General features: G+C 50.6%; 31 protein-coding genes and 1 riboswitch. Of the genes, 10 read left to right on the top strand and 21 right to left on the bottom strand.

The window, feature by feature from the left end; genetic code table 11:
* Positions 1-210: 210 nt before the first annotated feature.
* Positions 211-660, bottom strand: a complete 450-nt coding sequence (locus EII41_RS07080; protein ID WP_124751756.1) for a YhcH/YjgK/YiaL family protein — start codon at positions 658-660, stop codon at positions 211-213.
* Positions 661-1,031: 371 nt separating this feature from the next.
* Between EII41_RS07080 and zwf the strand changes: the two genes are divergently transcribed.
* Positions 1,032-2,567: a glucose-6-phosphate dehydrogenase gene (gene zwf, locus EII41_RS07085; RefSeq protein ID WP_124790020.1), complete on the top strand. Its 1,536-nt coding sequence runs from the start codon at positions 1,032-1,034 to the stop codon at positions 2,565-2,567.
* On the top strand, positions 2,567-3,259 hold the full coding sequence (gene pgl, locus EII41_RS07090; protein WP_124790021.1) for a 6-phosphogluconolactonase: 693 nt from the start codon (positions 2,567-2,569) through the stop codon (positions 3,257-3,259). The genes zwf and pgl overlap by 1 nt, the downstream gene beginning before the upstream one ends.
* A 24-nt stretch (positions 3,260-3,283) precedes the next feature.
* Here pgl and EII41_RS07095 read toward each other — a convergent pair whose 3' ends face one another.
* Positions 3,284-3,466, bottom strand: coding sequence for a hypothetical protein (locus EII41_RS07095; protein ID WP_124790022.1), 183 nt, complete (start codon positions 3,464-3,466; stop codon positions 3,284-3,286).
* Positions 3,467-3,930: 464 nt separating this feature from the next.
* Here EII41_RS07095 and EII41_RS07100 point away from each other — a divergent pair, with 464 nt between their 5' ends.
* From EII41_RS07100 to miaB, 4 genes are all read left to right on the top strand, one after another.
* Positions 3,931-4,683 (top strand): acyl-[acyl-carrier-protein] thioesterase, encoded by a 753-nt coding sequence (locus EII41_RS07100; protein WP_124790023.1) that lies wholly within the window; start codon positions 3,931-3,933, stop codon positions 4,681-4,683.
* Positions 4,684-4,713: 30 nt separating this feature from the next.
* Positions 4,714-5,550, top strand: coding sequence for an endonuclease/exonuclease/phosphatase family protein (locus EII41_RS07105; RefSeq protein ID WP_124790024.1), 837 nt, complete (start codon positions 4,714-4,716; stop codon positions 5,548-5,550).
* Between the two features lie 12 nt (positions 5,551-5,562).
* Positions 5,563-7,017, top strand: a complete 1,455-nt coding sequence (locus tag EII41_RS07110; protein ID WP_124790025.1) for a metallophosphoesterase — start codon at positions 5,563-5,565, stop codon at positions 7,015-7,017.
* A gap of 100 nt (positions 7,018-7,117) precedes the next feature.
* Positions 7,118-8,473 carry a tRNA (N6-isopentenyl adenosine(37)-C2)-methylthiotransferase MiaB gene (gene miaB, locus EII41_RS07115; protein WP_124790026.1) on the top strand — a complete coding sequence of 452 codons (1,356 nt, stop codon included), beginning with the start codon at positions 7,118-7,120 and terminating at the stop codon, positions 8,471-8,473.
* 124 nt (positions 8,474-8,597) lie between these two features.
* Here the strand turns inward: miaB and EII41_RS07120 are convergent, their stop codons facing one another.
* Both EII41_RS07120 and EII41_RS07125 read right to left on the bottom strand, forming a co-directional pair.
* On the bottom strand, positions 8,598-10,358 hold the full coding sequence (locus EII41_RS07120; RefSeq protein ID WP_124790027.1) for a RagB/SusD family nutrient uptake outer membrane protein: 1,761 nt from the start codon (positions 10,356-10,358) through the stop codon (positions 8,598-8,600).
* A 30-nt stretch (positions 10,359-10,388) separates the two neighbouring features.
* Positions 10,389-13,664: a SusC/RagA family TonB-linked outer membrane protein gene (locus tag EII41_RS07125; protein ID WP_124790028.1), complete on the bottom strand. Its 3,276-nt coding sequence runs from the start codon at positions 13,662-13,664 to the stop codon at positions 10,389-10,391.
* A 285-nt stretch (positions 13,665-13,949) separates the two neighbouring features.
* Here EII41_RS07125 and EII41_RS07130 point away from each other — a divergent pair, with 285 nt between their 5' ends.
* The 3 genes from EII41_RS07130 to EII41_RS14140 all read left to right on the top strand — a co-directional run bounded on the left by EII41_RS07130 (position 13,950) and on the right by EII41_RS14140 (position 15,658).
* Positions 13,950-14,582 carry a trimeric intracellular cation channel family protein gene (locus EII41_RS07130; protein WP_124751742.1) on the top strand — a complete coding sequence of 211 codons (633 nt, stop codon included), beginning with the start codon at positions 13,950-13,952 and terminating at the stop codon, positions 14,580-14,582.
* 300 nt (positions 14,583-14,882) lie between these two features.
* Positions 14,883-15,038: a hypothetical protein gene (locus EII41_RS14135; protein ID WP_185711859.1), complete on the top strand. Its 156-nt coding sequence runs from the start codon at positions 14,883-14,885 to the stop codon at positions 15,036-15,038.
* 368 nt (positions 15,039-15,406) lie between these two features.
* Positions 15,407-15,658 (top strand): DUF4469 domain-containing protein, encoded by a 252-nt coding sequence (locus EII41_RS14140; RefSeq protein WP_185711860.1) that lies wholly within the window; start codon positions 15,407-15,409, stop codon positions 15,656-15,658.
* Between the two features lie 104 nt (positions 15,659-15,762).
* Here the strand turns inward: EII41_RS14140 and EII41_RS07140 are convergent, their stop codons facing one another.
* The 14 genes from EII41_RS07140 to rpmH form a co-directional block, all read right to left on the bottom strand.
* Complete coding sequence (locus EII41_RS07140; RefSeq protein ID WP_185711861.1) at positions 15,763-17,139, bottom strand: SusF/SusE family outer membrane protein; 1,377 nt, start codon at positions 17,137-17,139, stop codon at positions 15,763-15,765.
* Between the two features lie 30 nt (positions 17,140-17,169).
* Positions 17,170-18,306 carry a SusF/SusE family outer membrane protein gene (locus tag EII41_RS07145; RefSeq protein ID WP_260425515.1) on the bottom strand — a complete coding sequence of 379 codons (1,137 nt, stop codon included), beginning with the start codon at positions 18,304-18,306 and terminating at the stop codon, positions 17,170-17,172.
* A gap of 48 nt (positions 18,307-18,354) precedes the next feature.
* Complete coding sequence (locus tag EII41_RS07150) at positions 18,355-19,932, bottom strand: RagB/SusD family nutrient uptake outer membrane protein (RefSeq protein WP_124790030.1); 1,578 nt, start codon at positions 19,930-19,932, stop codon at positions 18,355-18,357.
* 24 nt (positions 19,933-19,956) lie between these two features.
* A complete protein-coding gene (locus tag EII41_RS07155) occupies positions 19,957-23,001 on the bottom strand; it encodes a SusC/RagA family TonB-linked outer membrane protein (RefSeq protein ID WP_124790031.1) in 3,045 nt (1,014 codons plus the stop codon).
* Between the two features lie 19 nt (positions 23,002-23,020).
* The gene (locus EII41_RS07160; RefSeq protein WP_124790043.1) at positions 23,021-25,138 is read right to left on the bottom strand and encodes a glycoside hydrolase family 97 protein; all 2,118 of its coding nucleotides are present in this window, start codon (positions 25,136-25,138) and stop codon (positions 23,021-23,023) included.
* Between the two features lie 211 nt (positions 25,139-25,349).
* Positions 25,350-26,189: a class I SAM-dependent methyltransferase gene (locus tag EII41_RS07165; RefSeq protein WP_124790032.1), complete on the bottom strand. Its 840-nt coding sequence runs from the start codon at positions 26,187-26,189 to the stop codon at positions 25,350-25,352.
* A gap of 1,476 nt (positions 26,190-27,665) precedes the next feature.
* A complete protein-coding gene (gene porU / locus EII41_RS07170) occupies positions 27,666-31,091 on the bottom strand; it encodes a type IX secretion system sortase PorU (protein ID WP_124790033.1) in 3,426 nt (1,141 codons plus the stop codon).
* A 22-nt stretch (positions 31,092-31,113) separates the two neighbouring features.
* Positions 31,114-31,725 (bottom strand): fumarylacetoacetate hydrolase family protein, encoded by a 612-nt coding sequence (locus EII41_RS07175; RefSeq protein ID WP_124751734.1) that lies wholly within the window; start codon positions 31,723-31,725, stop codon positions 31,114-31,116.
* 4 nt (positions 31,726-31,729) lie between these two features.
* Positions 31,730-32,380 (bottom strand): redox-sensing transcriptional repressor Rex, encoded by a 651-nt coding sequence (locus tag EII41_RS07180; RefSeq protein ID WP_124790044.1) that lies wholly within the window; start codon positions 32,378-32,380, stop codon positions 31,730-31,732.
* Positions 32,377-33,543, bottom strand: coding sequence for a 1-acyl-sn-glycerol-3-phosphate acyltransferase (locus tag EII41_RS07185; protein WP_124790034.1), 1,167 nt, complete (start codon positions 33,541-33,543; stop codon positions 32,377-32,379). Before EII41_RS07185 ends, EII41_RS07180 begins: the two co-directional genes overlap by 4 nt.
* Positions 33,544-33,603: 60 nt before the next feature.
* On the bottom strand, positions 33,604-34,596 hold the full coding sequence (locus EII41_RS07190; protein WP_124790035.1) for a D-alanine--D-alanine ligase: 993 nt from the start codon (positions 34,594-34,596) through the stop codon (positions 33,604-33,606).
* Positions 34,597-34,613: 17 nt separating this feature from the next.
* A complete protein-coding gene (locus EII41_RS07195) occupies positions 34,614-35,684 on the bottom strand; it encodes an RluA family pseudouridine synthase (protein WP_124790036.1) in 1,071 nt (356 codons plus the stop codon).
* 1 nt (position 35,685) lies between these two features.
* On the bottom strand, positions 35,686-36,312 hold the full coding sequence (locus tag EII41_RS07200; protein WP_260425516.1) for a PASTA domain-containing protein: 627 nt from the start codon (positions 36,310-36,312) through the stop codon (positions 35,686-35,688).
* A 153-nt stretch (positions 36,313-36,465) separates the two neighbouring features.
* Positions 36,466-36,621: a 50S ribosomal protein L34 gene (rpmH, locus tag EII41_RS07205; protein WP_014226357.1), complete on the bottom strand. Its 156-nt coding sequence runs from the start codon at positions 36,619-36,621 to the stop codon at positions 36,466-36,468.
* 297 nt (positions 36,622-36,918) lie between these two features.
* Between rpmH and EII41_RS07210 the strand changes: the two genes are divergently transcribed.
* The gene (locus EII41_RS07210; protein ID WP_124790038.1) at positions 36,919-39,771 is read left to right on the top strand and encodes a trypsin-like serine protease; all 2,853 of its coding nucleotides are present in this window, start codon (positions 36,919-36,921) and stop codon (positions 39,769-39,771) included.
* Between the two features lie 2 nt (positions 39,772-39,773).
* On the opposite strand, the gene EII41_RS07215 is transcribed toward EII41_RS07210, so the two are convergent.
* Genes EII41_RS07215 through EII41_RS07225 form a run of 3 tightly spaced genes read right to left on the bottom strand, consistent with a single transcriptional unit; the run spans position 39,774 to position 44,086 of the window.
* Complete coding sequence (locus EII41_RS07215) at positions 39,774-40,913, bottom strand: ABC transporter substrate-binding protein (protein ID WP_124790039.1); 1,140 nt, start codon at positions 40,911-40,913, stop codon at positions 39,774-39,776.
* Positions 40,914-40,936: 23 nt separating this feature from the next.
* Positions 40,937-42,037, bottom strand: coding sequence for a YncE family protein (locus EII41_RS07220; RefSeq protein WP_124790040.1), 1,101 nt, complete (start codon positions 42,035-42,037; stop codon positions 40,937-40,939).
* Positions 42,038-42,073: 36 nt separating this feature from the next.
* Entirely contained in the window at positions 42,074-44,086 is a 2,013-nt protein-coding gene (locus tag EII41_RS07225) for a TonB-dependent receptor plug domain-containing protein (protein WP_124790041.1), read from the bottom strand.
* Positions 44,087-44,124: 38 nt separating this feature from the next.
* A riboswitch (cobalamin riboswitch) is annotated at positions 44,125-44,331 on the bottom strand.
* Between the last annotated feature and the right edge of the window lie 286 nt (positions 44,332-44,617).

Below are 44,617 nucleotides of genomic sequence, written 5' to 3' on the forward strand. Positions count from 1 at the left end.
GCTTGCGGGGCTGCTGCAAGCATCATGCGAAACTGTATGACGCTTGCGGGGCTGCTGCAAGCATCATGCGAAACTGTATGACGCTTGCGGGGCTGCTGCAAGCATCATGCAAAACTGTATGATGCCTTTGTGGGCTGCTGCAAGCATCATACAAAACTGCATAAATGTATCTTGTCGAGGGAGATGAGTGGCGACGGACGAATGGCTCGTTTATTCGACCGCCACTTTGGCCACGACTTTGCGGATGTTCCCTTGTCCGATGCCCGGCGCGTGTCCGTCTTCGGGAAAATAGACGGCGAACTGTCCGGGATACAGTTTCGTGTACGTTGTCGGGAAATCGTAATAGAGTGTGCGGTCTTTTTCGGCGTCGTAGGGTTGGGAGATGATCATCAGCTCGTCGCCGGCTTTCCATCCGATGCTTTCCACGCCGACGATGGGAGTCAGGATGTCGATGTATTTCTCGTGCGTTTCCATTACGGCATCTTGCGGGTCTTTTCCGCGAAGCGTGGAGACGGAGAAGAACAGGCGGGGATCGTCGGTTTCGATTTTCCCGTCTTCTATGTGTGAGAAGTCTGTCTCTTTAAGATAATCGAAGGCCTTTTTGAACAAAGGATGCAACGACTCGACATGTTTCGAGTTCCGTAAAGAATCTACTATCATCATATATCTGTTTTTAGATGGCCGGACAAGCGCAGGCAGCCGCATTCGTCCGGCATTGTTTTCCGCTATTAATAACTGCCGGATGGTCTTTTTTGTTATACGAAGAAATGCAAAATACCCACAAATGATTTTAAAACGGCTCTCGAGGCTTGTTTTCTCTTCCGATTCGGCAGCCTTTTCTTGCCTCTTCACACGGTTTTGGAACGTCGGTGAAAAGGATTACGGCGTTTTTCAGATGATGCCGAATAAATGGAGCCCTGAAAATCGACGGATTACGTTAGGAGAAAAAATTATTTGGGATAATATCGGGTTCATGGATAAAAATCTCGGCTTTTTTATCTATGTTTGTGAAAAAGTAATGAAACAGCAATATGGAAATAAAAGAACAGAAAAACTTTATATTAGTCATCTTCGGAGCATCGGGTGACTTGACATGGCGCAAGCTGATCCCCGCGCTCTACGACATGTATTATCAGAAACTGATGCCCGAGCAATTCGGCATACTCGGTGTGGGACGCGCATCGCTGACCGACGGCGAATTTCGTGACAAAATGGCCGGCGGAGTGAAACAGTTCGCTCCGGCTTCGTTCGTCAACGACGAATCGGTGGAACGTTTCGCCGCGAATTTGCACTATCATACGATGGATACGAACAATCCGACCGACTACGAGGGACTGAAAACACGCCTCGAATCGCTCTCGCAAACGGTCGCGTGCCACGCGAACTACCTTTATTACTTTGCCATACCGCCGTTTATGTATGCCTCGGTGGCGGAATCGTTGCATCACGCGGGGCTGGCCTGTCAGACGGGAGGATGGAAACGACTGATTATCGAAAAACCTTTCGGACACGATTACGCGAGCGCGGTGCAGCTGAATCGCGAATTGCTTCGTTATTTCGACGAAGAACAAATCTACCGTATCGATCATTATCTGGGTAAGGAGACGGTTCAAAACATGCTGGTAACACGTTTCTCGAACAGCATCTTCGAGCCGCTGTGGAACCGGAACTACATCGAATACGTCGAAATTACCTCGTCCGAGGCGTTGGGGGTCGGATCGCGTGCGGGGTATTACGAAACCGCCGGAGCTCTGCGCGATATGCTTCAGAATCACTTGCTCCAGTTGCTGGCCATCGCCGCGATGGAGCCGCCTGTTTCGTCCGACGCCAATGCCATCCGTAACGAGATGCTGAAAGTCTTTCTCTCCCTGCGTCGGATGACCACGGAGCAGGTTCCCGAATACGTGGTGCGCGGCCAGTACACCTCGTCGACGATTCGGGGCGTGGCACAGAAGGCTTACCGCGATGAGAAAGGGGTCGACCCTGCCTCGAAGACGGAAACGTTCGTGGCGATGAAGTGTTTCATCGACAACTGGCGATGGAGCGGAGTACCGTTCTACATCCGTACCGGCAAATGTCTGCCTACGCGCGTCACGGAAGTTGTCGTGCATTTCCGCCCCAATCCGCACCGGATCTTCGCCCGTAAGAACGGCATCGAGAACATCGGGAATCAGCTCGTGATACGCATCCAGCCCGACGAAGGCATTCTGCTCAAGTTCGGGATGAAAGTGCCCGGAGCCGGTTTCCACGTCGATCAGGTCGGTATGGATTTCCGTTACTCGTCGCTCGACGAACGGCATATCCCCGACGCTTACGAACGGCTGTTGTCCGACTGCATGACGGGCGATGCTACCCTCTATCAGCGTGGTGACGCGGTAGAAGCTACGTGGCAGTTTGTGCAGCCCATCCTCGATGCCTGGCACGAAAATCCGGCCATCCCCGTGTATGGTTATCCGGCCGGCTCGTGGGGACCCGAACAAGCCGATGCGTTGCTCGCTGCCGACGGCTACGAGTGGCGCTACCCCTGCAAAAATCTGACATCCGATAACTCTTATTGCGAACTCTGATGACACTGAACAGATATCGTACGGCAGAAGAAACGTGTCTGCATCTGGCCGAATTACTGTCACGCATGGCCGAAAAAGGAGCAACCGTCGCGTTGTCCGGAGGCTCTACCCCGAAACTTCTTTTTCGTACCATCGCAGAAAAATACACGCAAACCGACTGGTCGAAGATACGTTTCTTTTGGGTCGACGAGCGGATGGTGCCGCCAACCGACGACGAGAGTAACTTCGGCGTCTTCCATCGTATCCTGATCGCTTCGGGCATCGTGCCCGAAACATCGGCTTTCCCCGTCCGGTACGACCCCGACGAGCGCCGCTCCCTGTCCATGTACGAGCGGAGCATCCGCGAACAGGTGCCCTTTGCCGACGGTTTCCCGCAGTTCGACTTGATCATCCTCGGCATCGGCGAAGACGGTCATACGGCCTCTATTTTCCCCGATAACTTGTCGCTTTTCGATACGGAGGATGTCGTGGCTTTGGCTACTCATCCGCAGAGCGGACAGCGGCGCGTTACCCTTACCGGTGGCGTGATTAATCGCGCCAAAGAGGTGGTTTTCCTCTGCACCGGAGCGGGTAAGCAGGAGATTCTCGATGAGGTAGTACGCAAAAAGAACCTTACGTTGCCGGCTACGCGCGTCGCGCCGGACGGAAACCTCGTTTACTATCTCGACGAAGCCGCAGCCGGAAAGCTGTAACCCATACGACGGTAAACCGATCATCTATGCACGGGCTGTCCGTGCATAGGTGTACGCATAGTCCGTGCGAGGATGCACGCATGGTTCGTGCGAGGGTGCATGCATACTCCATGCGAGGGTGCACGCATGGTCTAAACCGTTATTCCATCGTCCCCGGATATTCGAACGTTTCGTAAGAGTTTTTTTCTCTTTTTGTAAGTTTTTCATCGCTGATGGGGTATAACCCCGGATTCCGCAATAGAACAAATCATAATGAATTTCATTCAGGCCTTCAGCCCTCCGAACAAGGTTCGGATGTCGATCCCCACCCTTGCGGGATGGGGCTGAAATAATCCGGGCTTTCAGCCCTTGGTTAAATAATTGTCAATGGTTAATTGTCAATTGTTATGCATGGTACACGCTGAACCATGTACCCGGTATAACAATTAACCGAGAGCCCTGAAAGGGCGAGATAATTCAGCCCAATGCGAAGCGTTGGGGAAAAAAGCATCGCATCCCGGCGGAGGGCTGTAAGCCTGACATAATCATTGTCATATATTCGTACGTCCATGATTAATGGTAAATGCCGAACAGTGTATCGCGTAATTTGGTCATAAATCAGACTTTGAACGAGTGCCGTACGTCTAAAAAAACTATCTTTGCCGGAAAACAGATTCAAATAAGGTGACGATATGAAGAAGACGAAGCAGCCCATCGGGAAACTCGGGACGTACGCGTACCAAACAGAAGTGTATTCGCTCGATTTCAGGGGCAGGGTGACCATCCCCACGTTAGGCAACTATCTGTTGCATGCGGCTACATGCCATGCGACTGAGCGTGGCTACGGTTACGACGATATGGAAGCCCGGAATACGGCCTGGGTGCTCTCGCGGCTGGCCATCGAAATCGCCGACGGAACTCGTCTCTCCGAACCGATACGGATCACGACTTGGGTCGAATGTGTGGAGCGAATTTTTACGTACCGATGTTTTGAAATTACGACATCGGGCGGTGAAACGCTCGGTTACGCGCGCTCGGTATGGGCGGCGATCGATAAAACGACACGCCGCCCTGTATCGCTTGTCGAAACAGGATTGTCCGACTATCTGACAGATCGGCCGTGTCCCGTCTCGATATCGGGAAAACCGGCGGCTGCCGAACGGTCGCCCGATGCCCAACCCGTAAACTATACCGTAACATACAGCGATCTTGATATCAACGGCCATTTCAACAGTATCAAATACATAGAGGCGATGCTCGACCTGTTCGATATCGAAATGTATCGTACGCGGTCGGTCGCGCGGTTTGAAATCGCTTTTCTGGCCGAGGGGCGGTATGGCATGGAGCTTGCCCTGTACCGGAAAAGCCTCGGAGACGCACGTTACGCCACCGCCATCTGTCACGAGGGTAAAGCGATCTGTCGCGCTGAAGTAGAATTTCGTTAGTTTATTCAGTTACATAAAAATCAAAGCATCATGAAGAAAATATTCGGATTATTAGTGTTGCCGTTGCTGCTCTCTTTTTCGGAGAAACCGGCCGAGTTGTGTGTGATGACATTCAATATTCGTTACGATCATGCGGGTGACGGCGAAAACGCCTGGCCCCATCGCAAAGAAGTGGCGGCCGAAGTGATCCGTGCGCGCGGTGTCGATCTGCTCGGCACGCAGGAAGTCCTCGCCCATCAGTTGAACGATTTGAAGGAACGGTTGCCGGAATACCGGGCGATCGGCGCCGGACGCGAAGACGGAAAGGAAAAAGGAGAATACAGCGCGATTCTGTATCGTGCCGACCGGTTCGAAGCCATCGACTCCGGGTGGTTCTGGCTGAGCGAAACGCCTGAGGTGGCCGGCTCGAAAGGTTGGGACGGCGCCTGCGAGCGCATGGCTACGTGGGCGATTTTGAAGGAGAAAAAGACGGGACGCGAGCTGTTTTTCATCAATACGCATCTCGACCATGTCGGGAAAGTTGCCCGTCGCGAGGGCGTTGCGCTGTTGCTCCACCGCACCGAGGCCTTGAGGCGCGGTCTGCCGGTAATCCTTACGGGCGATTTCAATGCCACGCCCGATACGGATGTGTTTACCCACGTGACTCAGACATTACGCGACAGCCGCTCCGTTGCGCAAAACGTGACCGGCCTGCGGGGGACGTTTCATAACTTCGGGAGGATTGCCGAAAAAGAACGTCCGCTGATCGATTACGTTTTTCTGACGGACGGTTTCACCGTGCAGACCTATGAAACGCTACCCGAAAAAAAAGACGGCGTCTACCTTTCGGATCATGCCCCTGTGGTCGCTAAACTTGTGTGGAAATAAAACGTTTTTGCTATGAAAAAGTGGTGTTTCTTCCTTATGCTTTTATGCGTATATGCTGGGGCATTGCAAGCCAAAGACGAGTCGATTGCGCTTCGTTTCGATAAAGCGGGACGCTTCCGCATCGCACAGTTTACCGACCTGCATTGGAGCCATCGCTCTCCGAACTGCGCGGCGACCGTCGCGACCATCAAGCATGTACTCGATACCGAAAACCCTCATCTGGCTATTCTGACCGGCGATGTCGTGACCGATGCGCCGGCACGTGAGGCCTGGCAGGCTATTGCCGCCATCTTTGCGGAAGCGAAAATTCCTTTTGCCGTCACCATGGGAAATCACGATGCTGAAGCCGGAATATCACGAGAGGAGATATTTTCTCTGCTGAAAGATGCTCCGTATTTCGTGGGAGAGGAGGGGCCTGCGGACATTCACGGCACAGGGAATGATGTGTTATCCGTTCTGCACGCGCAATCGGCCGATGTTGCCGCGTTGCTCTACTGCTTCGATTCGAACGACTATCCCGCGCAAACGAAATACGGGCATTACGACTGGATTCGTTTCGATCAGATCGAATGGTACAGGCAGACGAGCCGACATTATACGCAAACGAACGGAGGCGTGCCGTTGCCCGCGCTGGCTTTCTTTCATATCCCGCTCCCCGAGTACGATCACGTGGAGGGACGCCATACGACGCTCGGGACGAAAGGAGAGGGGAACGCTTCTCCTAAAATCAATTCGGGACTTTTTGCCTCACTCGTTGAGATGAGGGACGTCATGGGGGTATTTGCCGGGCATGATCACGACAACGATTTTATCGGGATCGAGTACGACATCGCCTTGGCTTTCGGACGGGTCACGGGGGCGGATGCGTACGGCAAACTCGAACGCGGTGCGCGGATCATCGAGTTGTATCAGGACAAGTTCCGGTTCGATACGTGGATTCGTACCCCGTCGGGGAAAGAGCAGCTTTATTATTTCCCTTCGGGACTTTCGGCAGCCGACGAAACGGGTATGCAGTACCTGCCGGCACGGGAAGGCGCTCCTACGAAACAGGGCGTGAGCTATACCTATTATGAAGGCGATTTCCAATCGACGCATGAGATGACGCAGAGCGAACCGGTTGCGAAAGGAACGATGCCTACGCTCTCGATTCGTGAAGCCCCGCGCGAAGATTACTTCGGCTACGAGTTCCGGACATGGGTCAATGTTCCCGAACGAGGGGTCTATCGTTTCTATACGTTCTCCGACGACGGATCGCGCCTGCTCATCGACGGACATGAAGTCGTCGATAACGACGGCTCCGGCAGTCCGCGGCGGAAGGAGGGCAAGATCGCGTTGGAGGCGGGATGGCATGAATTGAAAGTGCTCTATTTCGAAAGTTATATGGGGCAGGTGCTGGAAGTCGGCTTTTCGAGCAAAGATATCCGCGAAACGACTTTGCCCGAAAGCATGCTTTTTATCCCGGATTAACGCCTTGTATTCCATTTGTATGGGCGTGAAAGCCGGGGGGATGTTACCGAAATTGAAGATTATCGTGTAAATTTGCGCCCTTATTTTTGGAAAGGAAGGGATGGAGATAGAAACAAAAAAACATACGGGCGATCGCCGGTTATATATTGAAACATACGGATGCCAGATGAATGTGGCAGATAGTGAGGTCGTGGCTTCGGTCATGCAGACCGATGGATACGAACTGACGAACGATATTCATGAGGCGGACGCGATTTTCGTCAATACCTGTTCGGTGCGCGACAATGCCGAACAACGTGTCGTCGGGCGATTGCAATATTTTCAGTCGTTGCGCAAGCAAAAGAAACATCTGATTATCGGGGTACTCGGTTGTATGGCCGAGCGTGTGAAAGAAGAGCTGGTACATCAGCACGGTGCTGATCTGGTGGCCGGTCCCGATTCGTACATGGATTTGCCGAACCTTGTCGGAGCCGTTGAGCGGGGAGAGAAGGCGGTCCATGTCGAACTGTCGACGCAGGAGACGTATCGCGACGTGATACCGCTCAAGATGGCGGGCGTGCACGTGACCGGCTTCGTCTCCATCATGCGAGGCTGCAATAACTTCTGCTCCTACTGCATCGTACCTTACACCCGCGGGCGGGAGAGAAGCCGCGACATCGACAGCATTCTGAACGAGATACGCGACATGCGGCAGAAAGGTTACAAAGACGTGACGCTGCTCGGGCAAAACGTTAACTCGTACCGTTACGAGACGCCCGATGGCGAAGTCATCGGTTTTCCGCAACTCCTCGACCGGGTCGCGGCGGAGGTGCCCGAGATGCGCATCCGTTTTATGACTTCGCACCCGAAAGATATGAGCGACGAGATGCTTCACGTCATGGCCACGCACAAAAACATCTGCAAGTTTATTCATTTGCCGGCACAGTCGGGCAGTTCGCGTATGCTGGCCGTGATGAATCGTAAATACACACGCGAGTGGTACCTCGACCGTATCGCCGCCATACGCCGCATTCTGCCGGAGTGCGCCATCTCGACCGATCTCTTCTGCGGCTATCATTCCGAAACAGAAGAAGACTACGAAGAAACCTTGTCGCTGATGCGCGAAGTAGGCTATGACTCGGCCTTTATGTTCAAATATTCCGAGCGGCCGGGCACCTATGCCGCCAAGCATCTCCCCGACGATGTGCCGGAAGAAGTTAAGGTCAGACGATTGCAGGGGATGATCGACTTGCAGAATCAACTCTCGGAAGCGAGCAATCGCCGCGACATCGGGAAAACGTTCGAGGTGCTTGTGGAAGGGTTCTCCAAACGGTCGCGCGACCGCCTGTTCGGACATACGGAACACAACAAAGTCGTAATTTTCGATAAGGGTACACACCGCATCGGCCAGTATGTGAACGTGCGTATCGAAGACGCTACCTCGGCTACGCTCTTGGGACAGGCTGTCGACGACTGACGAATCAGTCTTAAATAAAAGAACACGAATCCGCAAGTTGGGATACCTGTCAAAGAAAAAGAGCAAGCAACCGGATGTTGCCTGCTCTTTTTCACAAATTACTCAACGATTAATAAAACGATTTTTACTTCCACAGATCGTTCTGAACGAGGTAAGGCTTACCGTTTTCGTCCACTCCTTTATCTTTAATCTGGGCGTCGGGCACAAAGAAATACACTTTATCGAAGGTTGTCGATGCCGAAACGAACTTCGAAAGGTATTGTTTCTCATACGTTACGTAGGCCGAAGTTTCTTTCTTCATCACTTCTTTTCCCCACCGTGCATAGTCGTACCAGCGTTGTCCTTCCATGGCCAGTTCCAGCTTGCGTTCGAAGCGGATGGCGGCGATACACGTATTCTTGTCCGTAAACGCGGCGTGAGTAGACGGATACGTTTTAACTACATATTTCTGTCCGTTTCCGTCGGGGAATTGAATGATATTCGCCTCGTTGCCGGCACGTGTACGGATTTTGTTCACTTGCTCCATGGCAGCCGCCAATTCTCCGTCGTTGGCCAGACATTCGGCGTAAAGCAGAATCATATCGCGTACCGAGAGGTACTGCATGTTCAAGGCAACGGCCGGTGCCCAGCCTGCGTATCGGCTGCGCGAAGCAAGCCCCGCCTCTTCTTCGGCTTTCGTCCATACGTGTTTCTTAGGCAGGAAGATCCCGCCATTTCCTTTGTCACGGATTCCGTAACCGTCTTTAAAGCAAATCCCCCAGTCTTTAAACGGAACGCCCTGACGCCCTACGGCGAAGTCGAGACGCGGGTCTACGGCGATCGTGAAGTCATTCTTAAATTGACTGCCGGCCGGCGCGCTTCCGTCGAACACCGACACGCTGGGTTTGCTGCGATAAGAATAGTCGAGATACGGCAATCCGTCGGCATCGACTTGATACGAGTTGACGAGGTCGTACGAGGGCTGGAAGAATCCGCAGCAACCGCCCGGCGCGCTGTCGTCCACATTGTGCGGGAAGTTCAGCGAATAGCCCGGCAATCCGTTGTCATTGGCGTCGACCGAATGCTGCACAGCGAAGATCGATTCTTTGCCGTTATCCGTAAAGGCGTTGAAGTTGTTGTTCAGGTTATCTTCCAGCCCGTACTTCAATCCGTTCGATGTCTGTCCGTTGGCCAACAGATCGGCTAAGACCGGTTTGGCTTCTGCCATTTTGCCTTGCTGCATCAGCATCTTTGCTTTCAACGCTTTGGCAGCCCATACATTCACGCGTCCGACTTCGCCCTGTTTCTCGGGCAATAACGAAATGGCCTGATCGATTTCGGCCATGATGTTCGGATAGATATCCGTACCGTTGTATACTTTCGGGTCATTTTCTTCGTTGTCCCAAGGTACCCAAGCCAGCGAAGAGGGCCCCATTAGTTTTACGCCTTCAAAGTAATACAGCGAACGCAGGAAGAACAACTCGCCTTCGCGCGATTTGGCGACTTCCGGAGCCATATCTTTCGCTTTCTTCAATGTTCTCAAGGCAATATTACACCGCTGCACACCTTTGTAGGTCCAGTCCCATTTTTGCTTTACATAGCTGTTCGTCGTAAGCGGGGCATACGTTTCTATTTCGTTGACAACCGACTGGTCGCCGGCCGACGAACCCTTGTTGGCATCGCCTCCGATGATACTGCCGAACACCCAGTTGAAGGGGGTCGCTCCCCAGCCGTTCTCCGTCAGGTTCGCATACGCGTTTGTGGTCAGCAGCTCTACCCCTTGCGCGTTTTCTAACGTACCCTGAGAGATGCTTCCTTGGGGATCTTTGTAAAGAAAATCTTCGCCGCACGAAGTCATCCCCAGAACCGCGGCTGTCAGACTGATGGTATATATAATTCGTTTCATGATGTTATTTTTTAAGATGATACAAATAGATCAGAAGACCAGATTGACACCAAAGATAAATTTGATACTGCTTGGAATAGCACCCGCGTCAATTCCTTTTTCCAAATCGCCGCCCGAGGCTGTTTTGTTCCGGTTCGTTACTTCAGGGTCGATTCCCTTATAGCCCGTAATCGTCAGCAGATTTTCGGCCTGAACGTAGAAGCGCAGGTTCTCGATCGTCGCTTTCCGGAGCCAGTTTTTCGGAAGGGTATAACCCAGCGTAATGTTCTTCATCCGTGCGTACGTTCCGTCTTCCACATAGTACGAGTTCGCGTTCGTTCCCGATTTGTTGTCTTGTTTGTCCAGAATCGGCAGGATGGCATTCTTCTTGCCCGGCTCCCACGAGAGATCGCGCATACGGCTGGAACGGTTTCCGTTAAACATCCAGAAGTCGGTAAAATATTTTGTTACGTTGAAAATCTCGTTTCCGACACAGGCATACCAGAACATTGAAAAATCAAAGCCTTTGTATCCCAATCCGACATTCAATCCCGTCGTGAAGTCGGGATGCGGCGATCCGAGCACATCGCGGTCGTCAGTCGTAATCTTACCGTCGCCGTCCACATCATGATATTTGAATTTACCGATATATGTTTTGGGATCAAATTTCCCGGCCGTTTCACCCAGCGGAGTCAATGCGTTTACTTCTTCGGCCGATTCATAGAATCCGTTGATTTTATATCCGTAAAACTCGCTGATCGGATGCCCTTTCGTCGTACGGGATATGGGACCTGAAATTCGGTCGAAATAGCTGTATTTCGCGGCCTTGTCCGAGACGCCGATTTTCAGGACTTCGTTCTTATAGGCTGAAACGTTCAGATTCACATTCCATGAAAGGTCTCCGCTTCTGTCCTGATAGTTGAGCATAAAATCGACTCCCGTATTCTTCATATCGCCGATATTGATATACGGTTTGTCCGCTCCTCCGGCTAAACTTGAATAAACGGCTTCTACGAGCATATCCGTACTTTTCTTATACCACCATTCTACGTTGGTCGAGAATTTACCGCCGAGGAAAGTCGCATCCAACCCGATATTCGTCGTTTCTACACGCTCCCACTTCGTATCCGGGTTGCCGATTGTTCCCATCCGGTAACCCAACTGCGTAGATATTTGTTTGCCTGTAAAGTCATAATTCGTACGGCTCGGGTCTGTCGAAAAATATGAGGCAAAATTGGTAGCTCTCGGGAAGGTCGAGTTACCGGCCTGTCCGTATCCGACACGCAGCTTCAGGTCGTCGAGCCATTCGAAATCATTCATAAACTCTTCGGAAGAAACGCGCCATGCGGCCGAAAGAGACGGGAACGTTCCGTAACGGTTCGATTTCGAGAAACGCGATACGCCGTCGCGACGTACCGTTGCCGTCAACAAATATTTATCGGCAAACGAGTAGTTGGCACGCCCGAAGATACCGAACGAAGCAAATTCGCCTCTGTAGTCGGATTCCGCATTACGGAAATCGTTGTATTCGCCCATATTCAACGTCCAAGTGCTGATGTTATCTTCGTACAGATAATTCCGGCGATAGCCAGACATACTGCGTCCCAGTCCGTCGCGAACGGCTTCGGTTCCTACCAATAAGTTGAGTTTGTGCACCTCGTTGAACGTCCGGTCGAATGTCAACGTATTCGTCCATACCCACCGGAAATTAAACCCGGCCTCTTCGGTCAGTCCGTTCACACCGGGGGTTTCGGAGAATTCTAAATTTTTCTTCGACATACTGTAACTGTAATTTCCGGTATAGTCGATACCGAAACTGGTATGGAATGTCAGGTCTTTCATCAAATCGACTTCCCCCCAGATATTTCCGAAGATACGGGTATTAGACCAGTAATTGTCTTTGTTCCGGATAGCCGCGGCCACCGGATTTTCGAAGTTTCCGGTACCGGCGATTTTCGATCCGGCGAAATGTCCCTGTATATCATATACCGGCACCCACGGCGAAGCGCGATACGTCCACGAATAAGGAGTATTTTGCTCGGAGTTTTCATTCAGACCGTTATCTTTTGTCCATGCGTACGTCAGGTTTTCCCCCACGCGTAACCAGTCGCGTACGTTGTACGACGTATTGGCGCGGATCTGATAACGACGGAAATATTGGTGGATCACCGTTCCTTCCTGATCGTAATAGTTGGCCGAGAACAGGTAGGAACCGTGGTTCGAACCGCCCTGCAAGGAGAGTTGATGGTTCTGAATCATACCGGTACGGCTTAACTCGTCCCACCAGTCTGTTCCCTGCGCATCCCAGGGAACCATTTGATTGCCCGGATAGCTGTAATCGGCCGGGTTCAACTGCTGGCCTCGTGCTCCTTCTGTTGAAAGATAATTCGGGATTGAAGGTGTTGCGCCGGTGCCGAATTGCTCGTGCGAAGGAAGGTCATTGCTTCCTCTAAGCTTATAGCCGCCGGCTTGTGCCGCCCATTCCACGTTCAGGCGGTCGGTGGCGTTCAGAACATCATACTTCTTGCCGGTCATCGAGCCGCCGAAGTATCCGTCGTACGTCAATTTCGGACGCTGGCCGGTTTTCAATCCTTTTTTTGTGGTGATGAGGATGACCCCGTTCGAAGCCTCTGCTCCGTAGATCGCGGCCGAAGAAGCGTCTTTCAGCACCTGCATGCTCTCGATGTCGTTCGGGTTGATGCTGTTGAGGTTCTGGTTACGGGTGGACACTCCGTCGATCACATAAAGCGGCCCGTTGTCGTTGACCGTACCGATACCGCGGATACGTACCATCGACTTCGAGCCGGGCGAACCGGTGGAGCCGATCACCACGCCGGCAGCGCGTCCTTGCAATTGCTGCGTAGCCGAGGCGGCGGGTGTTTTCAACATTTCGTCTGCGTCTACCACAGCCACCGAGCCGGTGATGTCTTTCTTCTGCTGCGTGCCGTATCCTACGACAACGACTTCCTGCAATTTTTGTGTGTCTTCTTTCAGTACGATCCTCGACAGATTGGCTGATGAGGAGTGTGTCTGAGAAATAAAACCGATGTAGGAGAACGTCAATTGTGCTCCCGCCGGTACTTCGAGCGTAAATTTACCGTCAATGTCGGTGATCGTTCCCGTCGTTGTGCCGGAAACGGACACGTTCACTCCCAACAAAGGGATGCCTTGTTCATCTACGACCGTTCCTGAAACGGTTCTCGACTGCTGCGTAACGGCAACAGTCACATTCTCTGCATACGACGGAAGGGTAGGTGCGCCTGTTGCAAGCAACAGGCCGCATGCCATACCGACTCCGTGTTTCAATACTGATTGCTTGTGCATCATGATAGAAAATGAAAAGATTAATTAAAGATTGTGTTTGTTATTTGTATTGTCTGAAAAAGACGATTGGCGACTTTGCTTCCGTAAAAACGCTTTTTTAAAAAAGGAAAACCACGAGTCGTCTTTTTTGGTAAGACGGTTCAAAGTAAAGCATATTTTTTTAAAAAGTGGTACTTTTTTGAAAAGTAAAATCTATGTTATTAAACATGATTTTTCTCATCTCACCGAATAAAAAGTCATAAGGTGTTATATCTTTGCAACTTCAAACAAACAGGCAAGAGAAATAAAATGGAGTCATTGCAAGATTATACCTCGCTGTTTTCGCTCAGGGATATGATCGAATATGCGGGAACGATTGTTTTTGCCATCAGCGGTATCCGCTTGGCGGCGGCGAAAGAGTTCGACTGGTTCGGGGCATTTGTGGTGGGGCTCGTTACCGCTATCGGTGGCGGAACATTGCGCGATTTGCTACTCGATGTCACTCCGTTCTGGATGCTGAGTCCCTCGTACATGTACTGTACGTTGTTGGGGATGGTGATTGTACTTATTTTCAGCAAGCAATTGGTACGGCTGGACACGCCGTTCTTTATCTTCGACGCGATCGGTCTGGCGCTCTTCGTCGTCATCGGCGTAGAGAAGACGCTCGAACTGAATTATCCGTTCTGGGTGGCTATTACGATGGGTACGATTACAGGGATCGCCGGCGGAGTGGTACGCGATATTTTTATCAACGAAACGCCGCTCGTCTTTCGGCAGGAGGTCTATGCGCTGGCCTGCGTGATGGGGGGAGTTGTGTTTGCGCTTTGCATGACGTTCGGTTACAGCAATGAAGTATGCGAACTGCTTTCGGCCGGCACGATCTTGTTGATGCGCGTACTTGCCGTCAAATACCACTGGAAGCTCCCCAAAATGAAACATTGACTCCGTGTCTGTGACGGAACAGCAAGTAAAACGGAAGCTTTGCGGGTGTTTCCAAGTGTCGAATGGTTGGATGGTTGAACATATCGGCTGACAGCAGCGGGGGAGAATAATTCAGCCCAAAGCGAAGCGTTGGGGAAAAAGGCATCGTACCCGGCATAACCATTAACTATTGACCATTGCCCATTAAATAATGGTACCCGCCGAACAGTGTATCGCGTAATTTGGGTTTAACATCAAATTTCAGGACAGGACACTAAAAAGTCGTTTGTTCCGGCCCCCTACTGCTTGCGCCGAAGGGGCGTGCGTGTCGTGCGGGGAACGCATTTTCAACCGGCCGCGATGGTTCGATCTGCCGGCCGGAACGGATCGCTGCGCAAACAAATCCTTGCCGGAGCACCCGACGCCGAAATCCGCGCGAAATATCTCCTCTACTCGGACTATCCGAAAGGGGAGTGAGGTAATCAAAACGAATATTTCAGGCTGACGTTGCTCTTCGGAAGTACTAATTTGCCCTTCGGAAGTACTAATTTCTACTTCGGAGGTTCAATTTTGCTCTTCGGAAGTACTAATTTGCCCTTCGGAAGTACTAATTTCTACTTCGGAGGTACTAATTTGCTCTTCGGAGGTACTAATTTGCTCTTCGGAAGTACTAATTTCTACTTCGGAAGTACTAATTTCTACTTCGGAGGTACTAATTTGCCCTTCGGAAGTACTAATTTCTACTTCGGAGGTACTAATTTGCTCTTCGGAAGTCCAATTTTGCTCTTCGGAAGTTCAACGATGCTCTTCGGTTTAAAGTTGTTTTACTAAAAAAATGAACTGTCATGGCAACAACCGAAAAAAACAAAGTAATGGTGGAATTGTACGACCTTTCCATTACGAACCGGAAAGATGACTGTTTCGGTCGAGTCGTAAGGAGCAAAACGCTCAATGAAGACGATCCGTCGAAGATAACGTTTATCGTACCCGCCGCCCCCGGCGATTACCGTATCGTCCTGACGACGCAGTTTTCGGGGACTAAAAACATGCCGAAAGAACCTCGTATCTGTGAGTTCGAGTATATGTTGAATGTATAAATCGAATCGGTATTAGGCTGTCGGGCGATTGTAAGAGGGTATGCCCAAACATTACGTTTTGAGACATACCCTCTCTTTCTATGGGCGCGTATGTATCGTCGTCCTTATGGTTTCACCATCGTGCAGGTATATTTCTGCGCGTTGGAGAGCGACAGGGTGATCTTATACGTACCGGCGTTGACGGCGATGTTGGCACCGCCGAGGGTCAGATTCTCCGGATCGCCGCCGAGATTGATGTCCCACGTATCGTTGGCGCGGAACTTCAGCTCTCCGTCTTTCAGGGTGGCGGTGATCGAATATTCGCTTTTGGCGGCATCGAACGTCATCGGCGTAGAAGTGTTCCAATCGCCGTCCGTTGCGCTGCCGATCAGTCCGAAGGTTTTGATGAGCACGGCCGACCACGTGAGCGACGAGATGTTCGCCTTCAGCAGATAGAAGCCTTTTTCGGCTTTCAGGTTGCCTGCCTCGCCATCGGTCGAGAGGGTTCCGTCTTTCGTTCCGGCGCCGTAGTTGGTGCCGTCCCAACTTTTTTCGGACGTAAACTTAAACTCGCCGTCGAGCGATACGAAGCCGCTGTAGTTCATGAAATCGGTCGAATGAACGAAAGGAGCCGTTGCCGGCGACCATCCCTGATGATTGCCCGGCACGTAGAGGAACGGACTGACGTTGCCCAGTACGGTGACTTTATACGTGTAATCGAGCATATTGAGTTCGATTTTCACCCATCCGCCGTCTTTGATCTTCATGGCGTTACCGTTGACCACGAGTTTGCCGGAGGTCGATTCGTCGCCATCGACGGCACAGCCCAGTACGCCCTCGCCCCATACATTTTCCGCCTCGCCTTTTGTAAAGGCATCGACGCGTGTTTGCGGGATGACTTTCCAGTAGCAGTTTTCCGGCACTTTGAGTATCATTGAGAAGACGGGATTCTCGTACACGTCGCCGCTTTGATTCAGTTTGATGAGCTTCGACACATCGTCGGCCTTCCAATCGTTCATATTCCCGATCAGGTAATACGCCTTATCGATAAAAGGTGCTTTCGGCTTGACGGCCAATGTCAGCGCCACACTGTCCGAACGGAGTGTCTGTCCGCCCAAAGCGAGGAGGGCATACAATCGTGCGTTGAGGGTACGCAGTTCGGGACGCCTGCCGTAGATCGAAACGATCGAATCCTGCAACGCGCTTGTTTTCACCTGTCCCAAACTGTCGACTTCGAGTGTAACCTGTTCGTTCAGATACAAGGCGTATCCTTTCACTCGTCCTGCGGTGAGTGTCGGCTTCGTAATCGAGCAGACTTTCACTTTCTCCGATGTCACGGTGTTCAGGTCGATGGCTTCGACCTTCTCGGCCTTGAAGCCGATCGTCTTGGCTTGTTCCTGCTCCCATTGCTGAGGAGCAGCTACATCACTGTTAAAATCTTCCGTGCATGCCGTGAGGATAAAAACCGAACACAGCATCATATAGATTGACCACTTTTTCATATCCGTATAGTTTATCATTTCACTTTACATTTATTCATAACGTCCCTTACCGGTCATAAAGTTCAGGTAAGCGCGTTTGCCTGCCGGCTGCGCGTAACGTTCCTGATCGTCGCCCGAGCCGCGGTAAGCGATTTTTCCGTCGGCAAAGACGATAAATTCGGAGTGCCACCAGTCTTCGTCGGCAATCTTCACACACATGCGTACTTCGGCCGTATTGCTGAACGGAGGAGACACGAAGTCGCCTTTGGCATCGGCCGGCACGGTAAAGAGGTTCTCATCGAGGATTTCCCATTTGCCTTCGTGAGCCACCCCGCCGATCAGATAGACGTTCGGTTTTTCGAACGCGACGGTATATTTCAGGTTACGTCCTTCGACGGCCGTTTTGATGACGACAAGGTACCATCCGGCCTGCGCTACCTTAAGGTTACCTCCGGCGTCGGAAAGGCCCGCATTGGCATGGTCTTCGAGTGTGGCCGAACCGCCGAATTCCTGACCGTCCCAGCTTTTCTCGATGTTGAATTTCATCTCCGCGTCCTTTTCGAAGTAGAGGATACGCCAGAACGTACCGTTCTTGGCCCAGGTAGGTACCATCTCCATGGCATCTTCCCATTTCCAGTCGCCGATCGTACTGCCGACGATGTTCATCGTCTTGGGCAGGACAATGGGGCTGAGTGCAAACTTCGTTCGCGTACGGAGCGTAGCCACATTGGAGAAGATTTCGCCTTTGCCGTTCGTTAACGCCGCCTTGAGTCGAACATACAGTTTCGAAGTAAGCGGGAAGCGGTCTTCCGTGATTCCCTTCTCCAGTGCCAGCGTAGTTTGTGCCACGGCGATTTCGGCCGCATCGATGGCCATCTTGGCCGTTGTGTATGTCGTGGCCAGCGTGGCGAACTTCCCTTCGGTCGTAAAGTCGTTGTCGAGCGATACCTGTACGGAATAGACCGTAGCGGCCGTGAAGCCGTAGTCGGGTTGCGAGCAGGTAAGCTCTACGGACGACGAGTTTTCCAGATCGTACACGGCGCCCTCGGCGTAGGCCGGTGTGTTCAGGACGAATTTCGTCGGGTTCTGCAACGTCGGGTTGGAGTTGCGGTCGTCGTCGCACGAAGCAAAAACGAACGATAACCCGGCCAGCAGCATGACTGCTATTTTATTTCTATTTTTCATCATGATCTTTATCTGTTTGTTTTGACATGTTCAATTTCCGTTGCCGGAAGATTAATAGCCCGGATGTTGTACCAGATTGTTGTTCACGTTCAGGTCGTTCTCCGGAATCGGGTAGAGGTTAAGGTGCTTGCCGAAGCTCGTACCGTCTTTCACGCCGCCTTTCCATTGCCATACATAGTTCGTATTGCCTCCGAACTTGCCGAAACGGATCAGGTCGGAGCGTCGCCGTCCTTCGAAGGCGAACTCGCGCGACCATTCGTCCAAGATATGGTCGAGGGTGTACGATGTTTCCGTTTTGGCGTTGGCGCGTTTGCGCAGGGTGTTGATCGCATCGGTGGCCGCCGCCGTAGCGCCTCCGTTCTGTCGTACCGTCGCTTCGGCAAACGTCAGGTAGGCTTCGGCCAGACGCAGCAGCGGCACATCCATATCGGCATGTTTCGAGTCGCTGGTCGAAGCGCCGTCGGCACGCAGGTTCGAGAATTTGACGAAGGAAAAGCCGCTTTCGAACTTCGACGCGTCGTCGACCGATAAGGTGCGGTCTTTGCCGAAGAACAGGGCGCGGTCGTCTTTCGCCGCCTTGATGATCTGATCCGTCTCGGCATTCGGAGCGTCGCTCGTCGGGAAGAACTTCTTTACCAGTTGCGGACGGCAACGGTTTCCGGCCCATCCTTCGGTCGTTCCGTAAGCCGGCATGTCTTTCGTTTTATGCGTCGAGGCAATCAGGAACAGGGAGCCACCGAAGTTACGTGTCGTGGCGCCATCCTGCAAAATCGGCAGGATAATCTCCGTATTCGCCTTGTTCACAGAGCTGCCGTTGTTATCGGCCATAAACAGGTGCTTATATACCGGAGACAGGCTGTACGACGTACTCATTACTTTCTGTGCGTATTCGGCCGCCTTGGCCCATTGCGCCGTGCCGGTATATACCTCGGCGTTCAGGTAGAGACGCGCCAGCAGGAGCCATGCCGCCGCTTTATCGGCGCGGCCGTAGGCATTCGTTCGCGGGTCTTTCATCGTTTCGGATGCTTCGAGCAGCTCTTTTTCGACGAATTGGAAGAGCTCGGCACGCTCTGCCTGCGACGGGTTCTCGGTCGATACCTTCGTTACGAACGGTACTTTTCCGAACATATCGATCAGGTAATAATAGTTCAGAGCACGCATAAAACGCGCTTCGGCGCGCTGTGCCACGCTTTCGCCGTCGGTTTTCCCTTCCGTCTGTTCGAGGAAGAAGTTACATAACGTCACGTTGAAATACAGACGGTAGTAAAGTCCCGTCACATACTCGTGCGACGCGCCCCACGCGTTGTAATTGAGTTCGGGTATTCCCCCGTCGCCCCAGCAGCAATGCGCTTCGTCGGTCGAAAGTTCGTTCATGTTCCAGATCAGTCGGAAGAAGTCGGACGTTCCTTCGTCGAGGCCGTCGATATCGCCCGATCCGGCAGGCCCTTCGAGGCCGGTCAACCCCATCGTCGCGTAAATCTTCGTAAAGACTTTGTTCTGGTCAAATTCCATCGTGACGCTCGGATCGATCGGCGTCACATCCAGATCACCTACGCACGATACCATGCCCGACATTGAAAAAGACAATGCGGCCGTAATAATCCATGATTTTATCGTATTTCGTTTCATAATGATTTGCACTTTATTCGGTGATTAAAAATTCAATGTTACTCCCATCAACGAGGTAAGGGGACGGGGATAGAGGTCACGGTCGATACCGTAGTTCAGGCCGGCGCCCGAACCGGTAATCAGTTCCGGATCGAGTCCTTTATAGCCGGTAATCGTAAAGACGTTCTGCACGGCGGCGAACACGCGTCCGGAGCCCAGCCCTTTCAGGTTGAACGAGTAACCGAGCGTGATGTTGTCGCACTTGAGGAACGACGCGTTCTGCACGAAATAGTCGGACATGTAGAAGTTGCCTTCGCCCTGCCAGTTGTTTTCGAGTACCATCGTCGGACGGTTGATCAGGAATCCCGACGGGGCATACAACTGGCTCAAATTACTGCTGTTCGACTCTACATCGTTATAAACGTAGTTGTTCAGGCTCGTGCGGAGCGTAAAGCTGAAGTCCCATGCCTTGTAAAGCATCTTCGACGAAAGTCCCATCAGCACGTCGGCCGTCGGTTTTTTGTAGAAATACTTGTCGCTCTCGTTGATGATACCGTCGCCGTTACGATCTACAAACAGGTTTTCGATCGGTTTACCCTTGTCGTCGTATACCTGCTGATATACGTAGAACGCGTATGCCGGATGACCGACGGCGTGCGCCTGTACCTTATTTCCCGTACCGTACGAAATGCCTCCGGTGGAAACATAGTAGCCTTCGCCGTCGCCACTTGTGAGCTTCGTGATTTTGTTTTTGTTATACGTCAGGTTAAATCCGATGTCCCATGTGAAATCTTTCCGCACGACGGGCTTGCCATGGATCGAAAATTCGACCCCGCGGTTCTCGAGCGATCCGATATTGGCGTTCACCTGATTCTTGAAGTTCGTTCCGGCCGATACATAGACATAGTTAATCAGGTCGTCCGTTCTGCGATAATAATAATCGACAGCCCCCGAGATACGGCCGTTCATAAAGCCGAAGTCGAGTCCGGCGTTGTAGGTCGTCGTCTTCTCCCATTTCAAGTCTTTGTTATACGCGTCGGGACGATACGACTCGCCCTGACCGTAGCCGATCGGATAATAGGCAAATCCTTTGTTGGCCGTGTAAGAGGCGAAATACGAATAATCCGAACCGATGTTCTGCTGTCCGGTCACCCCGTAGCCCAGACGCAGCTTCAGGTCGGAGAGTACGTCGATGTCTTTCAGGAATTCTTCCTCCTTCATCTTCCAACCGAAAGCGAACGAGGGAAAGGTGCCCCAGCGATGATCTTTATGGAAACGCGAAGAGCCGTCGCGGCGAACCGTAGCCGTAAACAGATACTTGTCTGCCAGCGTGTAGTTCAGACGTCCGAAGAACGAAACGAGGAAGTTCTCCGAAGCCCATTCCTTTTGAGACGGAGAATATTCTTTGCCGGGGTTGATCGTGTTCGTTTTCGGATAGTAGCCCGTATAGCGGTTGTTGCCCTCGCGATGAAAATGTTGCCATTCGTAACCCACCATAGCGTCGAGGTTGTGAATGCCTTCCGATTTCACATATTGCAAATACGTATTGAACGACAGATTATACTTGTCGATTTCCTCGAAGCCGTAGCTGCCGTAGTAATTGTTTGTGAACGAATAGGGACTTACGTCCGTCGTCTGCTTTCCGGTCGAGAGGTCCATCCCTCCGTTGGCGTGGATACGCAGATCGGGGAGGAAGTGGAACTTGTAATCGACCTCGAGATTGCCCACGAGCGATTTCGATTTCGAACGGTCGTTCTTGAGCTCCAGCAGCGAGACGGGGTTACCCGGCGCCAGCGAGTTGCTTGTCAGCGTCCATGTCGGATCGTTGAGCGCTTTTCCGTCATTCGTCCACTGGAAATAGCCCCCGAAATATTTCGAGTAAACTTCGCCTTCGCCCATCACCGGATGAGTCGGATCCATGCGGGTGGCCGTACCTACCGCGCCGGCATCGGCAAAGCGGGACTGTGCGTACATCCCTTTCAGGTTTCCGTTCAGCTTCAACATCCCGTCGAAGAACGAGGGAGAGAGGTTGAGCGATGCGGTGTACCGCTCGAAGTTCGACGTTTTGAGGATACCGTTCTGGTTCGTATAACCGACCGATACGCGGAAAGGCATCGTACCCAAACCACCGTACAGACTGATGTTATGGTCGGTCGAGAGGGCTGTCCGATAGATTTCTTTCTGCCAGTCGGTGTCCGCGTTGCCCAGCGCCTTGTATGCGTCGCTGCTTTCGCCGTATTGCTGCTTGATGCGCGCGCGGTATTCGTCGCCGTTCATCACTTCGATTTTGTCTTTTGCGTTACTCATCGAGACATTTCCGTCGTACGTAATGCGCACTTTCGACTTGCCGCCTTCGAGCGAGCCTTTCTTTGTGGTGATGATGATTACACCGTTCGATGCGCGCGATCCGTAGATGGCTGTTGCCGAGGCGTCTTTCAGCACCGTAAAGGTTTCGATGTCGTTCGGGTTAACCATCGAGAGCGGATTGGAAAGCCCTTTGACTCCGTCGTTGTCCATGGCCAGCCCGTCGATAACGATCAGCGGATCGTTGTTGGCATTCAACGATGACCCGCCGCGGATACGGATCGTGGCGCCTCCGCCCGGTGTACCGCCGCTCGATACGACATTCACGCCGGCAATCTTCCCGGCCATCAAATCTTGTGCGTTCGTCGTCAGTCCGCGGTTCATTTTGTCCGGCTTGATGGCTGTCACCGAGCCTGTCGCATCGTCTTTCTTTACCGAACCGTATCCGATTACGACGACTTCTTCGAGCATCTCCGAATCTTCTCGTAAAATAATCCGCATGGGGTCTTTCGTGGCGTTGACCTCCTGCGGCTTGTAACCGATGTAAGAAACAACGATCACGGCCTTTTCATCGACCGACAGCGTAAAATTACCGTCCAGATCGGTGATGATTCCGTTGATCGTACCTTTCTCCACTACATTCGCCCCGATGACGGGTTCGTTCATCTCATCGACAACGGTACCTTTGACCGTTATCTTCTGCGCATAGCCGCCGGCCGCGACAAGCAGCGCGACAAGCAGCAGGCAGATACTTCTCTTTCGAGAGAATAGCTTGTTTTTATTCATATCCTTGTTGTTTTAGGTTTTATTTCTGTTCCATGATACTGATGGCATAGCCTCCGCCGGGTGCGGCTTTGAGGGTCAGCTTCGTTTTGTTCGTCACGTTCATGCGTTTGATCGTGTAAGCCTGCGGATTTTTTTCGTAATGGGCATCCGGGGCATCGGCATAAATCGTGGCCGTGTATTTCTTACCGGCATCCAGAAAGTCGAGCGCAAGGCGCGAGGTATGGCCGTTCTCGTCCGTCGTGCATCCGACGAACCAGTTGTTCGTTCCTTTCGCTTTACGTGCCACGGTGATGTAATCGCCCGGCTCGGCCTCGAGGTATTTCGATTCGTCCCAGTCGATGGCTACATCTTTTATAAATTGAAACGCGTCCATGAAGCGTTCGTAGTTTTCGGGCAAGTCGGCCGCCATCTGAAGCGGACTGTACATCGTCACGTACAGTGCCAATTGGCGTGCGAGCGTCGAACGTACGTAAGAGTTATTGCCCGGGTTTACTTTTTCGAGCCGTGTTTCGAAGATACCGGGCGTGTAATCCATCGGTCCTCCGATCTGGCGTGTAAACGGCAACACCGTCGTATGGAAGACTTTGTTCCCGCCGAACGACTCGTATTCCGTGCCGCGCGCGGACTCGTTACCGATAAGGTTCGGATACGTACGGCAAAGCCCAGTGGGACGTACCGCTTCGTGCGCATTGACCATCACCTGATATTCGGCCGCTTTTTGTACCGCATAGAGGTAATGATTGATCATCCACTGGCCGTAGTGATACTCACCGCGCGGAATGATGTTGCCTACATAGCCGCTCTTTACGGCATTGTACCCGTAATCTTTCATTAACTGATAGGCTTTGTCCATGTGACGTTCGTAGTTCCGTACCGAAGCCGATGTCTCATGGTGCATCATTAACTTCACGCCTTTTGAAGCCGCATATTCGTTCAGCCCTTTCAGGTCGAAGTCCGGATAAGGTGTCACAAAATCGAAAACGTAGTCTTTCGACATGGCGAACCAGTCTTCCCAACCTTCGTTCCATCCTTCCACAAGCACCTGGTCGAATCCGTGCTGTGCGGCAAAATCGATGTACCGGCGCACTTTTTCGTTATTCGCTGCATGCGTACCGTTCGGTTTCGTTTTCGTATAGTCCGTGACGCCTAACCGCACCGAAGGCAGATCGTTCGTATACGCCCACGATGAGCGTCCCGAAATCATTTCCCACCATACCCCGATGTATTTCACCGGACGAATCCATGACACATCGTCGAGTTTGCACGGTTCGTTCAGGTTGAGAGTCAGATGAGAGGCGAGGATACGACGTGCGTCGTCGCTGACGATGACCGTACGCCACGGCGTGTGACACGGCGTTTGCATATATCCTTTTTTTCCTTGTGCGTCGGGGGTTAGCCACGACTGGAATGTCAGTGTTTGATCGTCGAGATTGAGCGACATACACGGGTAATCGACAAGCGCCGCCTCGTGTAAGTTGATGTAAAGTCCATCCTGCGATTTCATCATCAGGGCCGTTTGTACGCCCGTAGGAGAGAAGGGCGTCTGGGACGTGTTCGGTGTGACGGCCGTTTGCATCAGTCCGCGTATCTCCGTCAGGCGCGATTCCGTGTAGTCGTATTCTTGCGTGTCGTAATCGCCCGGAATCCAGAAGGCTGTATGATCGCCGGTCATCGCGAATTCCGAATATTCTTCCTTGATGACAAAGTAATTCAGGTTTTTCTGTTGCGGAAATTCGTACCGAAAGCCCAGTCCGTCGTCATAGAGGCGGAAGCGTACGACCATGGTGCGGTCGCCGTCTGCCTGATGAAGCGTCGCGGTCAGCTCGTTATAATGGTTACGTATCGTTTTCACTTCGCCCCAAACAGGCGTCCATGTCTCGTCGAACGTTGCGGTTTCGACGTCTTTCAGCGTAAATCCTTTACGCAACGAGAATCCTTCGATTTCGAGACCGAGTTTGCTCGGTTTGATCACCGGCTTCTGTTTGTACATCAATTCATAAACAGGGGTACCTTCGCCGTTCACCTCGAAACGCATCAGCAAGTTTCCGTCCGGCGATTTCAACTCTTCCGCACGCATCACAAAGGGTGCGGACACAAGAAAAGAGAATAGAAAAAATAGCTTTTTTCGTAGATTTATGCTCCTCATGTCAATAAAAATTAATAATCGGAACAAAGGTATACTCCTAAAAGCTGTTATATTCTCGAATGAAGCGGAATATAAATAAAATAAGTCTTATGTAATTCGTAAAATATTGTTTCCTTGTTGCTTGTGTGTTTTTATAGAGTGCAAAAATATAAATGGAATGATGATGAAAACAATGCGAATACTTACACCAAAGGAGATGTTTTTACATTTTTTGTAAAATAATCAAGTCCTGAAACTGGTCGGTCTTACGGTGTGGATCACTCCATCGACCGGGTTCCATACAAACCATTTGTAATTTACTGTTGGTAATCATCGACGATAAACATTCCGGATCATAAGCGACGTTGGCCTCTTTTACTTTTTCGTCGAGGTACGCATATCCGTCATGCCGGTATTTGAAAGAAAATTCGCCGGTACGTCCGGCTTCTATATTCCGTTTGGCTTCTTCGTCCAAGATGAAAAAAGTTGCGACACAGTAGCCTCCTTTTTTCAGGACGCGATAAATCTCCGATAAATAATTGTTAATGTCTTCCGGAATCATGTGAGAGAAAACAGAGAAGAGTGTCACGACATCGAACCGATTGTCTTCATACGGAAAAATGAAATCTTTAGCGCTTGTCTCTGTACTCAGGTTGTATAAGTCGTTCTTTAAATCGACATGCTTGAAGATAAAATTCGGGTACTTCGGGGTAATATGTTTCTGGCACCAGTTCACCCCTTTTTTCACGAGATCAAACCCTTCGAATCGGCCATCGGCATTCAGATAGTCTGTCATGGCAACAGCTAACCGACCGATACCGCTGCCGACATCGAGCACGGCCGCATCAGGTTGCATGCCGGTGTGTCGGAGAATGGTTTCCCGTTGGAGTTTTCCCTGTTCGACAAAGTCGCCGCTGCCGATAAAAATCATGCCTTTGGGGGGTATCATGACATCTCGTTTGGCGAACAAGTCGCCCGGAAGATAATACAATCGTCTTAAGACCAGTCGTCCGCGTGGCGGGATTCGATAATAAAACCATCGAAGGATAGCGTGTGTACTCATATTTTTAACTGTTATATTTTGGATATGCGGCGGCAAAGCTAATGATTACAGATAAATCCCGCAAACCGATAGGGTAGGGAAGAGGGTCTATCTCATTTGATTTTCTGAAATGTTAGAAAGGCTCTGCCTGTGGAGAGAAAGAGATCTCCCTTCGGAAGGTAGCTAACCGATTTTAGCTTGATTTATTTAATGGAAGATGACTTTCCATACAAATGTCCGGTTGATCCGATTGTTCATACAGAAGGTAATATAAAAAGAACGGAATACACAGGATAAAGTAAGACACATCGATGGATGATTCTTGAATCAGAGAGATATAGACCGATGTGCTGAGGGCATGATACACAAAATGCAGCATAATCGTTATAAACAAGATCACTCCGCTGTAAAAAAAGACATCCGCATTTTGCTTGCAAAACAGAAACATGAAACAAGAACAAAGAATTGCAGTCACCACCCATCCGAACGGCATCAAAAAAGATGATTGAATGATAAATGGATTCATTTGCAGAAAGTCATCCCGGAATCCTATTACAAAAGGTAAAAATGTAGAGATAAAAATGAGGACGGATATCGCTCCGATCTTTATTGCCGATTTCAGAGATAGCTGTCCGGTTCTGATGGTATGCAGAAAAAAGATGATATAGCAGAGCGCAAATACGTTTCGGGTAGACAAAAGCAAACCGATTATTCCTCCGATAAATAATTGATTTTTCAGAGACGCGTAATTCTTAATTCTGAAAAATAAGATTAGCGAGCATGCTATAAGGACGGCATTCAGAAAAATATTGCTTCTTACCAGTACTTCCCAAAGATAAAAAGGAGAAGTGGTTATCAATAGTATGAATAAGACAGGATAAGGAGACGCTACTTTCATGTATTTGATCAATCCATAAAAGACAAGAATTCCTAAAAGCGAAAGAAATCCCAATTCTCCGATGAGATAAAAAGGAAGTGCCAAGATAAAATAAAAAGGCATTGGGCCCGGATAATTCCCCAGATGAGACTGGGCGTAATATACGTACTGATCGCTGAAATAATTATTCCAAAAAGAGGTGATTACGCTCCATCGATCAACATTCAATGATTCTACAGGTATTTTCTCCCAAACAAAGATACATCCGATACAAAAGAAAACGAGCCATAAAATACCGATAAACGTATCTTTCTGACGGATAAACCGGAGGAGTTCTTTTCCTTTATAGAACAGAAGTGTATGAAATATACATAGAATGGCAACCATCCATACATAGTAGCTTGTATATCTCGAAAAATACTTAACTGCAAAAAGAATGTTGATCAAGGAAAAAAGTAGGAAACTGATATGCTTCTTGGTTGAGTGATTTTTGATTGTGTGTATCATCTTTATATATCCTATGCACTAAAAAAAGGATTATTTTCCATTTTGTCGTCTTCTGCTAAAAAAGAATTTGTAACACCTCCAATGATAACGTTCCATCTGATGGATATGACTCTTTATTTTGCCAGAATAATCATTTTCTTTGCCAATGTTGCTTCGGCCGAGTTGCCCGAACGGATCACGGCGCGATAGAGATAAATTCCCGGCCGGAGGCGTGTACCGTTGCTGCTCGTCAAATCCCACGTTACGGTGTAGGCTTTGGACAAGTCGGACGAACCGATCTCCTCATGTTTCCAGTACAGGCGTCCGCTCAAATCGTACACGTAGATGGTTGCGTCGATCTTCGATTCGGGGCGATTATGATAGAGGTAGAACGTTACCTTTTCGCGTGCGGGCACGGGGCCGGCCGTCAGTCCGGAAAGGAACGGCTTCAGGCCTTTGACGACGTTGAACGTAAAAGTTTTCGTCGTCGAGTTATTGAAGATATCCCAGACTTTGAATTCGGCCGTATGCTTTCCTTCGGGTAACGCAGGGATCGGAAATTTGATAATCCCTTCGCCCTCGCTACCGGCCACATTCGTATAGTAACTGTTCAGGTTATAGCTGAGCAACGGATTGTTGTCGATTGTTAGCATGATATCATGCCCGATGCTGCTGCCGGTGATGTTGATCCCGCTCTTGTCCCATACCTTGGCCACGAACAGAGGCGTTTCGTTCGTGTCGTGTCCGTCCGTCCAGGTGCTGTCGTTCAGGTACAGCATGCGGATTTCCGGCTTGACGGTATCTTTTTCGATTTGACCGGCCGTACCGCCCACCGTGTATTTGAGGAAGGCTCCGTTGGCTTCGAGGCCGTTCGTTTCGTCGTAGGCATAAAGGCTCATTTTTCCGGGGCCATTCGTGTAGGAGATATCGGCAGGTACGATAAAGGAAAATGTGAACTTACCGTTTTCAACGATCGCATTGCCTTTATAGATCGTATTCGGATAGTCCTTATAAGTGAATTTGTTGCCTTTTCGGTTGTTATCGAGGGTCGTAATTTCTTGCTGGCTGTCGAGTATCACGGCTGTCATTTGGCCATTGAAGTTTGTGAAGACTGTGCCGTTTGCACCGGTCACTTCTCCGGATATAGTTACCCGGTCTAACGCTTTAAAGTTGACGGATGTTTCCGAAACGGCTTTGCCGTTGATTTCGGTCACATGCATTCCGTATTCCGGATAGGCGAGTGCAAGGGCCGGGTCTCCAATTAAGACGAAGCAGCGGTTGTAAAATCTCCGATATCCGTTTTTTGTTATTTTCATTATATCGCCTAATGTCATCCGGCGTCCCTTGTTCTTCTTGAATAGATTAGATATTAATAAAGAATTGATTTCAAAGTTGGGCGTGTCGTATGCTACGCGCGAAGTAGTGATTAGTGCAATTCCTCCGCTTTTTTCGGTCAGGAAGACATCTTCGCCGGCCGAGGTCGTCGTATGATCGAACGGCGTAAAGTCGCACGAAGCGGTAATCCACAGAGGTAGATGCGGATAGGTGTATTGCCGGATCATGCTTTGCGTAATCACGTGCTCGTCGCTTAACGCCTCGGCATTGCCGTGACCCGTATAGTTGATCAGCATCACCCCTTGCCGTTGCAATTTTTGAATGTTCTTTTCCACATCGGGATACGACCCGCTACTACCCAGACTCGATTTTTTGAACGCATCGAAAAACAGTTTGTTCGTGATATATGCCGGATGGTTGTCTTCTATCTTCTTTGCCAGTTGATTGGACTGTCTCATGTGCTTAGTAGTATATTGATCATATTTACTACTATTTCCATCGTCGGCAATAAAGCAGAGCTGGTTTTTCCAACTGCCGTAAGCAGGGGTTTCGATGTAGCGGATTACTTTGTCTACGACGGCTTTTGCCTGATTAATGGTGCGTACCGGAAAACGCCCGATCCCCAAATCGACATAACTTCCACCAATATCGCTTCCGCTGCTGTCACGTAAAAAACCGAAATAGTCGTCGGTAACATACGTTTCCGCATCAGCACCACTGCTGCTATTTCCTCCCAACGAATATTGTGTCTGGAATGTAAGCAGAAAGTTGCTCATATCGATCGATTTCCATGCCAAGGAGAGCTGGCGGTTATCGTGCGCTCCGTCGCCGAAGAGCAGCAGATACTTCGGTGCGTCGGCCTCTGAGGTGCGTCGATCGTAAAACATTTTCATAAAACGGCGGATCGCCGTGGCATCGGGTGTGCCGCTTGAAAATTCGTTGTACACCTGCTCTGGGGTGACGACGATTACACTGATGCTGTCACGCTTACGGCGGTGGGCTGCGGCCAGTCGTTCGGCCTCGGCAACGAATGCCGGCGGCGCGAGAATCACCATATCCGTTTGCGGAAGGGCGTGCAGGTTTTGTGTTGTGACTTCACCGACCGTTTCGGGCTTGGGGAATGATTTGGAGAGGTCGACAAGCACGAACTCGCGCAATGTCGTACGACTTGCCGGGATGGAAAACGACAGCTCGGATCCGTTGAGCGAGGCTTCCATCCGCGTCACCTTCACGCCGTCCGTCACGTCGAACACGGCCATATCGGATGTAGCGTTCCGAATGATGAACTGCGATGCTTCCCGCATCGACTGTACATCGCGAAAGAACGTATAAGCGCCGTAGGGTTGGAGGGTCCGCCGGGCTTGCAGGCGGATATAGTCCAGAAAGCTCGGTGCGGAAGGTTTATTGTATGTTACGGTCACTTTCGGGTTTTCACTTTTGGTGCCTTGCCATGCGCCTGTTTTCACAAACTCACCCGCTTTTGTATATATTTCTTTGTCATGAGGAATGATTCCGTTGAGCAATTGCTGCCCGTCGACGGAGAGCGTGACGGTTCCTTCTCCGGTAACCCCCGTATAGGCTACGAAGCGGAGGGTCACCTTACCTTCATCGCCGGTGATACCCGGCATGGAGAAGGGGAAGTTTTGAGACAGTACGCTGGTGAAACTCTCGCCGAACAGTTCTCGGCCGGAGCCGGTCTGCCCGTCTTTTTGCAAGAACTCCCGATCTACTTCGTGGAGCAAGCGTTCGTCGAAAGTCGTTACGTTGCGTGAAGGATTGCCTTGAGATGGGGTCGTGCCCATGTCGTGCGTATCCGTTGCGTCGGTCACGAAATAGTATCCGTGCATCGCATACGGATTATTTTCGTGAACGAACACAGATTGGCGGCTGTCGTAGCTCCACTTCACCGGCCCGCGTCCGTAGAAGAGGATATAATCCGTTCCGCGATATATGGCTGTTGCGGGGACATCATCTATATAGGGTTTAGAAAAATCTTCATCGAGTATCCAGCCTCCGTAGCCATGTACCGATACTTTCGACGGGTCGGAAAACCCCATGGCTTTCAGGTCTGAATAGGTTAGTTTATAGATGCCGTCGTCGCTGACGCGGATTTTTACCCATCTCCCTTTCGACAAGACGGAACTCGTTGCATACAGGCTTCGGTCTGCCCGTACAAGATTGCAAGCTAATAAAACGGCGCATAAAACAGCTATCGTTCGCCTCATATTTTTTTCTTCCTCTTTGTTTTTAACGTACATAAAAGTCGAGTACCTTCCGGTTCCCGAGGAAGCCTTCCAGATGGTCGCCAATCTGTACCGGTCCGACCCCGGCGGGGGTACCCGTATAGATGAGATCGCCCATGCGCAGGGTAAAAAAGCGGCTCACATACGCTACGATCCGGTCGACCGGAAAGAGCATGCTGCACGTGTTGGCTTGCTGAACCGTCTGTCCGTTCTTGTCGAGTCGGAAAGCCAGTTGCTGAATGTCGCCCAGTGTGTTGAGAGGGACGAATTCACCGACTGCCGCCGAATGGTCGAAGGCTTTGCTAAGCTCCCACGGCAGCCCTTTGTCGCGCAATTCCCGTTGCCGGTCGCGTGCGGTAAAGTCGATACCTACCGTCACCTCGTCGTAGTAGCGCGGAGCAAACCGTTCGTCGATGTTTTTACCCAGCCGGCAGATTTTTATGACGACTTCCGTCTCGTAATGGACTTCGTCCGAGAAGTCGGGGATGAAGAACGGTTTTCCGTCTTTCAACACCGAGTCGGCTTTCATAAAAATCACAGGCTCCGATAAATCTAACGAATGATGCAGCTCTTTATTGTGGGCGGCATAATTCATCCCGACGGCAAAAACTTTCATCTGTTCAAGGGTTAAGTGAGTTCAGGCGGTTGAACATCACCGCCAAATGAGCGTAAATCGAGGTGTTTTGTACGACGACGTTTTCCGGCACGCGGATTCGGAACGGCGTAAAATTCCACAAAGCGCGGATGCCTCCGGTCAGGATTCGGTCGGTTACTTGCTGTGCCACTTCGACGGGCACCGTGATGATGGCGATCGTCGCGTCGTATTCTTTCTGCTTGGTTTCAAAATCATCGATATGGAACACGGGGATACCGTCGATAGACGTACCGATTACATGAGGACGCACGTCGAAGCCGGCCACGATATCCATCCCGTATTGATTGAGTCCCGAGTCGCGCATCAGGGCAGCCCCCAGCCGTCCGACTCCGAATAGGAAAGCCTTGTGTTGACGTGTGAAGCCGAGGAAGTTTTCGAGAATATCGATAAGCGCATCGATTTCGTAGCCGACACGGGTCTTTCCCGAAATATTCACAAACGAGAGGTCTTTCGCTACCTGACTGGGGTCGACGCCGATCTCCTTGCCGATCTGGGTCGATGATACGGATACTTCGCCACACCCTCTCAGCAGTTTAAGGAATGCGAGATACCACGGTAGTCTGCGCAAGGTCGGTTCCGGCACTCTTCCGGCATGTTTTTGTTCGTCGCCTGTCATCCCTGTTTGTACTCCCAATGGTTTTTAAGCGGGTTGGAGTACATTTCCAGCATCTTGGTACGCAGAAACGTTTCGTCCTTATCCGGAATATCGATTTTGTTCAGTTGCTGTTGAAGGTAGGCCTCGAAGCGCATTGAATCGCGCCTGTCGTAATGGTCGCGAAAACGCATCGTTCGGTAGAGCATATCGTAAGCCACGTAGTTACAAGGGTAAAAGCGGTAGTGGGCATAGATGTCGCGGTCTATGGCATGTGCGACCGCTGCAATCAGTTCATTGCGCCCCATGTCGCGGTCGAAATTTTTCAGTGTGCCGTTCAGGGGAGTACCGATGGTGAAATGTACGCGTCCTTTGTCTCCCAGAATGCCGGTTTCCATGTTCAGTAAGTCATCGCGTTTGCTTTTTACATAATCCGGATGATCCCGCTTTAATTGAAACTCCTGCGCTTTAAGGTAATCACATGGATCGTACTCGTACGAAATAGCGATAGGTACGATATTTAGCGTCATGAGATTCGTCAGTAAATCATTGCTTTCGCCGGCCATGCAAAGCATCTTCAGGACGCTACTCTGGGTGCGGTCGTCCGAGTCTTTCGCACGTCCTTCGCGTTGGGCGATCCAGATCGATTCTTTCGTGACTTCGAGGGTATGGCGGATATAGGCGGATAATTTCCGGCTGTCTTCGAGTACTTGACGCACCGGAACATTCCGCTTGACGATAAAACTGTTGTTCAGACGTACGACGGTGTCGATCCACGGATGAATAAGCAAGTTGTCACCGATGGCGATTTGTGTCATGTCGTATCCGATTTCGTAGAGCAATCCGTTGAGGAAGGCCGCGTCAAGTACGATGTCGCGGTGATTGGAGATAAAGGTACACGGGGTTTGTTGAGCCAGCCGGCTCCGTCCGGAGATGGTCAATGAAAAAGTGCTGAGGCGGGCTACATCCATCACGGCCTTGTAGCCGATCGTAGACTTGAATTGCGCTTTCGTTTTGCACGATCGCATGGTGGCCACGAATGCTTCCCAATCCAACTCCGGTTTGATGAAACGTAACGCACGCTGCAACCCTTCCGATGACGCCAGCTCTTCGATCGCTTGCTCCACCTCGTTGTCATTCAGCGGGCGTATGTCGTCAAAATTATACGAGTGTTCTTTTTTGTCCATATTTCTTCCGAGATTCACCTAAATAAACTTACAACTAAAATGTTACAACTATTGTTCAAATCATCTTTTTGTTATTTGTTTTGATTCGTTCTCGATGATTTCGGTCATCACGTCGGTCATGTTTAGTCCGGCAGCGCGTACTTGCTGGGGAATAAAACTGGTAGACGTCATTCCCGGAGTAGTATTGATTTCGAGCATGACGGGTTCTCCGTCCGAGGGAATGATGAAGTCGGCACGGATGATGCCTTTTGCTCCGACGAGGTCATAGATTCGTAGCGTTTCCTTCCGAATCGACTCAGCGATCTCGTCGGGGATGCGTGCGGGCGTGATCTCCTGCACTTCACCGTTGTATTTGGCACCGTAATCGAAAAATTCGTTGTCTGTAACGACTTCGGTCAGAGGGAAAACGACTTCTTTTTCGGCTGTTTTATAGCATCCGCACGTCACCTCGATACCCGGTACGAATCGTTCGATAATGACTTCGTCTCCTTCGCCGAAAGCCTCGTGAATAGCATCCTGCATGCGTACGGGGTCTTTGACTTTTGTTGTGCCGAGGCTGCTTCCGCCATCATTGGGTTTTACAAAGACCGGCAGTCCGAGCTGTTCCACGATGGTTTCCGTCGGCAAGGTCTGTCCGCGGCGAATCCGAAGAGCGTCGGGCACCCTCACGCCCTGTCCTCTCAGAAATTGTGTGCACGTATATTTGTTGAATGTCAGTGCACTGGCCAGTGCGCCGCACGAAGAGTAAGGGATTTGCAGCATATCGAAATAGCCTTGCAAGCGTCCGTCTTCGCCGGGTGTGCCGTGTACCGTGATATAGGCAAAGTCGAAAGTTACAGTTTCACCGTTCTGACTAAAACTGAAATTGTTGCGGTCGATCGGCTGCATCGATCCGTCAGGGAGTCTGACGTTCCACTCGTTGCGTGTCAAGAGTACGTGATATACGTCGTACTTTGTTTGATCGATGAATTGATCCAGCCCTTGGGCGCTTCTGAGCGAAACGTCGTATTCACGGGAATAGCCTCCGGCGACGATGGCAATAATCTTCTTCATGTTATACAATTCTTTCTTTATCCGTAAGTTGAGCTGTAAATTCTCCATTTCTCCGTAAGTTGCCGCATATCGTCCGGAAGCTCAGCTTCGAAAAACATCTCTTTTCCTGTCGAAGGATGTATGAATCCGAGTGTTTGGGCGTGCAGCGCCTGACGCGGGCAGACGGCGAAACAGTTTTGAATAAACTGCTTGTATCGCGAGAAGTGTTGTCCTTTCAATATCTGATCTCCGCCATAACGCGCGTCGTTGAAGACGGGATAGCCGAGATGCTTCATGTGCACACGAATCTGGTGGGTGCGTCCTGTCTCGAGTCGGCATTCCACGAGACTCACGTAGCCCAGTCGCTCAAGCACGCGATAGTGCGTGACAGCGGGCTTGCCTTGTTCGCCATCGGGGAATACGCACATTTTTAATCGGTCGCGCACATCACGACCGATGTTCCCTTCGATGCGTCCTTCATCCTCTTTCAGAATGCCCCATGTGAGAGTGACATATTTACGTTGGGTGGTCTTGTTGAAAAACTGTCGTCCGAGATCGGTTTTGGCTTCCGGCTTTTTGGCGATGACCAACAGTCCGGAAGTATCTTTGTCGATGCGATGTACAAGTCCCAGTCGCGGATCGGACGGGTCGTAGTGCGGATGATCTTTGAGATGAAAAGCCAGCGCATTTACAAGGGTGCCTGTATAGTTCCCGTGTCCGGGATGTACTACCAGCCCGGCGGGTTTATTAACGATGAGCAAGTCTTCGTCTTCGTAGACGATATCGAGCGGAATATTTTCCGGCACGATTTCCGTCTCATGGCGTGGATACGACATGACAATCGAGATGACGTCCGAAGGCTTGACACGGTAGTTGCTTTTGACGGGCTGTCCGTCGATGAGGATATATCCTGCCTCAGCAGCTTGTTGGATGCGGTTGCGGCTCGTATGTGGCAGACGGTCGGTCAGAAATTTGTCGATGCGAATCGGAGTCTGCTTTTTATCGGCTACAAAACGGAAATGTTCGTATGCCTGTGATCCTTCGAACTCGTCTTCGGGTTCAAAAAACGCATCTGTCTGTTCGTCGTCCGGTATTCCCCAATCATCCATCTTAAAACCATTTTTCGTTTTCCGACGATGTGGTCGTTGTTTCTTCCGTATGGGGACGCGGGGGGGGGGGAGGCGTATCAATCGAATCGCCCGATGCGGCATCGGGAGCGGAACCTCCATCACTGACCTTCAGTACAAGCTGAGCAGCTACGGGTACTCGTTCGCCGGGTTTCAATGGTTGGCCTCGCAATTCGACGCTGAGCGCCAAATCGCGATAACGTCCCGGCACGTATAAAATATCGATAGAGGTGAATCCTTTCGATTGTAACAAAGCATAAGCCTGACGGAAAGAGAGATCAGCGACATCAGGTACGGATGCCGTTTGGACCGTCCGGGCATTCAACGTCACGAAGATGATGCGTCCTTCTTTCACTCTCGATCCGGCACCGGGTACCATCTCGTAAATGGCACCGGGCGGAACATCCTTCGTATAGACAGAGTCGATTACCGTATAACGCAAATCGTTGTTCTCGAAAAACGTAGATGCCTCTTCAAGTTGCAATCCTTTTACATCCGGTACAACGATGGCTTGATTGTGAAGCGTATAGCCCTTTAATGCTTGCAATGTGATGGCTGATAGGAGGCAAAGCACTCCCACGATTAAAAGTACATGCAAAACAATCGGCATGCGCATGAACGGTTCGCGTATGTTCTTGAAACTTATTTGCATCTTGGCAGGCAAAAGTAGGCAAAAACGAGGATATGCACAAAAAAAGAAAGTAAAAGTTTCGTCTCGGAAACTTTTACCTTCTCTGGTCAATGCGTTTAAACGAATCGTTTATCAAAACTTCGGATATTCGTCCGAAACGGTCAGTCTTTTCCGTCCTTTAGCCCGACGCGAAGCCAATACACGGCGTCCGTTAGCCGTCGACATTCTCAGACGAAATCCGTGCTTATTCTTTCTTTTACGGTTCGAAGGTTGAAATGTTCTTTTCATCTTACTATCTTGTTTTTAGTTATTATTGTCGTGAATCGGGCTGCAAAGATAAACGATTTTTTTTATCGAAGCAAATAGCCCAACGCTTTTTTTTCGAAAAAGGGGGCCACGATACACAGAGGCCATGTGGCTTTTACTGTCACGGTTAACGTGTTTTTTATTATTCTCGTATTGTTCTTTGTCCGATGGTTAAGGTCTGTCCGGATGTCTTGCAAAAATTTGAACATTCCGGAAAATCGCCTACCTTTGTGCGCTTGAAACAAAGAATATAACCATTTACTTTTCAGTTGAGAATAGATGATAAGAAGCATCATAAGAAGAAGCCCTAAGAGATTTCGCCAGATCATCACATCGATCGGGATATGGATTGGTGTCGTAACCGGCGGAAGCGCACAGATAAGTGAAGGAGGAACACCGCCGAGTTTTCGTTATCAGACAACGCTGCGCAGTAAGTCCGCCGTAAGGGAGATTCCCGTCACTTTCAGTGTGGAAGATATGAAGCAAGTCGATCGTTGGCAGGAAAGTCAAGGACTGGCGCCTTTATGTGTTTCGACGCTGATTGAGGTCGCCCTGAACCCGGAAAACTCAGGGAAGTGGAGTATGTTGCCCGATGGTCAGGAAATCTGGCAGTTGGAATTGAGGGCCGAAGATGCGATTGCACTGATGCTTTATTATTCCGACTTTTACATTCCTAAGGGAGGAAAACTTTTTCTTTATAACGCGGAGAAGACTCAAATTCTCGGTGCTTACACGCACGCGACGCATCCGTCCGGTGGACGTTTTGCGACCGAGTTCGTGTCGGGTGATGCCGTGACATTGGAGTACGTCAAGGGACCCGATGGTCAGCTGCCTCGTATCGAGATCGAAGCTGTGGGTTACGGTTATAATCACTTGTCGGTAACGGAGCAGGGGGGGCTTCAGCTACGGCGCGGAACCAGATCTTCCGGTCCCTGCGAAGTCAATATCCATTGCGAAGAGGGCGACGCGTGGCAAAACCAGAAAAAAGGTGTCTGCCATACGATTCAACGTATCGGCACGAAAAGCTATATCTGCACCGGCTCGTTGATCAATAATACGGCACAAGACTTGAAGCCTTATGTCTTGACGGCCATGCACTGCTCTACCGAAAAAAACACGGTGGCTTCCGATGCGGATTTGGAACAGTGGCTCTTTTATTTCCACATGGAGCAGAGCGGGTGCAATACGAGTTCGCCTGCTGTCGGATCGAAAACGCTGACAGGCTGTAAACGCATGGCATACACGCTTACCAACGGACAGTCCGACGGCTTGCTGTTACTGCTCAATACCCCGGTACCGAAAGATTATAACGTTTACTATAACGGCTGGGATCGGCGTAATCAGGCTCCGCAGTCCGGCGTCTGCATCCATCACCCGAAAGGAGATTATAAAAAGATTTCGACGTATGGCAAGCCTGGCACACACAGCACATTCCTCTCGAACAATGGCATTAAAGGCGATACGCATGCGCATTGGAACGTGACCTTTATTAAGACGCGCAACGGGCATGGCGTGACGGAAGACGGATCGTCCGGATCACCGCTATTTAATACGAATAAGCTGATTGTCGGGACGCTGACGGGCGGAAGTTCAACGTGTGCCAAACCGGATGGCTTGAATCTGTACGGGAAAATGAGTTACCATTGGAATAAGTACATGGATCAGCCGCACTCTCATATGGATCAGTTCTTAGATCCCAGAAAAAGCGGTGTCGAAGTACTGGAGGGACGTTATCACACGTTGCTGATGCCGCCTTCGAATCTTCGCTCGACCTATCAGACCGGGACGGTCGCACTGGCATGGGACGCTCCCGCGTCGGGTATCCCTCAAGGGTATCGCGTCTATCGGAACAACACCAAGATCGAGGAGACAAAGGCTCGCTCATACATCGATCAATCGCCGCCGGCCGGAGCGGTGACGTATGCCGTGACGGCAGTCTATGCGAACGGCAATGAGTCTTCATCGATCACCTCTTCTCTGGCTTTGACCGAATATAAGGCGCCCGAGCATGTGAAGGTTACACGTACGTCGGCCGGAAAAGCGGCTGTCGTGTGGGATATGCCCGTATACGAACAAACGATTTATTGGGGTGGAGAGAACTCGAAATATGAGGTGAATATGAATAAAGAAGGCGAAACGAAGCCTTTCTATTTCGGACAGGCATGGACGAAGGACGAAATCATGCCGCTACACCTGAAAACGATTACGGATGTGAAGTTTATCCCGATTCAGAATAACACTTACGAAATCTATATCGTACAGGGAAACCGCAGTTATCGACAGAAAATCGTGGATGTAACCTACCGCAGGACGAACATCATCAAGCTGACGACTCCTTTCGTTATCAACGGAACACAACCGTTGACGGTGGCAATTTACGTATCGGAGCTGTCAGCCAGCAGTACGAATTATCCTGCCGTATGCGACCAAGGCCCGGCTATCGACGGGAAAGGAGATCTCTACTCATACGACGGTAAGACTTGGAAAACGCTTCATAGCGGCCCTGATGCGCATAACTTTAATTTTAACTTTTTCATCGCTGCCGTTGTCAGCTCCAAAAGTGGCGAGTTGCCCACTGCATACTCATCCGAAGTATCAACGCCGCAACTGCTTTCGACCGCGGCTACGGAGGCGGTTCGCATCCGCAAAGCACAGATCGCAGAAACAGGACCCGATACGGTTTCGATGCGCAGTTTGCAACCGTATGCTTTCCCTCAGGTCACCGGATATCATATTTACCGTGATCAGATGAAGATCGCCACGGTGTCGGCGGTACCTACCCGTTATATCGACCCGAAGACCCATGTCAAACCGGTGATCTATCAGGTTTCGGCATTGTACGGAAATGCGGAGAGCGTATGGAGTAAAGGAGTGGAATTTATACCGATGAGCAATGTGCCGGGAGCCGAAGAAGTGACGATTTATCCTACGGTATTTACCGAACAGTTGCATTTGAAAGGTGCCGAAAGGGTGAAGCGTATCGAGTTTTATACCGTCGACGGCTGGCTTCGTTTGCAGGCAGATCGTCCCGGCGGAGTACTCGATACGCATGCGCTTCCTTCGGGGATGTATTTGATACGTATCTATACGATCGACGGCGGTACCAACGTTGTTCGCGGCATCAGAAAGTAAGTTTATTCGCCAAGCGGAGCAAAGTAACGAAACCGATAGCCGGGCATTCGATCCGGATGAAAGATGGCAATCAGTTCCGCCAGTAGGTAGTCGGGGTGTATCGGCACTTGTTCGTAGTAAAGCGAAGAGTTCGTGTTACATCCGTAAACATGGCGTTCGCGGAAAGCGTCGAATCGATTGTAAGGACTGTATTCGGATTGTAAATCGGCGTAGGTCATGTCTGTGGGCTTATTGTAATGGATCAGCCAGTAATCGGCATGGATTGCACGGTCGAGTACGGTTTCGAATGAAAGCGGAGAACTGCCGGTGCCGGGCAGGTCGCGAAAGAGGTAATCGGCGCCGGCATCGCGAAAGATATGCGCCATGTAGCTCTCTCCGGCCGGGACATGCCACGGTGTGCCGAACTTCATGCCGGTCAACAACGTCGGACGGTGCGTGACATCTTCAGCCAGCGATTTTATGCGCAGGTAGTTTGTTTCGGTTTCACGGAACAAAGAATCGGCACGTGCCGAGTGTCCGGTCAGCAGTCCGAGGAACTTGAGCCATTCCGCCCGTCCGAGCGGGTCGGCTTCCATATAATCCGCACATTCGACAATGGGAATCCCGATCTTTTCGACCGGCCCGTAACTGCCGTTCTGAAAAGGAGAAGCAAGCACTACCTCGGTACCGATCTCCACCATCTTTTCGATATTAGGTGATGTCGCTTCGCCGAGATCGATGATTGTCCCGCTTTGCAAACCGGCTCGAACGGCCGGCACATCGATATAACGTGATTCGCACACGCCGGCAATACGGTCTGAAGCACCCAGCTCATCGATAATAGCGCAATGTACGGAGGTATAAATAACCATGTTCTTTACCGGCACACGGATGATTGTTCCTTGAGGAAGTCCGTCAGGCTGTTGAGCGTCGCGGGGGATAAGCAGGTAACGTTGCAGCAGACGTCCTTCGTTCCATGGGTCGCGTACTTCGACTTTCGTGTAACCATCGTATGCGGTTATGGTGTATCCCGCGGCATATCTTATCGAATCGGCTGAAGGAGCTTTCTCTCCTCCGGTTGCTGAAGAAGAGCTCTGCCCCACGTTACAGCCGGACGTGAGGCAGAGGAATAACCATAATAGGCAGAAGCAAATGCGTATCATTGGTTTTTGTTCTTCAGAAACGATCAGTTAAAGAATACGGCATGGTTCGGATTGATACCGCCCGATTCAAACTGCTCGATAAATTTGCCGTTACGGTCGAAGCGATAGATCGTGCCGTTTTCGGTAAAGCTCGATGTACCGATATAGATATCGCCGTTATTCGGGTTCACTTCCATCATGTAAACACTCGTTTTTCCCAGTTTCTCCGGCATATTGGTCAGGAAATTCGTTTTGTTCAGTGTACCCGTTTTTACGTTATAACTGGAGAATGTATTGGTTGTTTTATAAGGTTTGGAGCTCCAGTCTGTATCGCCGTAGACCATATAAATAATTCCATTGTGTTCGCAAAGATGCGTAGCGTTTGCAATCGTTGTAACCATTCCTTTGGCTACATCGACTTTCTGTACGGGATAGCTATAATCAGGACCATAGCCCTGAACAAAAATTTGTCCTTCGGATTCAAGTACTCTTTGAGGATTCTTGGCTACGATAATAGTTTTCGATACGGCGAACGCTTTTTTGTCGATAACGGTCATCGTAGAATCTTTACCGTGACCGGAGTTAACGGCGTAAATCCAGTCGTTATCCTCAGCAATTCCTTCGGGGTTTTTTCCGACTTCAACATATCCTTCTATGTCGAGTGTTGTCGCATCGATTTTAGCGACCTTTCCGCTATACAGCGTCACATAAATCTTTCCGTTATCCGCTACTAACTGGCGCGGAGCACCATCGCCTTTAGAAAAGGCCAGACGCTTTTCTTCAACGCCGGCAGAATTGAGTTTCAGTAATAATTGAGAACCAAAAACGGATACATACATATGATTCTTGTATAGAATGAGGTCCTGTCCCGTATCGCCGAGTCCTTTTTTATTTTGTTTCATAAAAATATCGGCAATAAAATCGGCATCTTTATTCGGCGCGTAAAAAGCCATACCGGCATTGTTTAGTTTGTCTATTCCTTCATTCAGGATAAACACACGCGTTTTGGGAAGAGTCAAAGTCGATCCGGTGTCGATCAAGGGATCATCTTCATCGTTATCACACGAGGTAAACGAAAGGCCGATGGCCAACATACAGCATACGCTGAATAATAAACTTCTGATTTTTAAATTTCTTTTTTCCATTCTTTTCTTTATTTATGGGGTTAATAAAAATGTTGGTTATAATTTGATTGAAACCGTTGCCCTGAATGATCGTCCGGGCATCGGATAATATTTAATGATGTCATACTGTTCATTCGTAAAGTTTACGCATTCGGCCTGCACCCGAACTTCACACGAGCGCAGCCGGAAAAGGCGAGAGACGGCGAGCGTGTGTTCCGCATATCCGTCGATACGGTTTACGGGGATATTTTGTTTCAGGTAATACCGTTTGCCGACGGCTACGAGCGTGTAGGCAACATTTGCCCACGGCGTTTCGACGGTCACGGCTCCACTGCCCGAATGACGTGGCGTATAGGGGATCTGCTGGTTATAGTTCTTTGCCTCCGGGTCCGTTCGGTCGATGGCACGCTGATACGTGTAACTCCCGTTGAGAGCAAGCCGGATCTTCTCGGTGACGGGAGCACCGGCCGAGGCGTTGAGGTCTAATCCCGTGATTTTAACTTCTCCGAAGTTCGCCATCTTCCATACGTAGGTCGAAGGGAAAGCGACGATTTTATCACGTACTTCGTTGTAATAGCCGTCGACGGTCAGGCTGAGATGGTCGAGAAAAGGCAGGGACGGCGTTCCGCTCCATGTAAGTCCGACGTTGTATTCGTCGGCGAGTTCGGGGCGAAGTCCCGTATTTCCGAGTCGCAGGTAGTACAAGTCGTTGAACGTGGGGACACGAAACGTCTTTTTATACAAGGCACGGACGTAGAAATGGTGCGTAGCGAACGGTCGGCAGGTGAGCGACAGCGAAGGAGTCAGCTTTTTGCGGTCGGCCGGACGGTCTCCGCGTTTCACTTCTTCGGTGACGAACGTGTAAAGCAACGTCCCGTTTACGGTCAGTACTCCTCGGTGGAAATGCGCACGCAGAGCCGTCAGCGAAGTGTAGCGTAGGGGGGATGGATTCTCGTTGATGTTATTGTTCAGCGTATTGATTGCTCCATCCTGTGCCAGAGAGAATCGGAGATGGTCCGTGGCATTGAACTGTGCCGTAGCCGAGGCGTAATATTCGTTCTGCGTATTCAAATCGATCTGCTTTCCGTTTTCATATTTAACATCCGTATCTTCGTATTTGTTCCAGGAGTAGGTGTATTTAAGTTGTGCCTGCATCGACCATTGGTCGGAAAAATGATTTTTGTACGAGGTTTGTGCAAAAAAGTTTTCGTCCCACAGCCGTTCGCGATTATCATTGTTATAGAGGATGACTCCTCCGGGCAGACCGCGTTCGGAGTGGTAGTAATATGCTTTGATGTTCAGATCGGAGGTGTTGCCGAAGGAATGGAAAACGTTTGCCTCGCTGTGCCATGCGACGATATCGGAATTATATCGCTTCTCACGCGTCCTTAAGGCTCCGTTCTTGAGGATAAACGGATAGGTACCGTCCGCTCTCAGGAAATGACCGTCGAGGGAAACGATGGTCTGCTTACTCGCTTGGAAAGCGGCCCGTAGAAACGGATGGAATTGACCGAATGAGCCGGCGCGCACGTTGGCTTGCAGACTGTATTTCCGTTTGCCGATAAACCGGGGTGTCTCGGTACGGATGCTTAAGACGGCGGCCGAGGCCGCCATGCGTGCCGAGCGGAGCAGTTCTTCCTCCTGTCCGACCGAGAGCGAAAGCATCGAAACGTTATCGAGCGAAAAACGCCCGATATCGATTTGCCCGGCCTGACAGTTGCTGACGGCTACCTCGTCGTAGCTGATGGCTGTGTGATGCGCGCCAAGGCTGCGAACCGATACCGTTTTCATTCCGCCGATGCCGCCGTAGTCGCGTACGGTAGTACCGGCAAAGCGTCGCACCGCGTCGGCTATGTTCTGCAAGCCGAGTGTCTTGATCTTCTCGCCGCTGATGGCCTGTACCGGAACGGTAGCTGTCATCTGTCGGGGCATACGATGAGCCGACACCGTCACCTCGTCGATTCTCCTCTCCGGCATCGTGTCACGTTCCTGAGCACTTGCCGTGACGAAAAACCATACAAGCATGAAGATGATTCCCTGCATCTTTCTACTTTTTCCGTCGATATACATACGCAATCTGTCTTATGTCAGGCGTTTTGACCCGAAACGTCTGAATACCCGATTCCGGCAGGTTTTCCGGCTCGTTCCTCCTTGTAGTCGGCTGCCTTCCCGGCTCTTGTAGAACCAGTGGCGGATAGATGTGCCGAGGCGTTAAGAACTTACGGCTACGGGTACAGCTCCGGCTTTTCACCGGATTCCCTTTTACTAACCGGATGCGAAAGCATCGCGGCTACACCGAAATCAGATGCAAAGGTATCATAAAATCGAGAATTATGTACAAAACGAATAAAAATAAAGTAAGAAGAAGAAAGCTATGGGAGTGAAATCCGATAAGCATCGAAAAAAATCCGATAGGCAGAAAAAAAAATCCGATAAGCATCGGTTTCAAAACCGATGCTTATCGGAATACTCTTGGTGCGGTATCCTGAAAATCGAACGTAGCCGAATGATCGTTCGAGGTTAAACCCAGATTCCGCAATAGAACAAATCATAATGAATTTCATTCAGGCCTTCAGCCCTGCGAACAAGGTCCGGATGTCG

The sequence above is a fragment of the Tannerella forsythia genome (assembly GCF_003860135.1).
GTDB classification, from domain to species: domain Bacteria; phylum Bacteroidota; class Bacteroidia; order Bacteroidales; family Tannerellaceae; genus Tannerella; species Tannerella forsythia_A.

What these genes read in the sequence shown, in the direction of transcription:
- EII41_RS07080 (WP_124751756.1), bottom strand. Translation starts at nt 660, where the DNA reads ATGATAGTAGATTCTTTACGGAACTCGAAACATGTCGAGTCGTTGCAT.
- zwf (WP_124790020.1), top strand. Translation starts at nt 1,032, where the DNA reads ATGGAAATAAAAGAACAGAAAAACTTTATATTAGTCATCTTCGGAGCA.
- pgl (WP_124790021.1), top strand. Translation starts at nt 2,567, where the DNA reads ATGACACTGAACAGATATCGTACGGCAGAAGAAACGTGTCTGCATCTG.
- EII41_RS07095 (WP_124790022.1), bottom strand. Translation starts at nt 3,466, where the DNA reads ATGAAAAACTTACAAAAAGAGAAAAAAACTCTTACGAAACGTTCGAAT.
- EII41_RS07100 (WP_124790023.1), top strand. Translation starts at nt 3,931, where the DNA reads ATGAAGAAGACGAAGCAGCCCATCGGGAAACTCGGGACGTACGCGTAC.
- EII41_RS07105 (WP_124790024.1), top strand. Translation starts at nt 4,714, where the DNA reads ATGAAGAAAATATTCGGATTATTAGTGTTGCCGTTGCTGCTCTCTTTT.
- EII41_RS07110 (WP_124790025.1), top strand. Translation starts at nt 5,563, where the DNA reads ATGAAAAAGTGGTGTTTCTTCCTTATGCTTTTATGCGTATATGCTGGG.
- miaB (WP_124790026.1), top strand. Translation starts at nt 7,118, where the DNA reads ATGGAGATAGAAACAAAAAAACATACGGGCGATCGCCGGTTATATATT.
- EII41_RS07120 (WP_124790027.1), bottom strand. Translation starts at nt 10,358, where the DNA reads ATGAAACGAATTATATATACCATCAGTCTGACAGCCGCGGTTCTGGGG.
- EII41_RS07125 (WP_124790028.1), bottom strand. Translation starts at nt 13,664, where the DNA reads ATGATGCACAAGCAATCAGTATTGAAACACGGAGTCGGTATGGCATGC.
- EII41_RS07130 (WP_124751742.1), top strand. Translation starts at nt 13,950, where the DNA reads ATGGAGTCATTGCAAGATTATACCTCGCTGTTTTCGCTCAGGGATATG.
- EII41_RS14140 (WP_185711860.1), top strand. Translation starts at nt 15,407, where the DNA reads ATGGCAACAACCGAAAAAAACAAAGTAATGGTGGAATTGTACGACCTT.
- EII41_RS07140 (WP_185711861.1), bottom strand. Translation starts at nt 17,139, where the DNA reads ATGAAAAAGTGGTCAATCTATATGATGCTGTGTTCGGTTTTTATCCTC.
- EII41_RS07145 (WP_260425515.1), bottom strand. Translation starts at nt 18,306, where the DNA reads ATGATGAAAAATAGAAATAAAATAGCAGTCATGCTGCTGGCCGGGTTA.
- EII41_RS07150 (WP_124790030.1), bottom strand. Translation starts at nt 19,932, where the DNA reads ATGAAACGAAATACGATAAAATCATGGATTATTACGGCCGCATTGTCT.
- EII41_RS07155 (WP_124790031.1), bottom strand. Translation starts at nt 23,001, where the DNA reads ATGAATAAAAACAAGCTATTCTCTCGAAAGAGAAGTATCTGCCTGCTG.
- EII41_RS07165 (WP_124790032.1), bottom strand. Translation starts at nt 26,189, where the DNA reads ATGAGTACACACGCTATCCTTCGATGGTTTTATTATCGAATCCCGCCA.
- porU (WP_124790033.1), bottom strand. Translation starts at nt 31,091, where the DNA reads ATGAGGCGAACGATAGCTGTTTTATGCGCCGTTTTATTAGCTTGCAAT.
- EII41_RS07175 (WP_124751734.1), bottom strand. Translation starts at nt 31,725, where the DNA reads ATGAAAGTTTTTGCCGTCGGGATGAATTATGCCGCCCACAATAAAGAG.
- EII41_RS07180 (WP_124790044.1), bottom strand. Translation starts at nt 32,380, where the DNA reads ATGACAGGCGACGAACAAAAACATGCCGGAAGAGTGCCGGAACCGACC.
- EII41_RS07185 (WP_124790034.1), bottom strand. Translation starts at nt 33,543, where the DNA reads ATGGACAAAAAAGAACACTCGTATAATTTTGACGACATACGCCCGCTG.
- EII41_RS07190 (WP_124790035.1), bottom strand. Translation starts at nt 34,596, where the DNA reads ATGAAGAAGATTATTGCCATCGTCGCCGGAGGCTATTCCCGTGAATAC.
- EII41_RS07195 (WP_124790036.1), bottom strand. Translation starts at nt 35,684, where the DNA reads ATGGATGATTGGGGAATACCGGACGACGAACAGACAGATGCGTTTTTT.
- EII41_RS07200 (WP_260425516.1), bottom strand. Translation starts at nt 36,312, where the DNA reads ATGCCGATTGTTTTGCATGTACTTTTAATCGTGGGAGTGCTTTGCCTC.
- rpmH (WP_014226357.1), bottom strand. Translation starts at nt 36,621, where the DNA reads ATGAAAAGAACATTTCAACCTTCGAACCGTAAAAGAAAGAATAAGCAC.
- EII41_RS07210 (WP_124790038.1), top strand. Translation starts at nt 36,919, where the DNA reads ATGATAAGAAGCATCATAAGAAGAAGCCCTAAGAGATTTCGCCAGATC.
- EII41_RS07215 (WP_124790039.1), bottom strand. Translation starts at nt 40,913, where the DNA reads ATGATACGCATTTGCTTCTGCCTATTATGGTTATTCCTCTGCCTCACG.
- EII41_RS07220 (WP_124790040.1), bottom strand. Translation starts at nt 42,037, where the DNA reads ATGGAAAAAAGAAATTTAAAAATCAGAAGTTTATTATTCAGCGTATGC.
- EII41_RS07225 (WP_124790041.1), bottom strand. Translation starts at nt 44,086, where the DNA reads ATGTATATCGACGGAAAAAGTAGAAAGATGCAGGGAATCATCTTCATG.